We start from the raw sequence: 57,671 nt of genomic DNA, 5'->3' as shown, positions 1-57,671 counted from the left end.
CAGGATCTCCGGGTCATACAGTTCGGGGACGAAGCCTTCGTCGATGTTGCGCAGCGCGTACACACCCTCGCCGTAGCGCGGCTCGGCCGCCACGATCTGGATGCCGGGGACGTGCTCGCGCAGGAACCGGCCGGTGCCCATCAGGGTCCCGGTGGTGCCGAGACCGCCGACGAAGTGGGTGATCTCGGGTAGGTCGGCCAGCAGTTCGGGGCCGGTGCCCTCGTAGTGCGCTGCGGCGTTCGCCGGGTTGCCGTACTGGTACAGCATGATCCACGAAGGATTCTGGGCGGCAAGCTCTTTCGCGGTGGCGACGGCGGTGTTCGAGCCACCCTCGGCGGGGCTGTAGATGATCTTCGCCCCGTACAGTTCCAGCAGCTGACGCCGCTCGATCGAGGTGTTCTCCGGCATCACGCAGATCATCCGGTAGCCCTTGAGCAGAGCCGCCATGGCCAGCGAGATACCGGTGTTGCCACTGGTCGGCTCGAGCAGGGTGTCCCCCGGCTTGATCAGCCCGTCGGCCTCGGCCTGCTCGATCATCCGCAGCGCCGGCCGGTCCTTGATGGACCCGGTCGGGTTGCGGTCCTCGAGCTTGGCCCAGATCCGGACGTGCGGGCCGTTCTCGTCGGCGTCCCAGCGCGGGGACAGCCGCTGCAGTCCGACGAGCGGGGTGTTCCCGAGCGCCTCCAGCAGCGAGTCGTAACGCACTCCTAGCCTCCGGCGACGGCAGGCAGGATGGTGACGGAGTCGCCGTCGGCGATCACCGTCTCCAGGCCGCCGGAGAATCGGACGTCCTCGTCGTTGACGTAGATGTTGACGAAGCGGTGCAGCTTGCCCGCCTTGTCGGGGTCCACCAGCCGCTCGGAGATCCCGGAATAGTTGGATTCCAGGTCGGCGATGACGGCCGCCAGGGTGTCCCCGGCGGCGCTGACCCGCTTCTGCCCACCGGTGTGGGTACGCAGGATGGTCGGAATGGAAACTTCTACAGCCACTGCTAATCCTTACTTGTAGTACTCGACGATGCTGACAGGTTCTTCGGTGACGACGCCGTCGACGATGCGGTAGCTGCGCAGTTCGTGCACCTCGGGATCGCGGGTGGACACCAGCACATAGTGCGCGTCCGGTTCCGCGGCGATGGCGACGTCGGTGCGGCTCGGGTAGGCCTCGGTGCCGGTATGCGAGTGGTAGATGACCACCGGCACCTCGTCGGCGGCGTCCATGGCCTTCCACACCTTGAGGTGCTCCATGGAGTCGAACCGGTAGAAGGTCGGCGAGCGCTCCGCGTTGACCATCGGGATGAAGCGTTCGGGACGATCCGAACCCTCCGGTCCAGCGATCACTCCGCAGGCTTCGTCGGGATGGTCGGCACGCGCGTGGGTGACCATGGCATCAACCAGGTCGGCGCGAATCACCAGCACGTCAGGGCTCCATATTCTCGGTCGGTTTTCTCGGGTCGATCGCAATCATGCGAATGCACCGGGCAACAGGCCACGATAGGTGGGTATTCCGGCGACGCTCTGCGCGGCCAGCACTCCGACGAGGACCGCGCGGGCCAGACAGTCCGCTGCGGCGGCTCCGATCGCGGTCAGTGCGGCGGTTTCCGGAGACATCGCCGCCGGGGTCTTCTCCGAGGTCGGCAGGGTCACCGCGCCGGTGGCCAGTGCGAACACCGTGTCACCGTCGACCGGGGTGTGCGCCGGCCGGATGCTGTGCGCCAGCCCGTCCTGTGCGGCGACCGCGATGCGGCGACAACCCGCCGGGCTCACCGCGGCGTCCGTGGCCACCACCGCGATGGTGGTGTTCAACGGGCCGCTCTCCTTGTCGAGGCGGGCGAACTCGGCTATCTGATCGGCCGGCGGTGCGGTCAGGCCGAACTGCCTGATCAGGTCGGCCATCCACGGCAGCCCGGTCGCGGGGTCGACGACGTTGCCGCCCGAATTCACCGCGACGACGGCCCCGACGGTGACCCCGAGGTCGGCCAACCTGATCGAGGCGGTGCCGAGTCCGCCCTTGAGCACCCCGGCGCGCGCACCGGCACCGGCGCCGACGCAACCGATCGCCACATCAGTGCCGGCGGCCTGCACCGCCGTATAGCCGAACTCCGCGGTCGGCCGGCAGCCCCAGCCGCCGACGGGCAGGTCGAAGATGACCGCGCCCGGCACGATCGGCACCACCCCGCCGTCCATCTGTACTCCGCGGCCCTGCTCCTCCAGCCAGGTCATCACGCCGTCGGCGGCCGCCAGCCCGTAGGCGCTGCCACCGGTGAGCAGCACAGCATCGACATGCCGCACGCTGTTGGCCGGGTCCAGCAGATCGGTTTCGCGGCTTCCCGGGGCGCCGCCGCGGCAGTCCACCGCGCCGACGGTGCCCTCGGGTGCGAGCACCACCGTGCTGCCGCACGCCCACCCGGAACCGAGGGTGGCGTCGTCGTCGATGCGGTGGTGGTGGCCGACCCGGATGCCGGCGACGTCGGTGATGGAACCGAAGCTCATCGCGACCCCATCAGGCTGAGCACCAGGTACTCCTGCAGCACGGTCAGCCACTGGTACACGTCGAGGTGGCCGGCCATCGGGTGCCCGGGCGGCAACTGGTCGAGACCCTCGGGGCCGATCTCCAGCATCGCCCCGAGCGCCAGGCGCACGTCGTTGACGGCCGACGCCCAGGCCTGCGCATCGTCCTCGGACAGCTCGAACTTGCCGCCGTTCTCCGGCAGTGTGTCCAAGAGCCGTTGCGCGGCTTCGCGTTTCGCATCGATGATGGCCGGCTCGTGCAGGCTGCGCAGCGCACTGTTCAAACTGTCCGCGGCGGCCGAACCGGCGGGATGCCCGTTCCGCGACCGGAAGAAATCCGGCAGCAACCGCTTCATCGTCTCGTCCTCGGGCGGGGACGAGTGGCCGGTGCGGATCCCGGTGATCTCGCTGAGTTCGTCAGCCGGAGCGGCGGATTCGCGGTCGTCGAGCATGCCGGTCAACGAGCTCACCAGGTTGCGCAGCAGCCCCGCCTCGTGCGGCGCCAGCGAGGTCCGGAACCGTGGCCCGTCGACACCGTCGATCCGCTTCCACTTCCGCACGTGATCAGCGGTCCTGCTGCATGGTGGCCCATAGTCCCGCGGAGTGCAGCTTGGTGACGTCGACCTCCATCGACTCCCGGCTGCCGGCCGAGACGACGGCCTTGCCCTCGGTGTGCACCTGCATCATCAGTTTGGTGGCATGCGGTTCGGAGTACCCGAACAGTTTCTGGAAGACGTAGGTCACGTACGACATCAGGTTGACCGGATCGTCCCACACGATCGTCACCCAGGGAGTGTCGGCGGCGGCGTCTTCGCGGCGGTCCACATCGGCCGCGTGGTCCTCCCGAGTACCCGGCTTTGTCCGCGCTGGGGTAACCATGAGGCACAGGATACCGGGGCCTCACCGCGCGCCCGAATCCGAACGGTACCGATACGGTGAGACCGTGAACGAGGGCGCGGGCGACGCTTGCGAGGTGATCGGATGACCGGTACCGCACTGCTGACCGACAAGTACGAGCTAACCATGCTGGCGGCGGCGTTACAGGACGGTTCGGCGCACCGGCGGTGCACGTTCGAGGTCTTCGCCCGCCGGCTGCCCGAGGGCCGCCGCTACGGAGTGGTCGCCGGCACGGGCCGGCTCCTGGAAGCCCTGGCGCAGTTCACCTTCGATGAGCGGGCACTGGACTCGGTGGCAGGCTTCCTGGACCCGGACACGCTGGCGTTCCTGTCCGCCTACCGGTTCAGCGGCGATATCGACGGCTATCCGGAGGGCGAACTGTTCTTCCCGCACTCACCGGTGCTGACGGTGCGCGGCACCTTCGCCGAGAGCGTCATCCTGGAGACCCTGGCGCTGTCCATCCTCAATCACGACAGCGCCATCGCCTCGGCGGCGGCCCGCATGGTCTCGGCGGCGCGCGGCCGCCGGATCATCGAGATGGGCTCGCGGCGCACCCACGAGGAGGCCGCCGTCGCCTCGGCCCGCGCAGCCTGGATCGCCGGGTTCGCCGGCAGTTCCAACCTGGCCGCCCAGCAGCGCTACGGCGTGCCTGCCCTGGGTACCAGCGCACACGCGTTCACCCTGCTGCACACCACGGCCGAGGGCACCGACGACCCCACCGCCCGGGATCTGAGCGAACGCGCCGCGTTCGCCGCGCAGGTGCAGGCGCTCGGCGTCGGCACCACCCTGCTGGTGGACACCTACGACATCACCGCCGGGGTGGCCAACGCCATCGCGGTGGCCGGCCCCGAATTGGGGGCCGTGCGCATCGATTCGGGAGATCTGGGGGTGTTGGCCGGGCAGGTGCGCAAACAACTCGACGACCTCGGTGCGCGCAACACCAGGATCGTGGTGTCCGGTGACCTCGACGAGTTCGCCATCGCCGCGCTGCGCGCCGAACCCGTCGACAGCTACGGCGTGGGGACCTCCCTGGTCACCGGGTCCGGGGCACCCACCGCCGGCATGGTCTACAAGCTCGTCGAGGTCGACGGCATCCCGGTCCAGAAGCGCAGCGCGCACAAGGCCTCCCAGGGCGGCAGCAAACAGGCCCTGCGGCTGGCCAAACCATCGGGCACCGTGGTCGAAGAGGTGGTGTACCCCGCCGGGCAGCCCCCGCAGGCCGAGAACGGTTACCGCGCGCAATCACTGTCTGTCGCGTTGGTTCGCGACGGCGAGCCGGTCCACCGACCCGACCTCGACGACGCCCGGGCCCGCGTCGCGGCCGGGCTGCACAGTCTGCCCTGGGACGGTCTGAAGCTGTCCAAGGGTGAGCCGGCCATCCCGACCCGCGTCATCTCCGCCGGCCCGTCGTGACCAAGAGTTCGGCGCCCCGGCGCTCCACCCGCCCGGACCCGGTCACCGACCTGTTGGCCTCCGCGGTCACCGCGCTCGGCGGGGCGCAGCGTCCGGGACAGGTGCAGATGGCCGAGGCCGTCAGCGAGGCCTTCGAGACCGGCCGCCATCTCGCCGTGCAGGCCGGGACCGGCACCGGCAAATCGCTGGCCTATCTGGTGCCCTCCATCGCGCGGGCGGTGGCGGCCAACGAGCCGGTGGTGGTGTCCACCGCGACCATCGCCCTGCAACGTCAGCTCGTCGACCGCGATCTGCCCCGGCTGGCCGACGCACTGACCCCGCACCTGCCCCGGCGCCCGACCTTCGCGCTGCTGAAGGGGCGCGGAAACTACTTGTGCCTGAACAAGATCCACAACGGAGCGGCGGAGCCCGACGAACTGCCCCAGGAGGAGTTGTTCGACGCGGTGGCCGCCACCGCGCTGGGGCGCGACGTGAAACGGCTGACCGACTGGTCGTCGGATACCGAGACCGGTGACCGGGACGAACTGGTCCCCGGGGTGCCGGACCGGTCCTGGGGCCAGGTCAGCGTCTCGGCCCGCGAATGCATCGGGGTCTCCCGGTGCCCGTTCAGCACCGACTGCTTCTCGGAGAAGGCGCGCGCCAAGGCGGGCACCGCCGACGTGGTCGTCACCAACCACGCACTGCTGGCCATCGACGCCATCGCGGATGCCTCGGTGCTGCCCGAGCACAGCCTGCTGGTGGTCGACGAAGCCCACGAACTGTCCGACCGGGTCACCGGGGTGGCCACCGGCGAACTGTCCGCGGCCGCGCTCGGGGCGGCACAACGCAGGCTGGGACGACTGGTCGCCGACGAACTCGCCGAGCGGTTCGAGGCGGCCGGAGCCAATCTGTCCGCGGCGATCTTCGATGCCGAGCCGGGGCGGATCGATCACCTCGACGAGGAGCTGGCCACCTATCTGACCGCGTTGCGGGACGCGGCGTTCGTCATCCGCTCGGCGATCGACACCACCCCGTCGGATCCGCAGGCGGCCGCGGCCCGGACCGAGGCCGTCACCGCGGTGACCGAGATCGGTGACATCGCGGCGCGCATGCTGGATTCGTTCGGGCCCGCGATCCCGGACAGACATGACGTGGTGTGGCTCGATCAGGTGGAGAACAACCGTGGCGGGGCCCGACGCGCCATCCTGCGGGTGGCACCGCTGTCGGTCGCAGGATTGTTGCGCACCAGGCTTTTTCAGCACTGCACCACGGTGTTGACCTCGGCGACGCTGACCATCGGCGGCAACTTCGACGCGATGGCCGGCGCGTGGGGGCTCAACGGCGGGGATCCACCGCCCAAGTGGCACGGCCTGGACGTCGGTTCGCCGTTCGATCACGCCAAGTCCGGAATCCTCTATGTAGCCAAGCATCTGCCGCCGCCCGGCCGCGACGGCACCGGCTCGCCCGCCCAGCTCGACGAGATCGAGGCGCTCATCAACGCCGCGGGCGGGCGCACACTGGGCCTGTTCTCCTCGATGCGCGCGGCCCGGGCGACCGCCGAGGTGATGGCCGAACGGCTGTCCACGCCGGTGCTGTGTCAGGGTGAGGACACCACCGCCGCCCTGGTGCAGCGGTTCGCCGACGATGAACAGACCTCGCTGTTCGGCACGCTGTCGCTGTGGCAGGGCGTCGACGTCCCCGGCCCCACCCTGTCCCTGGTGCTGATCGACCGGATTCCGTTCCCCCGCCCTGACGACCCGCTGCTGACCGCGCGTCAGCGGGCCATCGCCGCCCGCGGCGGCAACGGGTTCATGGCGGTGGCGGCCAACCATGCCGCGCTGCTGCTGTCGCAGGGGGCCGGGCGGCTGCTGCGCCGCGTCGACGACCGTGGCGTGGTGGCGGTGCTCGATTCGCGGATGGCGACGGCCCGCTACGGGGGCTACCTGCGCTCCTCGTTGCCGCCGTTCTGGGCGACGACCGATCCCGAACGGGTGATCGCCGCACTCAAACGGCTACGCGGCGCCTGACCGGCCCGGTCGGGCACGGCGAGGCCGGATCTTCATTATTCTGACAGCCGAATGCGGCATGCCCGTCCGGGCGCACCGAAAGGCGGGGGCACATGAGGCAGCCGGGGCGAGCGAAGCGACGGGAGAACAAGCCGGGGCGAGCGAAGCGGCGGGAGAACAGCCCGCGGAGTCGGCAGTTGGCGAGAGTAGCGCTGGCCGCCTGCATCGCGGTGCTGCTCAGTTCCTGCGGCCAATCCCTACCGGGCACCCCGGTCTCGGTATTCGCCGACCCGTTCCGGGTGGCGGGTCTGCCCGCCACCGATGGGCCCACCGGCCTGCGCGATGACGCGGCCGAACCGACCCGCGAGGTGACCGACACCGACGGCGGTGAGATCGACCATCTCGCGATCAGTTCGGTCAGCGACATCGAGGAATTCTGGGAGACCGCCTACCCGGAGACCTTCGGCGAGGAGTTCACCCCGGTGACCGACGTGATCTCCTGGGACGCCGATGGTTTCGACGGCGTCTTCTGCGGTGTCGACACCTACAACCTGGTCAATGCCGCGTTCTGTCACGACGACAAGACGATTGGCTGGGATCGCGGCGTGCTGCTGCCCGCCCTGCGCGATGCCAATGGCGACATGGCCGTCACGATGGTGCTCGCCCACGAGTACGGCCATGCCGTGCAGAAACAGGCGGGACTGATCACCCGGTCGACACCGACCCTGGTGTCCGAGCAGCAGGCCGATTGCCTGGCAGGGGTCTACATGCGCTGGGTCGCCGAGGACAATTCACCGCGCTTCACGCTCTCCACCGGTGACGGGTTGAACAATCTGCTGGCGGCGATGATCGCGTTCCGCGACCCGCTGCTCAGCGAGAGCGATCTGGCGGCCGGTGAGGACGAACACGGATCGGCCTTCGAGCGGGTCTCGGCGTTCCAGTTCGGCTTCACCGACGGCGCCGCATCCTGCGCCTCGATGGACCCGGCCGAGATCAAACAGCGCCGCGGGGATCTGCCGGTGCTGTTGCCGGAGAACCAGTCCGGTGAGCTGTTGATCACCGAGGATTCCGTGCGGTCCATCATCGACGCGATGAACATCCTGTTCGAACCGGCCGATCCGCCCGTCCTCACCTTCGAACCGCAGGACTGCCCGGACGCCGACTCCGACGCCGCGGCGACGTTCTGTCCGGCCACCAACACCATCGCGGTGAATCTGCCGGCGCTGGAAGAGCTCGGCGCGCAATCCGACGACGACACCGGGCTGACCACCGGCGACAACACCGCCTACTCGGTGCTGATGTCGCGGTACATGCAGTCACTTCAGCATCAGCGTGGCGGGGTCGCGCTGGACACCGCGCAGGCCGCGCTGCGCACCGCCTGCCTGACCGGTGTCGCCACCGCGAAGCTGTCCCAGGAGGTCAGCACCCCCGACGGCAACACCATCCAGCTCACCGCCGGTGATGTCGACGAAGCGGTTTCGGGCATCCTGCTCAACGGTCTGGTGGCCAGCGACGTCAACGGGGAATCGGTGCCGTCCGGTTTCTCCCGCATCGACGCGTTCCGGGTCGGCGTGCTGGGCGAGCCGGACCGCTGCTTCAAGCGCTTCCCCTGATCAGACCACCTTGGTCGCGCCGTAATAGGCCAGCACCGAATCGGATTCGTCGGTGGAGCGGGTCAGGAAGGCGAACGAGCGGATGAAGGACTGCCCAACACAACCGTCGATCTTGACCTGGAAATTGCTGACCAGCACCCACGGATCAGTTCCCCGGAACTCCTTTTCGGTGACCGGGACGATGTTGACGATGCCCGGCTTCAGACCCACCGCCACACCGCCGGTGACCGGTGTGGTCAGCACCGGTATCAGCCCGTCCAGCGCCGGGTCGGCGACGTCGACGCCGGCCAGCCCGACCGAGGGGGACGCACCGGCGGTGCCGGTGATGGTCACACCGTTGGAGGTGCTCATGTCGATGCCGCAGCCGATCTGGTAGCCGACCTCGAGAACGCCCTCGGGGATGTCGGTCCCCGGACCGACGATGTTGCCTCTGAACGTGCCGCCCACGACGTAACTGCGGGAGGACAGCGCGGTGGTCAACGGCGCCGAGACGAGTTGGGTCTCGTCGCTCGCCGACAGGGTGAGCCGCCAGCCATCCGGGGTTTCGGTGCTGACCGGCGGCGGCGAGAAGACCGAGCCGTGTTTCAGCCCGGCGGGCGGCGGCGGCATCGCTGCCGCGACCGGCTGGACGACCGGACTGAGCGGGGGTTCGACGGCCGGATCGATGGCGGGGGCGAACACCGGATCCACATCGGGTTCGGAGGGATCTATACCCGGGTCGGCGGCGGCGACCGGCACGCACAGCACGGCAGCCGTCATCACCACGGTCAACAGAGCAAAGGGTCGTAATACGGCAAACCCCTCAGTAGGCACCTCGAGGAACTTACGTGGCCTATATAACTGTCCGGCCACGACAAGGACACGGGCCGTGCGGGTTTGCCGTCAGCCCACCGGTAACCGCCACACGTAACCGGCCTCCAGCGCCACCCACAGCGCACCGTCGGCAGCGATGGCCATCCCGTGCGGTTCGCTCCCGGGCGGCAGATCGATGGTCGTGACCTCACCGTCGGCGCTGACCCGGGCAATCTGGTCGGCGCCCCACAGGCTGACCCACACCCCACCGGACGGATCGGCCAGCACCGCATGCGGCTTGCCTGGCAGGTCGAGTTCCTGGATCGCCTCGTCGGTTGGGATGCGGCCCAGCTTCTCGGCCAGGATCTCGGTGAACCAGACGGCGTCGTCGTGAGTGGCGGCGATGCCGACGGGACCCGAGCGCGGGGTGGGGATCTCGCGCACCCGCAGGGCGCCGGAGGGTTCGAGCCGGCCGATCGCGTTCTTCTGGTTCATCGTGAACCAGAGCGCACCGTCCGGTCCGGCGGTGATCATCGACGGGGCGCCGCCGGGCGCGGCGACCTCGGTGACCGTGCCGTCGAGGTCGATCCGGCCGATGGTGCCGGCATTCATCGCGGTGAACCAGAGCGCGCCTTCTGGTCCCGAGGCGATGCCGAACGGGGCTGCGCCGGAAGGCAATTCGATCTCAGTGAGCGCTCCCCCGGTGGTGATCCGGCCGATTCGGTCATCTCCGGAACGGGTGAACCACAGCGCGCCGTCCGGGCCCGACACGATGATCGAAGGCTTGCTGTCGGGCGCGACGTCGTACACGGTGAGCTCACCGCTATCAGTGACGCGGGCGATCTGTCCGCTGTGCACCAGCGTCACCCAGGTGGCACGGTCGGGACCTGCCGCCAGTGCGTAGGGCCCGCCGGGGACGACGACCTCCAGGATCTGGCTCATGCCAGCGTGACGAGGGCGAGTTCGTTCTCCCCCGCCAACAGCCGGTGATGCGGCAGCACCCGCACCGTGTAACCGACCGGCCCGGCCACCGGCAGCGGGGTCGTCGTCGAGAAGATCTGGTTGCCGCCCACCGTGCCGGTGTGCGTCATCGACACCGTCACCGGATCCTGCAGGACGTCGGCCGCATCGACGCGTCCCAGCACCGCCTGCACGACCACTTCGTCGGGCGCCAACCCGGCCAGATACACCGACGCCGTCAGCGTCAGTTCACTGCCCAGCAGCGGGGTATCGGGCAGACCGTAACTGTCCACATCGGTGATCTGGATCTTCGGCCATTCCTTGTGCACCCGTTGCCGATAGCCGGCCAACTGACGTGCCGCACCGAACGGCACCCCCGCGGAACCACTGTCGGGTTCGATGGTGGCCCGCAGCGACCGGGCGGCCGGCGCGTAATACTCCTCCGTGTAGTCACGCACCATCCGCGAGGCCAACACCTTGGGCCCCAACGCCTGCAGCGTGTGCCGCACCATCTCGACCCACCGCTCCGGCACCCCGTCGGCGTCGCGATCGTAGAACCTGGTGGTCACCGACGACTCCAGCAGGTCATACAGCGCGGCGGCCTCGATATCGTCGCGGCGGCTTTCGTCGGCGAGTCCGTCGGCGGTCGGGATCTCCCAACCGTTCTCGCCGTCGTACCACTCGTCCCACCAGCCGTCCCGGATGGACAGATTCAATCCACCGTTGAGCGCGCTCTTCATCCCGGAGGTGCCGCAGGCCTCCAGCGGGCGCAGCGGGTTGTTCAGCCACACGTCGCAACCCCAATACAGCAACCGGGCCATCGACATGTCGTAGTCGGGCAGGAACGCGATGCGATGCCGCACCTCAGAGCGGTCGGCGAATCGCACGATCTGCTGGATCAGCGCCTTGCCGCCGTCGTCGGCCGGGTGCGACTTGCCCGCCACGATCAGCTGCACCGGCCGTTCGGCGTCGAGCAGCAGCTTCTGCAGGCGGTCCTGGTCACGCAGCATCAGCGTCAGCCGCTTGTAGGTGGGCACCCGGCGGGCGAACCCGACGGTCAGCACGTCCGGATCGAAAGCGGTTGCGATCCAACCCAGTTCCGCCTCCGTCGCCCCACGGTCCAGACAGGAGCGGCGCAGCCGGCTGCGCACGTCGGTGATCAGCAGAGCCCGCAACTCGCAGCGGATCCGCCACAGCTGCCCGGCGTCGACCTGTCGCAACCCCTGCCAGGTCTCGGGCTCCCGCAACAACGTCAGGTCCTCGCTGCCGAGCAGTTCTCGGCCGAGGTCCAGCCACTGCGGCGCCGCCCACGTCGGTGCGTGCACACCGTTGGTGATCGAGCCGATCGGCACCTCTTCCGGATCGAAACCCGGCCACAGCTCCGCGAACATCTCCCGGCTGACCCGACCGTGCAGCAGCGATACCCCGTTGGCCCGCTGCGCCAGCCGCAAACCCATGTGGGCCATGTTGAACTTCGACGGATCGTCCTCGGCGCCGAAGGCGATCACCCGGTCCGTCGATACCCCGGGGAGCAGCTTGGTGGCTTCGCCGAAATAGCGCCGCACCATCTCGACCGGGAACCGGTCGATACCCGCGGGCACCGGCGTATGCGTGGTGAACACCGTCGACGAGCGGACCACCGTGAGCGCGGTGTCGAAGTCCAGTCCGGCGTCGATGAGTTCACGGATCCGCTCGAGGCCGAGGAAACCGGCGTGCCCCTCGTTCATGTGGAACACCTCCGGGGCCGGCAGTCCCTCCACCTCCGTGTACGCCCGGATGGCCCGGACGCCGCCGATTCCGGCCAGGATCTCCTGCTTGATCCGGTGCTCCTGATCACCTCCGTAGAGTCGATCGGTCACCCCGCGCAACTCGTGCTCGTTCTCGCCGATGTCGGAATCCAGCAACAGCAACGGGATTCGTCCGACCTGAGCCACCCAGACGTGTGCGAACAGCTGTGCACCGTCGGGCATCGCCAATTCGATGAGCACTGCCTGACCGGCGGCGTCGGTGAGTAAGCGCAGCGGCAGGCCCTGCGGATCCAGCGACGGGTACGTCTCGTGCTGCCACCCGTCAGCTGTCAGGGACTGCCGGAAATAGCCCGAGCGGTAGTACAAGCCGACCGCGATCAGCGGCAGTCCCAGATCCGAGGCGGACTTCAGATGATCGCCGGCCAGGATGCCCAGGCCACCGGAGTAGTTGGGCAACACCTCGGCCACCCCGAACTCCATGGAGAAATAGGCGATGCCGTGCGGCAGTTCGACACCGTCGGCGGCCTGGTCCTGGTACCACAACGGCCGGCTCAGGTATTCGTCGAGTTCGGCGGACAGGCTGTCGACGCGCTGCAGAAAACCCTCATCGGCGGCGAGTTCGTCGAGCCGCCGCGGGCTCACCGCGCCGAGCAGCGCCACCGGGTCCGCGCCGACCTGGCCCCACAACGACGGTTCGACGGCCTCGAACAGATCCTGCGTCGGTTTGTGCCACGACCATCGCAGGTTGACCGAGAGTTTCTCCAATGCGGCGAGCCGCTCTGGAAGATGGGCCCGGACGGTGAACCTGCGGAGAGCCTTCACACGAGCCAACCTTACTTACCGATCGGCCGTCGGCACCGGGCAACCGCGCTCCAGGTACCGGTTCGATCAACCAACCCGCACAACTATGTGTCCCGGCCACTAGGTTGGGTACTCAGAGTCGGTAACAAGCGCGTCGAGGCAGAACCAGAGACCAGACGGACCGCGGTCACCGAAGGCGGCGGCCGCACCGAGTGAGGAGATTCGTGCGTGACCGGTCGTATCGAGATCGATGACGTCGAGCCCACGCTGTCCGGAGGACGGTTCCCCGCCAAGGCGGTGGTGGGCGAGGTCGTGCCGGTAAAGGCGACGGTGTGGCGCGAGGGCCACGAGGCGGTGTCCGCAACCCTGGTGGTGCGCTATCACGGCACCTCCTACCCGCCACTGGCGCAGGACCCGCCGGGGATGGAAAGCACCCCCCGGGCCACGATCGCCGCGTCGCGCATCAAACCGCTGCTGCTGCCCATGGGCCCGGGACAGACCCCGGACGTCCTGCACGGCCAGTTCACCCCCGATCAGGTCGGGCTCTGGACCTTCCGGATCGACGGCTGGGGGGATCCATTCGCCACCTGGCGTAAGGGGGTCACCGCCAAGCTGGACGCGGGTCAGGGCGAGACCGAGCTGTCCAACGACCTACTGATCGGCGCGGAACTGCTGGAACGGGCCGCCACCGGCGTGCCGCGCCAGCAGCGTCACCCCCTGCTGGAAGCTGCGGCCGCGTTGCGCGAGCCGGGCGACCCGCTCAGCCGTGCCGGCGCCGCCCTCTCCCCGGCGATCGCCGATCTGCTGCGGCACTACCCGCTGCGTGAACTGTTGACTCGTGGTCAACAGTTCGGGGTGTGGGTGGACCGTCCGGCGGCCCGTTTCGCCTCCTGGTACGAGATGTTCCCCCGGTCCACCGGCGGTTGGGACAGCTCCGGCAAGCCTGTGCACGGGACGTTCGCGACGGCAGCCAAGGAGCTGCCTCGGATTTCCCGGATGGGTTTCGACGTGGTGTACCTGCCGCCCATCCATCCGATCGGCGAGGTCCATCGCAAGGGGCGGAACAACACCGTGACCGCCGCCCCGGGCGATGTCGGTTCGCCGTGGGCGATCGGCAGCGCCGAGGGTGGCCATGACGCGGTCCATCCCGACCTGGGCACCATCGAGGACTTCGACGATTTCGTCTCTGCCGCAGCGGATCAGGGCTTGGAGGTCGCGCTGGACCTGGCGCTGCAGTGCGCACCGGATCACCCGTGGGCCAAGGAACACCCCGAATGGTTCACCGTGTTGCCCGACGGCACCATCGCCTATGCCGAGAACCCACCGAAGAAATATCAGGACATCTATCCGCTGAACTTCGACAACGACCCGGCCGGGCTCTATGCCGAGGTACTGCGCGTGGTGCGATTCTGGATTTCCCACGGCGTCAAGACCTTCCGGGTGGACAATCCGCACACCAAGCCGCCGAACTTCTGGGCCTGGCTGATCGGCAAGGTAAAGAACGAGGACCCCGACGTGCTGTTCCTGGCCGAGGCTTTCACCCGCCCGGCCCGGTTGTACGGCCTGGCCAAACTCGGTTTCACCCAGTCGTATTCGTATTTCACCTGGCGCACCGCGAAATGGGAGCTGACCGAGTACGGCCAGCAGATCGCCGAATATGCCGACGTCGCGCGGCCGAACCTGTTCGTCAACACCCCCGACATCCTGCACGAGAGCCTGCAGCACGGCGGACCGGGAATGTTCGCCATCCGGGCGGTGCTGGCCTCGACGTTCAGTTCGGTGTGGGGGGTGTACTCCGGCTACGAACTGTTCGAACACCGTCCGGTGCGCGAGGGTAGTGAGGAGTACCTCGACTCGGAGAAGTACGAGCTGCGTCCCCGCGACTTCGATGCCGCAGTCGCCACCGGCCAGTCCCTGGAACCCTTCCTGTCCAGACTGAACGAGATCCGGCGGCTGCACCCGGCACTGCAACAGTTGCGCACCATCAAGTTCCATCATGTCGACAACGACGCGCTGCTGGCCTACAGCAAGTTCGACCCGGTGACCGGGGACTGTGTGCTGGTGGTGGTGACGCTCAACCCGTTCGGCGCCGAGGAGGGCACGCTCTGGCTGGACATGGCTGCGCTCGGCATGGAGGCCTACGATCGCTACTGGGTGCGCGACGAGGTCACCGGCGACGAATTCCATTGGGGGCAGTCCAATTATGTGCGTCTGGATCCGGCCCGCGCGGTCGCGCACATCCTCAACATGCCACTGATCCCCTACGACTCTCGACTGAACCTCTTGCGGAGGGAGTGAACGACGTTGACCCGAACCAACCCGAACACCAGCATTCATCTGCGCCCCGGCGTGAACGACCTGCACCGGCTCGCGGCGGGCGAACACCACGACCCGCACTCCATCCTGGGTGCGCACGAGTACGGCGACCACACCGTCATCCGTGCGTTACGCCCGCACGCCGAGTCGGTGACCGCACTGATCGGTGGGCAGCGTTTTCCGCTCAACCATCTGGAGGCCGGCCTGTTCGCCGGGGCGGTTCCGTTCACCGACCTCGTCGACTACCGGCTGGAGGTGCAGTATCCGGGCGCGCCGGCGTTCACCGTCGCCGACCCGTACCGGTTCCTACCCACCCTGGGCGAGATGGATCTGCACCTGTTCGCCGAGGGCCGGCACGAACGGCTGTGGGAGATCCTGGGCGCGCACCGCCGCAGCTTCACCACCCCCGACGGCGTGGTGGAGGGGTACTCCTTCGCGGTGTGGGCACCGAACGCCAAGGGCGTCAGCCTGATCGGGGAGTTCAACCACTGGGACGGCGGTGCCGCGCCGCTGCGCGTGCTGGGATCGACCGGGGTCTGGGAGTTGTTCTGGCCGGACTTCCCCGACGACGGCCTCTACAAGTTCCGTGTGCACGGGGTCGACGGTTCGGTGACCGACCGGGCCGATCCGTTCGCCTTCGCCGCCGAGATCCCGCCGGCGACGGCGTCGCGGGTCACCGACAGCAGCTACACCTGGAACGATGACGACTGGATGGCCGGCCGCGCGCTGCGTAATCCGGTGTTCGAACCGATGAGCACCTACGAGGTGCACCTGATGTCGTGGCGGCCGGGTTTGAGCTACCGCGAACTCGCCGTCGAACTCACCGAATACGTGGTGGAGCACGGCTTCACCCACGTCGAGATGCTGCCGGTGGCCGCGCACCCGTTCAGTGGCTCCTGGGGTTACCAGGTCACCTCCTACTACGCGCCCACGCCGCGGCTGGGCAGTCCCGACGACCTGCGCTACCTCATCGACACGCTGCATCAGGCCGGTATCGGCGTGATCGTCGACTGGGTGCCCGCGCACTTCCCGAAGGATGCCTGGGCGTTGGGCCGATTCGACGGAACCGCCCTCTACGAGCACTCCGATCCGCGCCGCGGTGAGCAACTCGACTGGGGCACCTACGTTTTCGACTTCGGCCGGCCCGAGGTACGCAACTTCCTGGTCGCCAATGCGCTGTACTGGCTACAGGAGTACCACGTCGACGGCCTGCGGGTCGACGCCGTGGCCTCGATGCTGTATCTGGATTATTCGCGACCCGAGGGTGGCTGGACGCCGAACGTGTACGGCGGCCGGGAGAACCTGGAGGCCGTGCAGTTCCTGCAGGAGATGAACGCCACGGTGCACAAGGTGACGCCCGGCATCGTCACGATCGCCGAGGAGTCCACCTCGTGGCCCGGTGTCACGCGCCCGACCAACCTTGGTGGCCTCGGTTTCTCGATGAAGTGGAACATGGGCTGGATGAACGACACCCTGGAGTTCATCAAGCGCGACCCGATCCACCGCAGCTATCACCACCACGAGATCACCTTCTCCATGCTCTACGCGTTCAGTGAGAACTACGTGCTGCCGATCAGCCACGACGAGGTGGTGCACGGCAAGGGCACGCTGTGGACCCGGATGCCGGGCAATGACCACAACAAGGCAGCTGGGCTGCGCGGCCTGCTGGCCTACCAGTGGGCGCACCCGGGCAAGCAGCTGCTGTTCATGGGTCAGGAGTTCGGCCAGCGCGCCGAATGGTCCGAGGAGCGGGGCCTCGACTGGTACCAGCTGTCCGAGCAGAGCTTTTCCACCGGTATCGCCCGGCTGGTCACCGACATCAATGCGCTCTACCGCAGCCGGCGCGCGCTGTGGTCACGCGACACCGTGCCCGAGGGATACTCCTGGATCGACGCCAACGACTCGGCCAACAATGTGCTGAGCTTCCTGCGGTTCGGCGATGACGGCACCGCACTGGCGTGCGTGTTCAACTTCTCCGGCGCCGAACACGCCCAGTACCGCCTGGGCCTGCCGCAGGCCGGCACCTGGCGCGAGGTGCTCAACACCGACGCCACCATCTACAACGGGTCCGGGCTCGGCAACCTGGGCGCGGTGGAGGCCACCCCCGAACCCTGGCACGGACGCCCGGCCTCCGCGGTCATGGCGCTGCCGCCGCTGGCCGCGCTCTGGTTCGAACTCGACCGGTAACCTTTTCCCGCGAGCTAGTACAGGGCGTTGGCGAGCTTGCGACGCGCCGCCAGCACCTCCGGGTCGGCAGCATCGAACAGCTCGAAGAGCTCGATCAGCCGGGTGCGTGCGGCGGTGCGCTCGTCACCGGCCGTGCGTTTGATCAACGCGATCAACCGGTCGAAGGCACCCTCGATGTTCTGCTGCAGGATCTCCACGTCGGCGGCGGCGAACGCTGCCTCGGTGTCCTCGGGGGCGGCGTCGGCCAGCGCCGGCGCGTCGGCCGGGTGTGTCGTGGCACGCTGCAGGAAGGTGATTTGCCGGATGGCGCCCGCGGCCTCGGCGTCGTTCGGCTTGGCGGCCAGGATCTCCTGGTAGGCGGTCAGCGCGGCGTCGAAGTCGCCGTTGTCCAGATGCGCCCGAGCCTGTTCCAACGCGGGGTCGACCTGCTCGGCCTGCTCCGGGACACCGCTGAGCTTGCCGGCGGTCGCACTGATCAGGGAGTCGATCCACTGCCGCAGCTGATCTGCCGGCTGCGGGCCCTGGAAGCTCGAGATCGGCTGGCCACCGGCCAGCGCGACCACGGTGGGTACCGCCTGCACCCCGAACATCTGCGCCACCCGCGGGGTGGTGTCGACGTTGACCATCGCCAACGACCACGTGCCGCCGTCCTCCTGCGCGAGAGCGCCGAGGCTGTCGGCGAGCTGCACGCTGGCGTCGCTGCGCGGGGTCCACAGCAGCACCACCACCGGGATTTCACCGGAACGGATCAGGACCTCGGCTTCGAGGTTCGCCTCGGTGACCTGCACCGCACCCGTCACCTCGGACGGTGCGGCGGCTCCGGGCGGAGGCGGCGGCGGCTGCTTGAGAGCGGACAGATCGAATGCGCCGGCCAGGGCCGGCCCGATGGAGGGGCGTGGACGCGTCACGCCACCAAGTTTGGCATGTCTTCGCCGCGGTTGGCAGCGACGGTGCGTGCATCGATCCGGCCGGTCCGGTCGGCCCAGATGACGAAGATCACACTTCCCAGCGGCACGATGCTGCCCAGCAACGCACCCGCCCACGTCAGCAGGCTCCACTTGCGGGCGATGCCGACCAGCAGAGCGGCGACCAGGAAAGCCATGAAGATGCCGCCGTGCAGGGGCCCGAAGATCTTGACGCCGATCTCGGTGGTCCCGGCCAGGTGCTTGAAGTACATGCCGACCAGCAGCCCCACCCAGCTGAACGCTTCCGCGATCGCGATCAACCGGAACCAGCCCGCCACGCTGCGGACGTCATAGTTGTTAGCCATGGACGCCATTGTGCCGCAGCGGGCGGCCAGCTACTACATTGCGTCGTTGTTCAAACTGAGCGCATTCTCAGCGGTCAGGGGCGGCGCAGGATGAGCGCGTCGCCCTGTCCGCCGGCACCGCACAGGGCCGCGACGGCGTAGCCGGAGCCCTTGCGGGCCAGCTCCAGGGCCGCGTGCAGGGTGATCCGCGCGCCCGACGTGCCGATCGGGTGCCCGATGGCGATGGCGCCACCGTTGACGTTGACCTTGGCCGGATCGACGCCGAGCTCCTTGGTCGAGGCCAGCGACACCGCGGCGAACGCCTCGTTGATCTCGATGACATCGAGGTCGTCGACGGTGATGCCCTCGCGCTCGATGGCCTTCTTGATGGCGTTGGCCGGCTGGCTCTGCAGCGTCGAGTCCGGACCGGCGACCACACCGTGCGCGCCGATCTCGGCGAGCCAGCTCAGTCCCAGCTCCTCGGCCTTGGCCTTGCTCATCACCACGACAGCGGCCGCGCCGTCGGAGATCTGCGACGCCGACCCGGCGGTGATGGTGCCGTCCTTGCGGAAGGCCGGCTTCAGGCCGCCGAGCGACTCCGCGGTGGTGTTGGCGCGGATGCCCTCGTCCTCGTTGAACTCGATCGGGTCACCCTTGCGCTGCGGGATCGAGACCGGCACGACCTCGTCGGTGAACACCCCGTCCTTCCAGGCCGCCGCGGCCTTTTGGTGCGACTGGGCGGCCAGTTCGTCCTGCTCCGCGCGGGTGAACTGGTCGACGTCGTTGCGCTGCTCGGTCAGCGCGCCCATGGGCTGGTCGGTGAACACGTCGTGCAGGCCGTCGTAGGCCAGGTGGTCGACCAGGGTCGCGTCGCCGTATTTGTAGCCTTCGCGGCTCTTGGGCAGCAGGTGCGGGGCCTGGCTCATCGACTCCTGGCCACCGGCCACCACGACCTCGAACTCGCCGGCGCGGATCAGCTGGTCGGCCAGCGCGATGGCGTCGATCCCGGACAGGCACATCTTGTTGATGCTCAACGAGGGCACGTCCCAGGGCACACCGCCGGCGACGGCGGCCTGGCGGGCGGGCATCTGCCCGGCGCCGGCGGTCAGCACCTGGCCCATGATCACGTAGTCGACGAGAGACGCGGGAACGTTGGCCTTCTCGAGCGCCGCCTTGATGGCGATCCCGCCGAGGTCACTGGCCGAGAAGTCCTTCAGCGAGCCCATCAGCTTGCCGACCGGGGTGCGCGCTCCGGCCACGATCACCGATGTCGTCATGTCCAACCTCCAAATCGAGTAGCCAGTCCGAGGAGCCGCGGTGTGGCAGATCCCACAGGCATAAAAAGTTCGGTATCAGGTTACCTTTACCGTATGACCACCGAGCACGTCGATGCCCGTCCGGCGCTGTCCAGCGCGCTGGTGACCGCGATCGATCATGTCGGCATCGCGGTGCCCGATCTCGATGCCGCGGCGAAGTGGTACCACGACCACCTCGGCATGATCGTGCTGCACGAAGAGATCAACGAGGAGCAGGGCGTCCGTGAGGCGATGCTCTCGGTGCGCGGCGCGGCCAAGGGCAGCGTGCAGGTCCAGCTGCTGGCTCCGCTGAACGAGAACTCGACGATCGCCAAGTTCATCGACCGCAGCGGTCCGGGTCTGCAGCAGCTGGCGTACCGCACCAGTGACATCGACGCCCTGTCCGAGAAGCTGCGGGCCGACGGCGTCCGCCTGCTCTACGACGCCCCGCGTCGCGGTACCGCGGACTCGCGGATCAACTTCATCCACCCCAAGGACGCCGGCGGCGTGCTGGTCGAACTCGTCGAGCCGAACCCGGACGCACAGCACTGACGCCGAGCTAGGACCATCGCCGGGTGGGCGCCCGGTTCGCACGGTTGTTCCAGCACGCCGTGTGCCAATGCCTGCGGTCCTCGATATCACCGTGATCCACCGGCAGCACCACCACATGGGGTGTGCCCGGACGGATCTCGTGGTCACAACCGGGGCACCGGTAGGCCTTGGTCGCCCGCGCCGCCGAGACCGTCTTGACCTCGTAGTCGTAGCCGTCCGGTCCTGCTTCCACCCGCCGCTGGCTGAGCCACTGCGGCAGCGGGGTCGCGGCCCGACGGTCGGGCCGCCTGCGGGCCACTAGAACGACCGGCCCATCAGAACAGCCGGAATTCAGCGTTGTCCATGCCCCGCATCTTGTCGTAATCCAGGATCACACAACGGATTCCGCGATCGGTGGCCAGAGTGCGCGCCTGCGGCTTGATCTGCTGCGCGGCGAAGACACCGCTGACCGGTGCGAGCAGGGTGTCCCGGTTCAGCAGATCCAGGTACCGGGTCAGCTGCTCCACACCGTCGATCTCGCCGCGACGCTTGATCTCCACCGCGACCGATCGGCCGGTCTCATCGCGGCACATCAAATCGACGGGACCGATCGCGGTCATGTACTCCCGGCGGACCAGGGTGAACCCGGCGCCCAGCAGTTCGACGTGCTCGGCGAGCAGCTCCTGCAGGTGTGCCTCCACGCCGTCCTTGACCAGACCGGGGTCCACACCGAGCTCATGGCTGGAGTCGTGCTCGATGTCCTCGACGGTGATGCGCAGCTGCTCCCCGGCCTTGTTCTCCACCACCCACACCGGCGCCGCCTCGTCGGCGAGCTCCTCGGTCGTCCAACAGGGCGGGGTCATCCAGTTCAGCGGCTTGTAAGCACGGTCGTCGGCGTGCACGCTCACCGATCCATCCGCCTTGAACAGCAGCAGGCGACGGGCGGACGGGAGGTGTGCCGTGAGCCGGCCGACGTAGTCGACGGTGCACTGGGCGATGACGAGACGCACGCAACCACCTTAGATTGCGGCCGCCGGTTCACTAGGCTGACGCCACGATGACGGACACGAAGAGCGCGGCCCAACGTCTCGGCCGGGTCCTGGAACGGATGACGAGACAGACCGGTCGCGTCGGCGGGACCCCCGAGTACGGATCGTGGATCCTCGGGCGCGTCTCGGAGAGCCAGCAGCATCGACGCATTCGTATCCAGCTGATCCTCACCACGGTGGTGCTCGGCGCCAACCTGATCGGTGTCGTGGTCGCCGGCCTCGTCGTGACCGTCACCTTCCCGGTGCCCAGCGTGTTCGACCCCCAGGTTCGCTGGATCACCTTCGCGGTGGCTCCGGCCTATGTCGTGCTGGCCTTCGTGGTGGGCGTCATCTGGGCGACCAACCGGGTGATCAACAACGTCCGGTGGGCCATCGCAGAGCGCGAGCCGTCACAGACCGACCAGCTCAACACCTTCTTCGCACCCTGGCGGCTGAGCCGGGTCCTGCTCGCGCTGTGGGGCGGCGGCGCCGTGGTGCTGACCCTGCTCTACGGACTGCAGGACACCGACTACATCCCAAAGGTACTGCTGGGCATCAGCTTTCCCGGCATCGTGGTCTCGGCGAGCAGTTACCTGTTCACCGAGTTCGCGCTGCGTCCGGTTGCGGCGCAGGCGCTGGAGGTCGGTTCGCCGCCGCGCCGGTTCGCCCCGGGCATCATGGGACGCACCCTGACGGTGTGGGCACTCGGGTCCGGTGTGCCCGTGCTCGGCATCCTGCTGGCCGCCGTGATCACGCTCTCCATGCAGATCGTGTCCCCCACCCAATTCGCGGTGGCGGTGATGATCCTGGCGCTCTTCGCACTCGCCTTCGGCTTCATCCTGATGTGGATCCTGGCCTGGCTGACCGCCACCCCGGTACGGGGGGTACGCGCGGCGCTCAACCGGGTCGAGCAGGGCGACCTCGACACCAACCTGGTGGTCTTCGACGGCACCGAACTGGGCCAGCTGCAACGCGGTTTCAACTCCATGGTCGCCGGCTTACGAGAACGCGAACGGGTGCGCGACCTGTTCGGCCGGCACGTCGGCCGCGAGGTGGCGGCACTGGCCGAACAGCAGCGACCACAACTGGGCGGCGAGGAGTTGCACGCCGCGGTCATCTTCATCGACATCATCGGCTCCACGAAACTGGTCGCCAGCATGCCCGCCCGCGACATCGTCGACCTGCTCAACCGGTTCTTCGCCGTCGTCGTCGACGAAGTGGACCGGCACCACGGCCTGGTCAACAAGTTCGAGGGTGACGCCGTGCTGGCGGTCTTCGGTGCCCCGGTAGCCCTGGACAACGCCGAGGACGAGGCGCTCGCGGCCGCCCGCGCGATGGCGACGCGACTGCGCATCGAGGTGCCCGAGGTCGACGCCGGAATCGGCGTCGCGGCCGGCCAGGTGGTGGCCGGAAACGTCGGCGCCAAGGAACGCTTCGAATACACCGTGATCGGGGAACCGGTCAATGAAGCGGCCCGACTGTGCGATCACGCGAAGTCCGTCCCGGGTCATCTGGTGGCATCCTCGGACACCCTGGCGAATGCAAGCGAATCCGAAAGCGTCCATTGGTCGTTGGGTGGCGAGGTGATCCTGCGCGGCCTCGATCAGCCGACCCGGTTGGCACTACCGGTCTGAGGGTCCCTCACCGATGAGCGCGGTGGCGGCATCCACTGCGTCCTGCACGGTGCTGAAGCGGAAGTCCTCGAACTCGGAGCCCTCGCCGATCACCATCCGGTCCGGGTCGACGATGAGTCCGACCTTTCCACGGTCGCGCAGCGCCGCGCTCATCCCGGACAGCAGCCCCTTGGCTGCCTCGTCGATGTCGTCGGCCCGCGTGACGTCCAGGATGCCCACCGTGAAGTCGTCGCAATTGCGGTCGACCGTGCGTACCACCTGCTCGGCCCCGCAGAACAACAGGTCACCGTGCGTCTCGTAGACCCGGATAGTGTCGCGCGGCTCGTAGATCGCCCGCAGGGTGGCCCGTGAATCGCGGGACACCGTCAAAAAATGCAAGCCGAGTTCCTCGGAAAGCTTGCGGCACAACAATACCGACCGGACACTGTTTCCCCGGGCATCCAACAGCGGCGAGTAGGTGCCGATCCCGAGTTGACCGGGCAGCACCGCCAAGATCCCGCCGCCGACACCACTCTTGGCCGGCATACCGACCGCGCTGACCCAATCCCCCGCCGCGTCGTACATGCCGCAGGTCACCATCACCGACAGCGTGCGGCGCACCACGGCGGCGTCGGTGACCCGGCGTCCGGTCAGCGGGTTCATCCCGCTCCGGGCCAGGGTGGCCGCCATCCGGGCCAGGTCCGCCGCGGTCACCTTCAGTGAGCATTGCCGGAAGTACACGTCCAGCACGTCATCGGGATCGTCATCCAGCACACCGAAACTGGCGAGCATGTAGGCGATCGCACGGTTGCGGTCCCCGGTGGCCTTCTCCGACGCATACACCTCGGGGTCGATGTGTAGCCGGCGGCCCGCGAAGGCCGAGTAGTAATCCTGGATCAGCGCGAAGCGTTCATCCGGCGAGGAGCCCGGCACCAGCGACACCGCGGCGATGGCACCGGCATTGATCATCGGATTCTTCGGACGCTTGGTCGCCTTGTCCACACTGATCTCGTTGAACGCCTCACCGGAGGGCTCCACCCCGATCTTCGCATCGACCGCCGCGTAGCCCGCACCGTCCAGTGCGAGCGCGTAGGTGAACGGCTTCGATATCGACTGGATGGTGAATTCGGTTGCCGCGTCGCCGGACTCGTAGATGAACCCGTCCGACGAGGACAGCGCGACACCGAAGCCGCCGGGGTCGACACGGGTCAACTCCGGGATGTAGTCGGCCAACTCCCCGTCGTCGACATCGGCGAACTCGGCACGTACCTGGTCGAGGTAACGCTGTACCTGATGGGACACACCAAGATTCTAGGCAGCCCCGCGCTAGGCCTGCGGGTACGGCGCGAACCGTTGGTCGAACCCCGCCTTGCGGACCGCGATCTGGGCCGCCCGCTCGGCCGCCGTCACATAGCGGGTGCCGGGCGGCAGTACCGAATCCAACTCGCTGCGCCGGACCACCGTCGCGCTCACCGTCGGCAGGTGCTCCACATTCGGATCGATGTCCTGGAAGCGGATCGAGATGGTGCCCTGATTCAGGCCGCCGGTGGACACCCAGTTGGCCACGCCGGGATCGCTGGGCGAGACGACGATCGTGTACGTGCTACCGGCGGGGTCGTCGGGCACCGCCTGGACGTTGTTGAGGCTGGTCTGCTCGTTCCAGTAGTCCTTGGTGATGGTCCAGTCATCGGTGACCGGGACGATGAAGTAGCCCGCACCGGCACGGTCGATGGTGATGACCAGAGCTTCGTCGTCGGCGAGCTGGAAGTACCCCGCGCTCTGCAATTGGGTGGCAAGGAATTCCGCGTTGCGGGTCGGGTTCTTCAGGACGTTGGGTTCGATGCGCTGCCCGGTGGTCGGATCCGTGGTGGCGACCGCCATGTACTGCGCTTCGCGCTGGATGCCCAGCGCCATGATGACCGCGGTGACCGCCCCGCGGAGCACCGGCGGCACGAAGGGCAGCGGAGGCACCACCGACACCAGTGCCGTGAGCAGCTTGCTGCGCACCACTGCCGGGCCGATCCCGGGGATGGCGAACCCGCCCAGCTGACTGAACAGACTGTTCGGCGGGCCGCCCACCCGGCTGATCTCCAGACTCATGGGATGCTGGTTCGTCCAGTCCGACAAGGTGTTCCGGGTCGCGATCAACGTGGTGTCGGCGGTCAACTGCAGGTGGTTCTGCCGGCCGTTGGCCGGCTTGGAGTCCGCGGTGATGGTGAAGGTGCCATCGGCGTTGATGACCAATTTGTCCTTGGTCAGTACCGCCGCGGTGTTGCCGGTCAGACCGGTCAGCACGCTGAACGTGGTGTCGGCGGGCAGATTCTCCAGATCATCGAATCGGCCGGTGATCACGTACGACGAGGCCCCGTTCACTCCCATGAAGCGGTAGATGGTGTCGGGATTGTCGTAGAGGATGCGCGACGCCCCGACGGACTGGCCGTACCAGGCGTGCGGCGGGGCGACCTGCATGACCACCGTGGGTTTGGCCGAGTTCAGCAGTTGCTGCTGGAAAGCCGATGCCATCGCATAGGCGTCGACCGCCGCATCGAGGCGATCGACGTTCTCCTGGTCCGGGCCGTTGACGCGGTCGAACTGCTGCTGCGCGGCGCGCAGGAATCCGCCCCGCAGCACCATTTTCACCAGCTTGACCGGCAGTGAGTTGACGATGCGCTGCGCGAGTTTCTCCGCTCGCAGCTGGTCCGGGGTGCCCAACGGGCTGACCGGCACCGCGGCGGCGCTCGTCGTCTGCGGGTCGGCCACGGATTCCACGGTTTTCGCGGTGTCGTGGCCGACTTCCCGCCGCGCGGCCGCCAGCGCCGTCAGCGCGGCCGGGCTGTCGGCCGGTGCCGGCGGATCGTCCGATGAGCGGTGGACGTCGTCGGCGATGGCCGAGGCCTGTTTCGGTTCGGCGTCCGGTTCGGCATTCGCACGCACGGCGGGCCGGCGCTGCACCCGCGCGGAGCGTTCCGGGACACCTGCGGTCCGCACCGTCAGTGACGTCCGGTCTGCCTTCTGCCGTTGCGGTGGCGCCTTTTTCGTGTCGCGGGCATCACGACCGGTGTCCGTGCCGGTGGACTCCCCCGCGTCCGAGCCGCTCGATGCGCTGGATGCGGATCCCGGATCACCGGTGTCGGCGGAGGCGGTGCCCGAGGCGATGGTGGCCCCGACACCGAGCGCCACCGCAAGCGCACCGACCCGCCCGATGACTGCCGCACTGCGCATCATGTAGCCGCCTTCTTGCCGGAACCCGATCTTCGTTATAGCAGCGCCCCGGTACTGCAGCAGCCGATCGGACCGATTCGCCGGGGGCGGCCGACGGCTCAGGTCGCCGAGGCGCGGCGCCGCCGCACCCGGGACCGGACGAAGAAGCCGACTCCGACGAGGACGGCGGCGAGCACCACGTACTGCAGCGTGCTCGTGTACGGGTCGATGCGGTGCCAGTTCGCGCCCAGCAGGTACCCGGCAAGGATGAATGCCGAGTTCCAGATCAGGCTGCCGGCCAGGGTCAGGCCCGTGAAGATCGCAAAGTTCATCCGCTCGATTCCGGCCGGAATGGATATGAAGCTGCGGAACAGCGGCAGCATTCGCCCGAAGAACACGGCCTTGTGGCCGTGCCGCTCGAACCAGGCCTTGGTTTTGTCGAAGTCCGTGCCGTCCATCAGCGGCATCCTGGAGACGATGTGCCGGATGCGATCGTGGCCGAGCCAGGCACCGAGGGCGTAGAGCATCCAGGCACCGAGGACCGAGCCCGCCGTCGTCCAGATGATCGCGCCCACCAGCGACAGTTCACCGAGTCGTGCGGCGAATCCGGCCATCGGCAGGATGACTTCGCTCGGCACGGGCGGGAACAGATTCTCGATCAGGATGGCCAGGCCCGCGCCCAGGCCGCCGAGGCGCTCCATGAGCTCGACGGCCCAACCGGCCGGACCGTCGAGCTGGTAGACCTCGTCAGGGCTGGTCATGCGGCGGTCACTCCTGGTTCGTCGGGGGAAGCCTGTCATCGGCGCGGCGCGCCACTCTCCATCCCTGTACCCCCGCAGGCACCCCACGCGAAACCCCACCGGCCACATCGATGTCGGTTTTCCGCCAGTGATGTCTGACGGCGGGTGTAAGGGTGAAGGCATGTACGACGATTTCGACCGCTGTTACCGCGCCGTCCAATCCAAGGACGCCCGGTTCGACGGATGGTTCGTCACCGCCGTGCTCACCACGGGTATCTACTGCCGTCCCAGTTGCCCGGTGCGCCCGCCGCTGGCCCAGAACCTGCGCTTCTATCCGACCGCCGCCGCGGCCCAGAAGGCGGGTTTCCGGGCCTGTAAACGGTGCCGGCCGGACGCGTCCCCCGGCTCGCCGGAGTGGAACGTCCGAGGCGACGTGGTGGCCCGGGCGATGCGGCTGATCGCCGACGGGACCGTCGACCGCTGCGGTGTCACCGGGCTCGCCGCCCAGCTGGGGTACACCACCCGGCAGCTGGAACGCCTGCTGCAGGCCGAGGTGGGGGCCAACCCGCTGGCGCTGGCCCGCGCCCAGCGAACCCAGACCGCTCGGGTGCTCATCGAGACGACCGATCTGCCGTTCAGCGATGTGGCGTTCGCGGCCGGGTTCAGCAGCATCCGGCAGTTCAACGACACCGTGCGGTCCGTCTGTGCGCTCACGCCGACGGCCCTGCGCCAACGCGCCCGCGCCCGCGGCCGGGACGACGCCGCCGGCCCGGATGCGCTGTCCCTGCGACTGCCGGTGCGCACCCCGTTCGCCTACGAAGGGGTGTTCGGCCATCTGGCCGCGAGCGCAGTGCCCGGGGTGGAGGAGGTCCGCGACGGGGCCTACCGGCGCACGTTGCGGCTCCCGTCCGGTTCCGGCGTAGTGGCGCTGACGCCGTACCCCGACCATGTGCGATGCCGGTTGGTCATCGATGACTTCCGGGACCTTGCCGCGGCGATCGCCCGCTGCCGCCGCCTGCTGGACCTCGACGCCGACCCCACCGCGATCATCGACGCCCTGAGCCCGGACGCGCAGCTGGGCGCCCTGGTGGCCAAGGCGCCGGGGCAGCGCATCCCCCGCACGGTCGATGAACCGGAACTGGCGGTGCGGGTCGTGCTCGGTCAGCAGGTCTCCGTCAAAGCGGCCCGCACCCACGCGGGCCGGATCGCCGAGGCGTACGGGACGCCCTTCACCGATCCCGGGGGCGAGCTGACCCGCATCTTCCCGTCGGTGGAGCAATTGGCCGCTCTCGATCCCGGCACCCTCGCCATGCCCGCGACGCGACGCCGAACGCTGACAACCCTGATCGGCGCGCTGGCCGACGGCGACGTCGACCTCAGTGCCGGCGCCGACTGGAACCGGGCCAGGACGCAGCTGGCCGCATTGCCGGGCATCGGTCCGTGGACCACGGAACTGATCGCCATGCGGGGCCTCGGCGATCCGGACGCCTTCCCGGTGACGGACTTGGGGGTTCGCATCGCGGCAGAGGCCGTGGGGCTGCCCGCCACAGCGGACAGCCTGATGGCGCACAGCTCGCGCTGGCGCCCGTGGCGGGCGTATGTGACCCAGCATCTGTGGACCGCGCTCGACCATGCAGTCAACGAGTGGCCTCCGCGGTCGCTCCGAGAGGAGAGATGATGGCAGACATGCAATTCCGGGTGATGGACAGTCCCGTCGGGGTCCTGACGTTGGCCGGCGCCGACGGTCGCCTGCAACATCTGCGGATGGAGGATCAGACCTATGAGCCGAGCCGGACCGGCTGGGAGCCCGACGACACGGCATTCCCGGACGCCGTGGAACAGTTGACCGCCTACTTCGACGGATCGCTGACCGGATTCGATCTGGATCTGCAGCTGGGCGGGACACAGTTCCAGCGCCGTGTCTGGGAGGCGCTGCTGACGATCCCGTACGGCCAGAAGCGAACATACGGGGAGATCGCGCAGCAGGTGGACGCGCCCACGGCGTTCCGCGCCGTCGGTCTTGCGAATGGCCATAATCCGATCGGCATCATCGTGCCGTGCCACCGAGTTATCGGCGCAAATGGCAGTTTGACCGGATATGGCGGCGGGCTGGACCGCAAGAGAAAGCTTCTGGATATGGAGAAGAGCGCTTCAGAATTGGCGCTCTTCGATTAGCGAAAATAAATAGCCGAATGGTCTTTGGCCATTATTTTCGGCGCTGAATGCACAAATGCCGCGGCCCTCCAAACTGGGTTTGGAGGGCCGCGGGCTTAATGTGTGTTCGGCGGTGTCCTACTTTTCCACCCTGTTGGGTAGTATCATCGGCGCTGGTAGGCTTAGCTTCCGGGTTCGGGATGGGACCGGGCGTTTCCCTGCCGCTATGGCCGCCGTAACTTTATTCACCCTTTTCTGGGCGCCCCCACGCGTGTGGTGGGGGAAGTGTGTTTTGGTGGTGGAGTGTGTCAACCGTTGTGGGTTGATACGTGTTCCGTTTGTGGTGTGGTTGCGGGCGTTGTTTGATTGCGTCTTTTTTTCTTACACGGTGTTTATCTGCTACCCACGGATGGTGGGTGTGTGTAAGTTTTCGGCCGGTTAGTGCCAGTTCCCTAAACCTATTGCTAGGTGTACAGGTCTGGTCTATCGATCCCATGGTCTGTGGGGGGCCTTATCCCTCTAAAAGGGTGAGAAGCCTGGTCTTGGAGAAGGTTTCCCGCTTAGATGCTTTCAGCGGTTATCCTGTCCGAACGTGGCTATCCAGCCGTGCCCCTGGTGGGACAACTGGTGGACCAGAGGTTCGTCCGTCCCGGTCCTCTCGTACTAGGGACAGGTTTCCTCAAGCTTCTGACGCGCGCGGCGGATAGAGACCGAACTGTCTCACGACGTTCTAAACCCAGCTCGCGTGCCGCTTTAATGGGCGAACAGCCCAACCCTTGGGACCTGCTCCAGCCCCAGGATGCGACGAGCCGACATCGAGGTGCCAAACCATCCCGTCGATATGGACTCTTGGGGAAGATCAGCCTGTTATCCCCGGGGTACCTTTTATCCGTTGAGCGACACCCCTTCCACTCAGAGGTGCCGGATCACTAGTCCCGACTTTCGTCCCTGCTCGACATGTACGTCTCGCAGTCAAGCTCCCTTGTGCACTTACACTCAACACCTGATTGCCGTCCAGGTTGAGGGAACCTTTGGGCGCCTCCGTTACATTTTAGGAGGCAACCGCCCCAGTTAAACTACCCACCAGGCACTGTCCCTGAACCGGATATACGGTTCGAAGTTAGAGGCCCAATACGATCAGAGTGGTATTTCAACAATGACTCCACACACACTGGCGTGCATGCTTCACAGTCTCCCACCTATCCTACACAAACCGTATCGAGCACCAATACCAAGTTGTAGTGAAGGTCCCGGGGTCTTTTCGTCCTGCCGCGCGTAACGAGCATCTTTACTCGTAGTGCAATTTCGCCGAGTCTATGGTTGAGACAGTTGAGAAGTCGTTACGCCATTCGTGCAGGTCGGAACTTACCCGACAAGGAATTTCGCTACCTTAGGATGGTTATAGTTACCACCGCCGTTTACTGGGGCTTAAATTCTCCGCTTCACCCCGAAGGATTAACGGGTCCTCTTAACCTTCCAGCACCGGGCAGGCGTCAGTCCGTATACATCGTCTTGCGACTTCGCACGGACCTGTGTTTTTAGTAAACAGTCGCTTCTCACTGGTTTGTGCCACCCCCCACCGCTGCCGGCTGCAAGAGCCATGACAGTAGGAGGTCCCCCTTCTCCCGAAGTTACGGGGGCATTTTGCCGAGTTCCTTAACCATAGTTAACTCGTACGCCTTAGTATTCTCTACCTGACCACCTGTGTTGGTTTGGGGTACGGGCCGTGTGTGAACTCGCTAGAGGCTTTTCTCGGCAGCATAGGATCACCGAATTCGCCTCAATCGGCTATGCATCACCTCTCAGGATATGTGAGATCCGGATTTGCCTAGATCTCTCCCTACAGGCTTACCCCGGTATTACCACTGACCGGTACGGCTACCTTCCTGCGTCACCCCATCGCTTGACTACTACCAGAGAAGGTCCCGCGCAGCCGGCGACTTTCCGCTCCCGAAGGATTGGATAGGCCACCATTTGGGCGGTTAGTACCTCTGATTCATCATGGGCGCGCACACACGGGTACGGGAATATCAACCCGTTGTCCATCGACTACGCCTGTCGGCCTCGCCTTAGGTCCCGACTCACCCTGGGCGGACTGGCCTGCCCCAGGAACCCTTGGTCTTTCGGCGGGCAAGGTTCTCACTTGCCTTATCGCTACTCATGCCTGCATTCTCACTCCCACACCCTCCACAACTGGATCACTCCGCTGCTTCACTGGATGCAGGACGCTCCCCTACCCATCGATTACTCGATGCCGCGGCTTCGGCGGTGTGCTTGAGCCCCGCTACATTATCGGCGCACAATCACTTGACCAGTGAGCTATTACGCACTCTTTCAAGGGTGGCTGCTTCTAAGCCAACCTCCTGGTTGTCTTCGCGACTGCACATCCTTTTCCACTTAGCACACGCTTAGGGGCCTTAGCCGGCGATCTGGGCTGTTTCCCTCTCGACGCACGGAGCTTATCCCCCGCCGTCTCACTGCCACGCTTTCACTTACCGGCATTCGGAGTTTGGCTGACGTCAGTAACCTTGTGAGGCCCATCGGCCATCCAGTAGCTCTACCTCCGGTAAGAAACACGCAACGCTGCACCTAAATGCATTTCGGGGAGAACCAGCTATCACGGAGTTTGATTGGCCTTTCACCCCTACCCACAACTCATCCCCTCAGTCTTCAACCTAAGTGGGTTCGGTCCTCCACAACATCTTACTGCTGCTTCAACCTGGCCATGGGTAGATCACTCCGCTTCGGGTCCAGAACACACCACTACACCAACCCCTCTGGATTGGATACGCCCTATTCAGACTCGCTTTCGCTGCGGCTACCCCACACGGGTTAACCTCGCGACATGTCCCTGACTCGCAGGCTCATTCTTCAAAAGGCACGCCATCACCCCACGCAAGCGAGGGCTCTGACGGATTGTAGGCACACGGTTTCAGGTACTATTTCACTCCCCTCCCGGGGTACTTTTCACCATTCCCTCACGGTACTAATCCGCTATCGGTCATTGGGAAGTATTCAGGCTTACCGGGTGGTCCCGGCAGATTCACAGCAGATTTCACGGGCCCGCTGCTACTCGGGGACAGCCTCACAACAGAGTTCATGTTTTCACGTACCGGGCTCTCACCGTCTACGGCAGGCCATCCCAAGACCACTTCCGCTAACACAAACTTTTCTCACTGTTGCCCCAGTCGGCGGACTGGAGAAGAAACGCCCCACAACCCCGCACACACAACCCCCGCCGGGTATCACATGCATACGGTTTAGCCATCCTCCGCTTTCGCTCGCCACTACTCACGGAATCACTGTTGTTTTCTCTTCCTACGGGTACTGAGATGTTTCACTTCCCCGCGTTCCCTCCCGACGGCTATATATTCACCGGCGGGTAACACGACATCACTCGTGCTGGGTTTCCCCATTCGGACATCCTCGGATCAACGCTCGGTTGGCAGCTCCCCGAGGCTTATCGCAGCCTCCTACGTCCTTCATCGGCTCCCAATGCCAAGGCATCCACCATGCGCCCTTAAACACTTACAACACAGATAAAACCAAATAGAAGAAAAAAATTGCACATCAAACACACACAACAAAAACCCAGGCTCCCGAAGAAACCCAGACTCTTCTTGCGTGCTAGATGCTCGCAACCACTATCCACAAATCAAACACCACACCCCACCACCAAAGATGGAGCAACAACAAGAACTCCCACCCAACGGTGTGAGCCGGCACAAGACCCTCACATAGAGGACCAAGACCGCGGGCCTGTTGTCTCAAAGCCCAATAGTGTGTCTGGCAGTTTCAAAAGTTTGTTGTGCACCGACCGACAGCCCACTACAGGCGCCGGCACTGATCTCCCAACCGTACTGATCCCACACTCGTGGGGACGGGGGAACTTAATTGGTGCTCCTTAGAAAGGAGGTGATCCAGCCGCACCTTCCGGTACGGCTACCTTGTTACGACTTCGTCCCAATCGCCGATCCCACCTTCGACGGCTCCCTCCCACAAGGGGTTAGGCCACCGGCTTCGGGTGTTACCGACTTTCATGACGTGACGGGCGGTGTGTACAAGGCCCGGGAACGTATTCACCGCAGCGTTGCTGATCTGCGATTACTAGCGACTCCGACTTCACGGGGTCGAGTTGCAGACCCCGATCCGAACTGAGACCGGCTTTGAAAGGATTCGCTCCACCTCACGGCATCGCAGCCCTTTGTACCGGCCATTGTAGCATGTGTGAAGCCCTGGACATAAGGGGCATGATGACTTGACGTCATCCCCACCTTCCTCCGAGTTGACCCCGGCAGTCTCCTACGAGTCCCCGGCATAACCCGCTGGCAACATAGGACAAGGGTTGCGCTCGTTGCGGGACTTAACCCAACATCTCACGACACGAGCTGACGACAGCCATGCACCACCTGCACACAGGCCACAAGGGAAACCACATCTCTGCAGTCGTCCTGTGCATGTCAAACCCAGGTAAGGTTCTTCGCGTTGCATCGAATTAATCCACATGCTCCGCCGCTTGTGCGGGCCCCCGTCAATTTCTTTGAGTTTTAGCCTTGCGGCCGTACTCCCCAGGCGGGGTACTTAATGCGTTAGCTACGGCACGGATCCCAAGGAAGGAAACCCACACCTAGTACCCACCGTTTACGGCGTGGACTACCAGGGTATCTAATCCTGTTCGCTCCCCACGCTTTCGCTCCTCAGCGTCAGTTACTGCCCAGAGACCCGCCTTCGCCACCGGTGTTCCTCCTGATATCTGCGCATTCCACCGCTACACCAGGAATTCCAGTCTCCCCTGCAGTACTCAAGTCTGCCCGTATCGCCCGCACGCCCACAGTTAAGCTGTGAGTTTTCACGAACAACGCGACAAACCACCTACGAGCTCTTTACGCCCAGTAATTCCGGACAACGCTCGGACCCTACGTATTACCGCGGCTGCTGGCACGTAGTTGGCCGGTCCTTCTTCTGCACATACCGTCACTTGCGCTTCGTCTGTGCTGAAAGAGGTTTACAACCCGAAGGCCGTCATCCCTCACGCGGCGTCGCTGCATCAGGCTTGCGCCCATTGTGCAATATTCCCCACTGCTGCCTCCCGTAGGAGTCTGGGCCGTATCTCAGTCCCAGTGTGGCCGGTCACCCTCTCAGGCCGGCTACCCGTCGTCGCCTTGGTAGGCCATTACCCCACCAACAAGCTGATAGGCCGCGGGCTCATCCCACACCGCAAAAGCTTTCCACCACACACCATGAAGCGCGTGGTCATATTCGGTATTAGACCCAGTTTCCCAGGCTTATCCCAAAGTGCAGGGCAGATCACCCACGTGTTACTCACCCGTTCGCCACTCGAGTACCCCGAAGGGCCTTTCCGTTCGACTTGCATGTGTTAAGCACGCCGCCAGCGTTCGTCCTGAGCCAGAATCAAACTCTCCAAACAAAAACTCCCGGGACAAACCCAGGCGAATTCGAATCAGAACAATTCGATCTCAACAAAAGACACCAAAAACTGGCATCAAAAAAACAACCATCCCACGTGGCAGGAAGACGGGGAGTCCCCCACCAAGATGGCCAAAAACAACAAACAAAAACCACCAAACACACTATTGAGTTCTCAAACAACAGACCAGATTGTGAAGAAGTCTCCCTTTCCAGGGCAACCCTGCCAGCTTAAACTATCTGCTCTGGCGAGTCAAGCTTCTCTGTCTCGCGTCTCCGCGGCGACTTCAAAAGATTAGATCTTCCGTCGTTGCGAAGTCAAATCCCCTGGTCAGGGGCGTGAAAGTCGCAATCCGCCGACTCGAACTAGCTTACCCGCTCGATCTCGGCACCCAAACTGACGAGGTTTTCCACGAACAGCGGGTAGCCGCGATCGATGTGGTAGACGTCGTGCACCTCGGTATCGCCGTCGGCGACCAGGCCCGCCAGCACCAGGCCGGCGCCGGCCCGGATATCCGACGCCCACACCGGCGCACTCGACAACTGCGGCAGCCCACGCACCACGGCATGGTGCCCGTCGGTGCGGGCGTCCGCACCCAACCGGATCATCTCCTCCACGAACCGGAACCTCGCCTCGAACACGTTCTCGGTGATCATCGAGGTGCCGTCGGCGATACAGGCCAGCCCGATCGCCATCGGCTGCAGGTCGGTCGGGAACCCCGGGAACGGCAGGGTCGCGACGTTCACGGCCTTGGGCCGCTCGTACTGCACCACCCGGAAACCGTTATCGTGCTGGGTGACGGTGGCACCCGCATCGTGCAGTTTGTGCAACACGAGCTGTAGGTGCGCGGGGTCCACCCCGGTGACCGAGATGTCACCGCGCGTCATGGCCGCGGCTATCCCCCAGGTCGCCGCGACGATCCGATCCCCGATCACCCGGTGCTCGGTCGGATAGAGCCGATCCACCCCGGTGATCGTCAGCGTCGACGACCCGGCCCCGGTCACCTGCGCGCCCATCTCGTTGAGCATCGTGCAGATGTCAGCGATGTCGGGTTCCCGGGCCGCGTTGTGGATGGTGGTCACACCCTCCGCGAGCACCGCCGCCATCAGGATGTTCTCGGTTGCCCCGACGGACGGGAACTCGAGTTGGATCTCCGCACCGCGTAACCGGTCGGCCTCGGCCACCACACAGCCGTGCTCGATATTGCACCTGGCGCCGAGCTGACGCAGCCCGGACTGATGCATGTCCAACGGCCGGGAACCGATGGCGTCGCCACCGGGCAGCGCCACCCTCGCCCGCTTCCCCCGGCCCACCAACGGGCCGAGCACACACACCGAGGCCCGGAACTGCCGGACCGCGGCGAAGTCGGCGTCGTACTTCACCTCATCGGGCGAGGTGATCCGAACGGTCGACCCGTCGAGTTCGACGGTCGCCCCCAGTCCCCTCAGCACCTCGGCCATCAACGGGACATCCAGGATGTCCGGGCAGTTGGTGATCGTGCTGGTGCCTTCGGCCAACAACGCCGCCGCCATCAGTTTGAGCACGCTGTTCTTTGCTCCCCCGACGGCGACTTCGCCCGATAACCGGCTCCCGCCCGTCACCACGAAACGATCGCTCACGCGGGCCAGTGTATTCATCCGCGGTATCGGTTGGAGAACACTGCGGCGACGATGTCCCGCTCCCCCGGTACGGTCTAACCATGGCTGTGCACCTGACCCGCATCTATACCCGGACCGGCGACGATGGCACCACCGGCCTGAGTGACTTCAGCCGGGTGTCCAAGAACGACGGGCGTCTGGAGGCCTATGCGGACTGTGATGAGGCCAACGCCGCCATCGGCGTCGCGCTCTCCCTCGGTCAGCCCGACGAGCGCATTCGTCAGGTGCTGTTGCAGATCCAGAACGATCTTTTCGACGCCGGCGCCGACCTGTCCACGCCCGTTGTCGAGAATCCGGAGTACCCGCCGCTGCGTGTCCGTCAGGACTACATCGATCGGCTCGAGACCTGGTGTGACGCGTTCAACGAAGATCTGCCGAAGCTCGATTCGTTCATCCTGCCCGGCGGCACCGCGCTCTCGGCGCTGTTGCACGTCGCGCGGACGGTGACCAGGCGCGCCGAGCGGGCCGCCTGGCGGGCGGTCGAGCAACACGGGGATTCGGTGAACGTTCTGCCGGCGAAGTACCTCAACCGGCTGTCGGATCTGCTGTTCATCCTGTCCCGGGTGGCCAACCCGGACGGTGACGTGAAGTGGAAGCCGGGTGGCGATCGCCAACAAGCCGGCGATTAGGCCGAACGCCGGCGACGGCGCGCCCGCGGGGACGGCCGGGACTCCAGCCAGGACGTGAAAGCGGTCAGCGCGCCGCGATCCAGCGCCACCTCGTAACCACGGCCGCGTTCGGGGCTGACGTCGCGCAGCTCCAGGATGACGATCTCGTGGGTCATGATGTCGAACTCGTCACCGCGCGGGGAACGCCGCGCGACGACTTCCAGACCGAGCCGGCTCAACCGCCGATCCGGCCACCAGCGCATGCTCGACAGCCGGTAGAACTCGGCCTCACCACCGCGATAGCGCAGCACCCCGTGCCGCCAACCCTGGCCGCCCACGGCCGGAAAGTCGCGCAGGATGGCCGCGGTGCCGCCGACCTGGCGCAACTTCCACAGCCGGTAGCCCAGCGCGACGACTGCCACCAGCAAAACGCCGACGAGCGCGACCATGAACATCATGGACGCGCTCATCGGCGTTGCCTACTAGTCGAGCTGCCCGACCGCGCGCAGCCGCGCGCGGCCCCAGGCTGCCGTCGATGCGTCGTCGGACTCGGCGTCCCGCTTGGCGGCGTCGGCGTCGACCTCGGACTCGAACTGAGCGTTCTCCACGAGCAGGCTCACCTTGCCCTCGGTCACCGACAGGAAGCCGCCATCGACCGCGATGCGAAGGTCATCCTCGCCCTCCCGCTCGACGCGCACCATGGCGTCGTCGACGAGCTGGGCCACCAACGGGATGTGCCGCGGCAGGATGCCGATCTCACCGGCGGTGGTACGCGTGAACACGAATGTGGCCTTGCCCGACCACAACTCGCGCTCGACGGCGACGATCTCGACGTCAAGGTCAGCCATGGCACACCACCTTTCGTACTAGAAACCGGGTCACAGCTTGGCGCCGAGGGTTTCTGCCTTCTTCGCCAGGTCGTCAAGACCACCGATGAGGAAGAATGCCTGCTCGGGCAGGTGGTCGAACTCACCCTTGGCCAGCTTGTCGAAGGCCTCGATGGTCTCCTTGAGCGGCACGGTCGAACCGGGCTGACCGGTGAACTGCTCGGCGGCCATCATGTTCTGGCTCAGGAAACGCTCGATCTTACGGGCGCGGTACACCAGCACCTTGTCCTCTTCGGACAGCTCGTCGATACCGAGGATGGCGATGATGTCCTGGAGATCCTTGTAGCGCTGCAGGATCCGGATGACTTCCTGGGCGACGCGGTAGTGCTCGTCGCCGACCACGCTCGGGTGCAGGATCGTCGAGGACGATGCCAGCGGATCCACCGCGGGGAAGATGCCCTTGGAGAACACCGCACGAGAAAGCTCGGTGGTGGCATCCAGGTGGGCGAACGTGGTGGCCGGGGCCGGGTCGGTGTAGTCGTCGGCGGGCACGTACACGGCCTGCATCGAGGTGATCGAGCGACCACGGGTCGAGGTGATGCGCTCCTGGAGCTCACCCATCTCGTCGGCCAGCGTCGGCTGGTAACCCACGGCCGAAGGCATACGACCCAGCAGGGTCGACACCTCGGAACCGGCCTGGGTGAACCGGAAGATGTTGTCGATGAACAGCAGCACGTCCTGGCCCTGCTCATCGCGGAAGAACTCCGCCATGGTCAGTGCGGACAGGGCGACGCGCATACGGGTGCCCGGCGGTTCGTCCATCTGGCCGAACACCAAGGCGGTGTCCTTGAGCACGTTGGCGTCCGCGAGCTCGACCCACAGGTCGTTGCCCTCACGGGTGCGCTCACCCACGCCGGCGAACACCGAGGTGCCACCGAAGTTGCGGGCGATGCGGTTGATCATCTCCTGGATCAGAACGGTCTTGCCGACGCCGGCACCACCGAACAGGGCGATCTTGCCGCCACGCACGTACGGCGTGAGCAGGTCGACGACCTTCAGACCGGTCTCCAGCATCTCGGTGCGGGGCTCCAGGTCGGCGAAGGCCGGCGGCTTGCGGTGGATGGACCAGTGCTCGAAGTCCTTGCCGTAGCCGGGCTCGTCGAGGCAGTCACCTAGGGCGTTGAACACGTGGCCCTTGACGCCGTCACCGACGGGCACCGAGATCGAGGCGCCGGTGTCGGTCACGTCCTGGCCGCGGACCAGGCCGTCGGTGGGCTGCATCGAGATGCAGCGGACCAGGTTGTCGCCCAGGTGCTGGGCGACCTCGAGGGTCAGGGTCTTGGCCAGCGCGCCGAAGGTGATCTCGGCATGCAGGGCGTTCAGCAGTTCGGGCACGGAGCCACGCGGGAACTCGACGTCGACCACGGGGCCCGTGATACGAACTACGCGACCCGTCGTGGTTTTTTCTGCGACAGCAGTCATATTCCTTTTCGCTTCCTACGGGGCTTACTTCGAGTCGGCCAGCGCGTTGGCGCCGCCGACGATCTCGCTGATTTCCTGGGTGATCTGCGCCTGACGCTCGCGGTTGGCCGCCAGCGTGAGTGCCTTGATCAGATCGTCGGCGTTGTCGGTGGCCGACTTCATGGCGCGCCGGCGCGAGGCCGACTCCGAGGCCGCTGCCTCCAGCAGAGCCGCGTACACACGGGTCGCGATGTAGCGCGGCAGCAGTGCGTCGAACAGCGTCTCGGCATTCGGTTCGAACGAGAACAGCGTGTGCGGCCCCTCTTCGGCCTCACCCACGTACTCGACGACCATCGGAGCGACCCGCAGTGCGACCGCGGTCTGCGACAGCATCGACCGGAATTCGGTTGAGACGATATGGATCTCGTCCACGCCGAGGATGCCGTCGGCACCCGCGTCGTCACCCTCGTCGTCGGCACCGGACATGAACGCGGTCACCAGGGTGTCCGCGATGTCCTTGGCGTGCTCGTACGTCGGCCGCTCGGAGAAGCCGGTCCAGGCCTCGGACACCTTGCGCTGGCGGAAGCTGTAGTAGCCCACCGCCTTACGTCCCACGACGTAGAGCACCGGGTCCTTGCCCTCTTCACGGAGAAGCGAGAACAGCTCCTCGGCGCGACGCAGCACGTTGGCGTTGTAACCGCCGCACAGTCCGCGGTCCGAGGAGACCACCAGCACGGCGGCCCGCTTCGGGTTCTCCCGCGGAACGAGCAGCGGGTGATCCAGCGCGCTGGCACCGGCGAGCTCGGTGAGCATGCTGGTGATCTCGGTGGCGTAGGGCCGAGCAGCCTCGACCCTCGCCTGTGCCTTGGCGATTCGCGACGTGGCGATCAGTTCCTGGGCCTTGGTGATCTTCTTGATCGACCCGGCGGAACGGATGCGGCCGCGTAGCTCGCGCAGTGTGGCTGCCATTGGTTACCTAGGCCTTCTTGGGTGCAGGCTTGCGGACCTTGACCGATTCCTTCTCCAGATCCTCGGGATCCAGAGCGTCGGCATCGTGCTCGGTCGCGACGACAGAGCTGCCATCGGAAGCCGAGAAGCCCTTCTTGAAGTCGTTGATGACGGTCACGAGCTTCTCCTCGGCCTCCTCGGAGAGCTTCTTGCTTTCCTTGATGCCGGTGAGGATGTCGCCGTGGCTGGCCTTGACGTGCTCCAGCAGTTCCGCCTCGAAGCGCGAGACGTCTTCGGCCGGAACCGAATCCAGGTGGCCCTGGGTGCCGAGGAAGATCGCGACGACCTGGTCCTCGACGGCCATCGGGCTGTACTGGGGCTGCTTGAGCAGCTCGACCAGACGCACACCGCGGTCCAGCTGAGCCTTCGACGCGGCGTCCAGGTCGGAGGCGAAGGCCGCGAAGGCCTCCAGCTCGCGGTACTGCGACAGGTCCAGACGCAGCGAGCCCGCGACCTCCTTCATGGCCTTGATCTGCGCGGCGCCACCGACGCGGGACACCGACACACCCACGTTGACGGCCGGACGCACACCCTGGTTGAACAGGTCGGACTCCAGGAAGCACTGTCCGTCGGTGATGGAGATGACGTTGGTCGGGATGAACGCCGAGATGTCGTTGGCCTTGGTCTCGATGATCGGCAGACCCGTCATCGAGCCGCCGCCGAGTTCGTCGGACAGCTTCGCGCAACGCTCCAGCAGACGGGAGTGCAGGTAGAAGACGTCACCGGGGAACGCCTCGCGGCCCGGCGGACGACGCAGCAGCAGCGAGATGGCGCGGTAGGCGTCGGCCTGCTTGGTCAGATCGTCGAAGACGATCAGGACGTGCTTGCCGTCGTACATCCAGTGCTGGCCGATGGCCGAGCCGGTGTACGGGGCCAGCCACTTGAAGCCGGCCGGATCGGAAGCCGGGGCCGCGACGATGGTGGTGTACTCCATCGCGCCGCCCTCTTCGAGCGCACGCTTCACCGAGGCGATGGTGGTGCCCTTCTGACCGATCGCGACGTAGACGCAGCGCACCTGCTGGTTCGGGTCACCGGTCTCCCAGGCCTGACGCTGGTTCAGGATGGTGTCGACGGCGACGGCGGTCTTGCCGGTCTTGCGGTCACCGATGATCAGCTGACGCTGGCCGCGGCCGATCGGGGTCATCGCGTCGATGGCCTTGATACCGGTCTGCAGCGGCTCGCCGACGCCCTGGCGCTGGACCACCGAGGGTGCCTGCAGCTCGAGCTCACGCCGGGTATCCGACGCGATGTCGCCCTGGCCGTCGATCGGCTGGCCGAGCGGGTTCACCACGCGGCCGAGGAAGGCGTCGCCGACCGGCACCGAGAGCACCTCACCGGTGCGCTTGACCTGCTGGCCCTGCTCGATCTTGTTGAACTCGCCCAGGATCACGGCACCGACGCTGTGCTCGTCGAGGTTCAGCGCCACGCCCAGCACGCCGCCCTCGAACTCGAGCAGCTCCTGGGTCATGACCGAGGGCAGGCCCTCGACGTGGGCGATGCCGTCACCGGCATCGACGACGGTGCCGACCTCTTCCCGCTCGGTGTCGGCGGAAAACGAGGATACGTAGTCCTCGATGGCACCTTCGATATCAGAAGCGGAGATTGTCAACTCTGCCATGGTTTTTCGTCTTCCTACCTTTGATCTGGGTGATGAGTCTTTGGGATCGGGTCTCGTCAGTCCGGCAGCTGGTTCTGCGCAGCAGCCAAGCGGGACGCGATGGAGCCGTCGATCACTTCGTCACCGACGGTGATCGACAGACCACCGAGCAGTTCCGGATCGACATGCAACTGGACGGACACCGGATGCCCGTAGATTCGCGTGAGCACGGCGGTCAGGCGATCGCGCTGGGCGTCGCTCAGATCCGCGGCTGCGCTCACGTGGGCGACGACCTCCCCGCGACGAGCCACGGCGAGCTCGGCGAGATCGATCACGGCTTCGTCGGCACGCTCACCGCGAAGCAGGGTCACGGTCTGGGTCAGCAGCGCGGCCGCGGTGCCATTGGCACTGCTACCGGTCCCGACAACCTTGTCCAACAACGCGATCCGGTCCGCGGAGTCGGTGGTGTAATCGCTCAACAGCGCGGACAGCTGCGGCTCGTTGTCGAGCACCCGGCCGAACTGGAACAGCTGATCCTCGACCTCGTCGACCTCACCGGCGACCTGGGCGCGCTGCAGCAGAGCCAGCCGCGCGAGGTGCTCGATGCCGTCGACCAGGTTGGACTCGACCGACCAGCGCTGCGAGGCGGCGGTACGGACGAGCTTGAGGGCTGGGTCGCCGATCTTGCCGGTCAGCAGCTTGTCGACCAGCGCGACCTTCGCCTCGGCCGATTTCGTCGGCTCGGCGAGATGCTTGGTCAGCGTGCCTTCGGAGAGCAGCAGCTTGGCCACCGCGGTCAGGTCGTCGGCCAGGGCCGTCAGACCGTTGGCATCCAATCCACTTGCGGCGCTGTCGAAGTCGGAAACCAAGCTTTCCAGCGACGCACGGCTGGCGGCCCGCAGTCCGGCGGAGAAGCCGGTCTCGATGACCGCAGACGAGGGCGCCATCTGGTCGAGGTCGTCCAGGAAGCGGTCGACGGTGGCCGCCTGTGCGGCCGGGTCGGCCACATAGGAGCGAACCAGGTCACCGGCCTTGCGGACCGCCTCATCGCCCAGGCCCAGACGCAGCTGACGCACGGTCTGCTGGCGGAGCAGCTGAATCTGCTGCCCGCCCTGGGCCTTGATCCGCTCGGCGTCCAGACCGGCCTGCTCGGCCAGCTGGGCCTTGATCCGCTCGGCATCCTGCTTGGCCTCGCTGGTGACGCTGCCGGACTCGGCCTCGGCATCGGCGAGGGCCTTGGCGTGCATGGCATCGGCATCAGCGAGCCGCTTCGCCGCCTCGGCGCTCTCGGCCAGGGCGACACGGACGGCTTCCTGCTGCTTGACCATCAGCCCCTTGATCAGGGGCGCCACCCATTTGACGATGATGAACACGATGACGGCAAAGCCGATCAGCTGTCCGATGAATGTCGACATCTACTTGTTCCGTCCCGAATTCACGTCGACGCCGAGGATGCGGCTGGCCAGGGTGGCCGACAGGCCATCCACCGACGAAGCCAGCTCGGCTTGAGCAGCTGAACCCTGCTGGGACAGCTTCTCGTTGGCCTGGCGTACCGTCTCGGCGACCTCGCCGCTGGCCTCGGCCCGCTTCGAGTCGACGACCTGACGGCCGGCGGCGCGTGCCTCGTCACGAACGGCGGATGCCTCGGCGCGTGCGCCGGCCATCGCCTTGTCGTAGTCGGCCTGAGCGGCTGCAACCTGTTCGGCCGACTTGCGGCTGTCAGCAGCGGTCTTGGCCAGCATGGCCTCGCGCTCGGCGAGCACCTTGCTGATCGGCGGCACCACCCACTTCCAGATCACGCCGAGCGTGATCAGGAAGATGAGCAGCACAGCGAAAAAGGTGCCGTTGGGGATCAGGAAGTTACTGGTCCCACCGCCCTCTTCCGCGGCCACGATGGATACGGTCAGTTGGTCCATGCTGTCGGACTACTGCAGGCCAGGAGTGGCGAAGACGAACAGCGCCATGAAGGCCAGGTTGATGAAGTACGCGGCTTCCACCAGACCGACGGTGATGAAGAACGGGGTGAACAGCCGGCCCTGGGCCTCGGGCTGCCGGGCGATGCCGGAGATCAGCGCGTTACCCGCGATGCCGTCACCGATACCGGCGCCGATGGCACCGCCACCCATGATCAGACCGCCACCGATCAGCGCGCCAGCAGTGATGATGGCGTTGGGATCGAGTTCCATTACTTTCTTCCTCCTTGTAACTGGCGGCGGTGCCACCAGGACTGCTTCATACGGGTCGTGCGGGTTGCTTAGTGCGCGTGTGCTTTTTCGTCGTGGTCGTCATGAACTTCCATCGCCTGGCTGAAGTACAGGATCGTCAGCAGCGAGAAGATGAAGGCCTGGATCAGACCGACGAACAGGTCGAAGGTCTTCCAGATGGCGTTCGGTGCCCACTGGATGTACCAGGGGAACATCGCGATCAGGCCGACCAGGATGCCGCCGGCGAAGATGTTGCCGAAAAGTCGGAGTGCCAGCGAGATCGGCTTGGCCAGCTCCTCGACGATGTTGATCGGGGCCAGGAAGGCGACGTGGCCCTTGACGACCGCGATCGGGTGGCCGATCGCGCCGCGGCGCCAGACGCCCGCGGCGTGGTAGCAGATGAACACGAACAGCGCGAGGGCCAACACGAAGTTGATGTCCGAGGCAGGCGGCTTGTACAGCTCGGCGGCCGCACCGTCGGCACCGCCGTACTGCCAGGGCAGCACCGCCAGCCAGTTGGAGATCAGGATGAAGGCGAACAGGGCGACGGCGAGCGGCAACACGAAGGGGGCGACCTTCATGCCGATCGAGCCCTCGATCTGCTGGCGCATCTGGATGGTCAGCGCCTCCCAGAACAGCTGCACGCCGCCGGGGACACCGGTCGAGGTGACCTTGGACTTCAGGTAGAACGCCAGACCGATGATGATCAGCGCGGTGATCGCGGTCGCGAGGATGGTGTCACCGTTGAACGTCATGCCGAACATCTCGAACACCATCGTGTGGTGTCCGACGTGGATGGCGGCGCCACCCTCTTCGGCGGCGAGCACAGTCTCAGTCATCAGGGTCAGCTCAATCCTTCGAATCCGATGCGGGGACGTCTTCGACGTCCAAGCCGTTGGAGCGGATCTTCTTCAGCACCGGGATGCTGGTGCTCATCACCAGCAGTGCCTGGAAGATTGCCAGCCCGAACAGCACCGCAATTCCGCCGTGTGCCTTGAAGTAGATGGCCAACACCAGCGCGACTGCGGTGATCACCAACAGTCGCGTGGCGGAGTTCACGGCCATTTTCTTCTTGAGAGGGTGGTCCTCCATCGTGATCGACTCGACGGCCCGACGCACCAGCAGCGCGTTGAGCAGACCGAGACCGAGTCCGATGCCGAAGAACACACCGAAGAAGATGTTGCCGACGTAACCGGCGGCCGCAACGGCCACCGCGGTCAACGCCACGCAGACGATCAGGAGCCGCAACGGACGGAAGGCGACGGAAGGGAACACCAGGGGCGCGTCCTGCGCTGGCGTCGTCACGTCGTTCACCTCAATCCCGCGGCGTCGAGGGGGGTACTGATCGATAACACAAAAAACTGCAAAACTGCTGTGCGTGCCCGACGAGAATATCGGAGGGCAGCGGGCGGGCTGGACTCACCCAAGGGGTAGCTCCCTGTTTTCGGTCATACAGATGGTCGTGCATCGGCGCCGAGCGGTCGATTCGACTGCTTAGCCAAGCCGGCAACCCGCGTGTTTCTCGGGTTATGACCGGAACCGTACCACAAGGTAGGAGGCACAAAAACTGGCCTACTACTTTCGGTCGTACATCGGCTCTACGGTTCCTGGATCGGACCGTTCCGGCCGCGCAACAGGGGTATCAGTGTCACCACCCCGGCGACCAGAATCGCCGCGAGCATGACCGCCAGGGTGTGCCGGGGATCGAAGAAGATGGTGCTCGCGGCGCCCAGGGCGACGATGCCCACCCACAGATAGATCAGCAGGACGACGCGGCGGTGGGAGTGCCCGATCTGTAGCAACCGGTGGTGCAGATGCATTTTGTCCGGGCTGAACGGGCTCTTGCCGGCCCGGGTGCGGCGCACGATCGCCAACAGCATGTCCAGCGCCGGTACGAACATCACCGCGACGACCAGCAGGAACGGCGACATCAGCGCGAAGACGTCGCGGGCACCGTAGGCGTTCTGCGAGATCGGGCCCGCCGCGGTCGTCGACGCGGCCGCGAGCATCAGTCCGATGAGCATCGAACCGGAATCCCCCATGAAGATCTTGGCCCGGTGGAAGTTGTGCGGCAGGAAACCCAGGCAGGCGCCGGCCAGCACCACCGAGATGATCGCCGGCGGGTAGAACAGCACGTCGCCGCCGTGGTCGCGGAGCAGACCGACGGAAAAGATGCAGATCGCCAGCGCGGTGATCAGCCCCAGCCCGGCGGCCAGCCCGTCCAGGCCGTCGACGAAGTTCATCGCGTTGACGATCGACACCGTCAACGCCAGGGTCAGCAGGATCGAGGTCACCTGGTCCAGCACGATGGTGCCGACGCCACCGATCGGGATGTAGAGCACGCTCCAGGCGACGCCCATGGTGACCAGCACGCTGGCGGCGGTGATCTGGCCGGCGAACTTCGTCAGCGCGTCCAGACCCCACCGGTCGTCGATGAGGCCGACCAGCATGATGAGCCCGCCGGCGACCACCACGGCCGGCATCCCGGTCGAGTAGACGAAGCCGCGGTTGAGCGCGGGCAACTGCGAGGCCAGCAGCACCGCGACGACCACCCCGAGGTAGATCGCCAGCCCACCCATCCGGGGGGTGGGCGCCACGTGCACGTCGCGTTCCCGCGGGTAGGCCACCGCGCCGATGCGCAGGGCCAGCGCCCGCACCCAGCCGGTGGCGAAGTAGGTGATGATCGCGGCGGCCAGGCCGACGAGGGCGAGCTCGCGCAGCGGTACGCCGGCGCCGCGGTCGGACAGGGCGAGCAGACCCTCAGCCAGAAAGACCGGTTCGCTCACCCGGTGAACCGTACGCGAAGAGACTGAGGGCGGCCGCGCATGGCAGGTGACGCCGGGGACGGCGTGTCAGACCGGATTTCCAGCCGGGCCCCCGGGGGCGAGCGCCGTGGCCTCGACGCCGAGCACCCGGGCGACGTCGGCCGTCGACACCGGCCCTTCGCGCAGGACCCGCGGCTGCGAGGTGGACACGTCCACGATGGTGGAGGCGGCGCCCTGCGGGGACGGGCCGCCGTCGAGGTAGACCTCGACCCGCGCGCCCAGCTGGGCCTGGGCTTCGGCGGCGGTGACGGCCGCCGGGTGGCCGGAGATGTTGGCGCTGGAGACCGCCATCGGGCCCACTTCGCGCAGCAGGTCGATGGCCACCGGGTGCAGCGGCATCCGCAGCATGACGGTGCCGTTGGCGTCGCCGAGATCCCATTGCAGTGACGGCGCGTGCCGGACCACCAGGCTCAGCGCCCCCGGCCAGAATGCCTGGATCAGTTCGCGTGCGGCGGGCGGCACCGCGTACACCAGTCCGTCGATGGTGTGCCAGGACCCGACCAGCACACCGACGGGCATGTCGCGCCCCCGGTTCTTGGCCGCGAGCAGCGCGCCCACCGCCTCGCTGTTGAACGCGTCGGCACCGATCCCGTAGACGGTGTCGGTGGGCAGCACGACCAGTCCCCCACCCTTGACCGCGCTGACCGCGGACGTCAGACCGGTGGCCCGCTGGTCGGGGTCGGCGCAGTCGAACAGCTGTGTCATGGCTCCTCGCTCGGGCGCTCGTCGGATCTCATCTGGGGCTAGCTTCTCACCGCGGTCACGAAGCGGTGCCGACCGGCCAGGTCGCGGCGTGCCGTGATGTCGGTGAACACACCGGCGGCACCGAACAGGTCCACGGTGGCCGCCGAGGTGGTGTCGTCGTGTTCCACCCCGACCTGCCCCCCGGGCCGCAGCAACCGCGACACCAGATCGACGATGGGCGCGATGACGGCCATACCGTCCGGGCCACCGAACAACGCGGCATGCGGATCATGTTCGGCCACTTCGGGTTCCAGGTCCGCCCCGTCGGGAATGTAGGGCGGGTTGGATACCACCAGGTCCACGCTGCCGGCCAGCTCGGCCAGCACATCCGGTGCGGTGACGTCGGCGCGGATCAGTTCCACCTGCGATCCCGCGACGTTGTCGCGGGCGTAGCGCAACGCGTCCTCGGAGCGCTCGACGGCGATCACGCGGACGTCGGGACGGTAGGTGGCCAGCGCCAGCGCCAGCGCACCCGAGCCGGTGCACAGGTCCACGATCACCCCGCCGGCCGGGACGGGCACGGCGTGCGCCCACTCCAGCAGCGCCTCGGTCTCCGGACGCGGGATGAACACCCCGGGTCCGACCGTCAGCGTCAGCGGACCGAAGGCGGCGCTGCCCACCAGGTGCTGCAGCGGAATCCGCTGCGCACGCTGCCCGACGAGGGTGCGGTAGCGGTCCAGGAAATCCGGACCGGGTTCGGTGAACCTCAGCAGTCCCCGGTCGACGCCGGCGACGTGCGCGGCGAGCAGCTCGGCGTCGGCGCGCGCCGAATCGATCCCGGCCGCCGCCAGCGCAGCGGCGGCATCGGCGATCGCCTGCGCGAGCACGGCTACGCCTGCTGCAGGCGCGACTGCTTGTCGGCGGCGGCCAGGGCGTCCAGCAGCGCATCCATGTCGCCGTCGAGCACCTGGTCGAGGTTGTGCGCCTTGAAGTTGATCCGGTGATCGGCGATCCGGTTCTCCGGGAAGTTGTAGGTGCGGATCCGCTCGCTGCGGTCGACCGTGCGGATCTGGCTGGCCCGGTCCGCCGACGCGTCCGCGGCGGCCTGCTCCTCGGCGAGGGCCTGCAGACGCGCCGCGAGCACGACCATGGCGCGGGCCTTGTTCTGCAGCTGGCTGCGCTCGTTCTGGCAGGTGACGACGATGCCGGTGGGCAGGTGGGTGATGCGCACCGCCGAGTCGGTGGTGTTGACGCCCTGTCCGCCCTTGCCCGAGGACCGGTAGACGTCGATGCGCAGATCCGATTCGTCGATCTGGACCGCCTCGACGTCGTCGGGTTCCGGGTACACCAGCACGCCGGCGGCCGAAGTGTGCACCCGGCCTTGGGATTCGGTCACCGGCACGCGCTGCACGCGGTGCACGCCGCCCTCGAACTTCATCCGCGACCACACCCCGTCGGCGGAATCGCCCTTGCTGGCGATGGTGATCGTGGCGTCCTTGTAGCCGCCCAGGTCCGACCAGGTCTCGTCGAGCACGGTGACCGTCCAGCCGTGCCGTTCGGCGTACCGGATGTACATCCGGGCCAGGTCGGCGGCGAACAGCGCCGATTCCTCACCGCCCTCACCCGATTTCACTTCCAGTACGACGTCGTCGGCGTCGTGCGGATCGCGGGGGGCCAGCAGGTCGGTCAGCTTGGCGTCGAGTTCGGCGACCTTCGCCTCCAGCTCGGGCACCTCGGCGGCGAACGCCGCGTCCTCGGCGGCCAGTTCGCGGGCAGCCTCCAGATCGCCACGGGTCTCTTCCAGCTTGCGGTACGTCGAGACGATCGGCGACAACTGCGCGAACCGGCGCCCGACCCGTCGGGCGGCACCGGCATCGGCGTGCAGGGCGGGATCGGACAGCTGGGTCTGCAGGTCCGCGTGCTCGGCCAGCAACGCCTCGATCGCGGGGGCGGTGTCCGTCATCGTGGTCTCCAATGAGCGCAAATCGACCTGTGAACGCAAATCGGCGCCCGGTCCTGGCACGGATGCCAGGTACGGGCGCCGATGGTGCAGCTAGTTGTCGGCAGCAGCCTTCGCCGTGTCATTTCCCGTCGCTGCGCTCGCCCCGGCCCGCTTGCCGTAGCGCTTCTCGAAGCGCGCCACACGGCCGCCACTGTCGAGGATCTTCTGCTTACCGGTGTAGAACGGGTGGCACTGCGAGCAGACCTCGACCACGATGTGGCCGCTCTCCTTGGTGCTGCGGGTGGTGAAGGTGTGACCGCAGCCGCAGACCACATTGGTCTCGACGTAGTTGGGGTGAATACCCGATTTCATGGCTTTCCTCTGCAATCGTTGGCCGCCGGGTCGCCCGAGCCCAGACCTGGGAGTCTTCGAGCGTGAACCGGAACCGAGGGTCGACGGTCCATTATGCCAGGTCAACCGCCGAATGCGAAAACGCGCCGGGACCGGCCCGTATTCCCGGCTCAGGACACCGGCAGGTAGTCCCGACCGGACCGCTCCCAGAGGCAGCGACCGCGCGGGGCGGTGCCCAGGGCGATCAATTCGCGCTTGAGGATCTTGTTGGTCGCCGTGCTGGGCAGTTCCTCGGCGATCCAGACGTAGCGGGGCCGCGCCTTCGGCGACAGGTCGGGCTGGGCGGCGAGGAACTCCGCGAAGGCCTCGGGGGTGAGTTTCGCGTCTTCCTGTAGCACCATCGCCGCCATCACCTGGTCGCCCACGTGCTCGTCGGGGACGGGATAGACCGCGACGACCGCGACCTCGGGCAGCCGCAGCAGGATACGCTCGATGGGCGCGGCGGTCAGGTTCTCCCCGTCCACCCGCATCCAGTCGCCGGTTCGTCCGGCCAGGTAGATCCAGCCCTGTTCGTCGCGGTAGGCCAGGTCACCGGACCAGTAGATGCCGCCGCGCAGCCGTTCACCGGTGGCGGCGGAGTCGTTGTAGTACCCGCGGAACAGCCCGCTCCCGGTGGTGTTGACCAACTCCCCCGTCGCGGCTTCGGCGTTGATCAATGCGCCGGTGGCGTCAAAGCGCGCCACCTCGCATTCGGTGCCGGTCTCCGGGTTGTAGATGGCCACCCCCGGGAAGCCCTGGCCGATCGATCCCGGCGGTGTGTTCTCGGGCCGGGTGATGATCACGGCGGTCTCGGTGGACCCGAATCCGTCCCACACGGTGCAGCCGAACCGCCGCCCGAAGGCTTCGATGTCACGGTCGGCGGCCTCGTTGCCGAACGCGACGCGCAGCGGGTTGTCGGCGTCGTCGGACTGCTCCGGCGTCGCCAGGATGTAGGCCAGTGGTTTGCCGACATAGTTCATGTAGGTCGCGCCGTAGCGGCGGATGTCCGGCAGGAACGACGAGGCCGAAAAGCTCGCGGGCGCCATGGCGGCGCCGGCCCCGACCGCGACGCTCCACCCCGCGTAGACGGCGTTCGAGTGGAACAGCGGCATGGCCAGGTAGCAGGTGTCGCGGCTGTCGAGTCCGTAGCGCTCGACGAGTGCGCTGCCGGCGAACAGCACCGTCGAGTGCGGCACCTCGACGGCCTTGGGTTCACCGCTGGTGCCGGAGGTGAAGATCATCATGAAGGTGTCGTCGGGGGCGCATTCGCGGTGTGGGGTGAGGTCGGGCGCCTGCGCCAGCAGCTGCGCCCAGGACGGGTCGGAGGTGTCGAGCACCGTCACACCGGGCAGGTCCAGGCCGTCCAGCAGCGGGCGGTGGGCGGCGTCGGTGAGCAGGATCTGGGTGTCGACCCGGGCGATGTCGCGGGCCAGGGCGTCGCCGCGGCGGGTGGTGTTGATACCGCACAGCACGTAGCCACCCAGGCCGGCGGCGGCCAGCGCGGTGAGCATGTCGGGCGAATTCCCCAGCAGGGCCGCGACATGCAACGGCCGCGCGGGATCGGCGAGGCCGATGAGGGCGGCGGCCTGGCGACCGGCGTCCGCGAGGTGTTCGCGCCAGGTCCAGACGTCGTCGCCGTATTTGACCGCCGGGGTGTCGTCGTCGACTCGGCCGCGCAGCAGTTGTTGCAGTGTGTCGGGCATCCGTGCGGCACCTCCGTCAGTGAACAGATCCTCGGCATTGTCTACCATCGTTGACGGCCCGTTTCGCCGTCCCGGCCCGACTTGTTGGCAGAATGCAACTCACCGAGTTCTCAAGTTGAGGAGCCATTCTGTGCCCACCCGCACGGCCACCGTCCGTGACCGCCTGATCGATGCGGCCGAGGTGTGCCTGCACGCCAAGGGCATCCGCGCCACCACCGTCTCCGAAGTGGCCGAGACGGCCGGGGTGTCCCGGGGCTGGCTGTACCGGCACTTCCCGGACAAGGTGACGCTGCTGGGCGCGGCGATCGTGCGCCTCAACGAGGCCTACTGGTCGCAGGCGCACGCCGTTCTGGGACAGGTGCAGGGTCTCGACCAGCAGATCGCGGCGGGTATCGGATATGGCCGCACGGCCTACGACGACCCGGGTGCGTTGCTGATGAAGCTGCGGGTCGCCGAACCCGAGGAGTTCGCCGCGTGCGCGGGCGCCGGCGTCCAGGGCCTGGTGCCCGATTTGGCCAACTTCTGGACCGGCTACCTGATCGAGGCCCGCGAGAACGGCGAGATCCACCCCGACACCGTCATCGATGAGGCGTCGGAATGGGTTGCCCGCGTGGTGATCTCACTGGCTACCGTGCCGGGCGACACGCTGGATCCGGATGATCCCGGCCAACTGCTCAGCCACATCCGGCGGTATCTGATCCCGGCGCTGCGCACCGACCCTGCGGTCTGAACACCGACCCCGCCGACCCCGGACCGTCCGAGCAGTCCCCCGCAAGCGGGTGGGGGTACCTCCCTCTGGGGGCGCGCCCCCAGCTCGCGGAAGCTAGTCGTCGCCGTTGCCGCCCGGGGCGGTCTTGGAGACCTGGACCAAGAACTCGTAGTTCGTCTTGGTCTTGCGCAGCTGGCTCATCAGCAGATCGATCGCCTGGTGGCTGTCCAGACCACTCAGCACCCGACGCAGCTTGTGCACGATCGCGAACTCGTCCGGGCCGAGCAGCAGCTCGTCCTTGCGGGTGCCGGACGGGTTGACGTCGACCGCCGGGAAGACCCGGCGCTCGGCGATCTTGCGATCGAGCTTGAGCTCGGCGTTACCGGTGCCCTTGAACTCCTCGAAGATGACCGTGTCACCGGTGGAGCCGGTCTCGACCATGGCCGTGGCGATGATCGTCAGCGACCCGCCGAACTCGATGTTGCGCGCCGCGCCGAGGAACCGCTTGGGCGGGTACAGCGCGGTCGAGTCGACACCACCGGAGAGGATGCGGCCCGACGCCGGTGAGGCGTTGTTGTACGCACGGCCCAGCCGGGTGATCGAGTCGAGCAGGACGACGACGTCCTTGCCCTGCTCCACGAGCCGCTTGGCCCGCTCGATGGCCAACTCGGCGGCCTGGGTGTGATCTGACGGCGGCCGGTCGAAGGTGGAGGCGATGACCTCACCCTTCACCGAACGCTGCATGTCGGTGACCTCTTCCGGGCGCTCGTCGACGAGCACAACCATCAGATGGCATTCCGGGTTGTTCTGGGTGATCGCGTTGGCGATGTCCTGCATGATCGTGGTCTTACCGGCCTTGGGCGGGGACACGATCAGCGCGCGCTGCCCCTTACCGATCGGCATGATCAGGTCGATCACGCGGGTGGTGAGGCGATCGGGAGTGGTCTCCAGACGCAGTCGCTGGTTCGGGTACAGCGGCGTCATCTTGGTGAAGTCCGGGCGGTTCTTGGCGTTCTCCACCGGACCGCCGTTGACGGTGTCCAGTCGGACCAACGGGTTGAACTTCTGCCGCGGGTTGTTGCCGCCACCGCCTTCGCCGTCGCGGGCCACCCGCACGGCACCGGTCACCGCGTCACCGCGGCGCAGGCCGTTCTTGCGCACCATGTTCATCGACACGTACACGTCGTTCGGTCCGGCCAGGTAGCCCGAGGTCCGCACGAACGCGTAGTTGTCCAGCACGTCGAGGATGCCGGCCACCGGCTGGACGACATCGTCCTCGCGCAGTTCGGTGTCGCGGTCGCCCCCGCCACTACCGCCTTCGCCACCGGAACGCTCGCCGCGGCGCCGGCGGTCACGGAACCGCCGGCCGCGACGGCCCTGGCGGCCCTCGTCGTCATCGTTGTTGGCGTTCTGGTTGTTGGCGTTCTGATTGTTGCGGTCGCCGCTGTTGCGGTTCTGCTGGTCACCGCCGTCGGCGTTCTTGGCCTGGTTCTCGCGGTTGTCGGAGCCCCCGCCGGTGTTGTCGGCGCGCTCGGCGCGCTCGGTGCGCTGGGACTCCGGCGCGGAGTTGGCGGCGGCGTCGGCCTTGTTCTCGCCCTTGTTGGCCTCGGCCTTGTCGTCGGCTTTGTCACCGGCCTTCTCGCTGCCCGCCTTGTCGCCGGCCTGGGCCTTCTGGCCGTCCGGCGCTCCCGACTGACGGGCCGCACCGCGGCGTTCCCGGCGCGGCGCGGTGGCCTGCTGCGGGGCCTCCCCGGCATCAGCCTGCGGCGCGGCCGGAGCCTCGGCAGCCTTGGTGGGCGCCTCGGCGGCCTTGGCGGGCGCAGCCTTGGCGGCACCGCCGCCCTGGTGCTCCTTGATGGCGGCGATCAGTTCGCTCTTTCGCATGCCCGAGGTGCCCTTGACACCCACTTCACCGGCCAGGGCACGCAGATCCGGAAGCAGCATCGACGTCAGCGAGCCGGAACGGCCACCGCGAGTGACGCCTGCGCTCGGCGCGGCTTTGGTTGCGGTCACGGCGGCGGAGTCCGCGGCGGTCGCGCCGCTCTCGCTTGCCGTGAAGAGGTCCGTATCAGTCACGGATTTCCTTTCTTTCCCTCGCCTGTCGCAATTTCGCGAGGGGATCCCCGAAGGTCATCTGCGCCCAGCCGAAGAGCCGAGCGCGTGTTCTTCCGCGGCGTCGCCTTCGCCGGAGCAACGGTGAGCGCCAGGGTCCGCCGCTGCGCGGCAGACCATCAGTCCACGAGTGAAACGAAAGATTGGGTAGTCGTCCTAAGTGTCAGCGCAGGTAGAGCCGCTGTGATTGCTGGACGATTGCGAGAATAACCCGCATCAGTGCTGGAAGCAAGGAGCCCCCGGTTCTCGCGTGTTACCCCGACACCGTCTGCGCGGGGGTTTCCGCGTTCCAGCGCACCGCGTCTCCGGCCGACTTCTCGGTCACACTGAACCCGTTGGCGGCGCCGTACTCGAGGACTTCGGCCGACAGATCGGAACCATCTGTGAGAGCAATCACCGCTGGTCCTGCGCCGGAAAGCACCGCTGCCACCCCAGAACGCCGCAGCAACGCCAGGTATTCCGCCGAGGCCGGCATCGCCGGCGCGCGCTGCGCCTGGTGCAGCCGATCGTCGGTGGCTTCCAACAGCAGATCCGGCCGCTGGGTGAGCGCCACCACAAGCATCGCCGTGCGCGCCAGATTGAACCGTGCATCGGCGTGGCTGACCTGTTCGGGCAGCAGCCCACGGGTCGCGGCGGTCGAGGACCGGGTCTCCGGCACCGCCGGGAACAGCCGGATGTCGGGGTGCAGCTGCAGGTGGGCAGCGTCGTAGCGGGCCGGGTCGCTGCCGGCGACAGTCCAGGAGACCACTGCCCCACCGAGCACGGCTGCCGCCGCGTTGTCGGGGTGACCCTCGAACTCCGAGGACAGCTGAACCAGCTCAGCGACGGTCAGCTCCGGCGAATCCACCTGCGTGGCAAAACCATTGACCACGGCCAGTCCGCCGACGACCGCTGCGGCGGACGAGCCGAGCCCACGGGAATGCGGGATCGCATTGCGACACACGACATTCAGGCCATCGACGCTCAGGCCGGCGGAGTCCAGCCCACGCTGGATCGCGCGCACCACCAAGTGATCGGCGGTCAGCGGAACCTGCCCGGAACCCTGACCCTCGACCTCGATCGTGAGGCCGGAATCAGTTGTCTCGACGACGATTTCGTCATACAGACTCAGCGCGAGGCCAAGGCTGTCGAATCCGGGGCCGAGGTTGGCACTGGAGGCCGCGACGACGGCGCTGGCCCGCAGTCCAGCCGGCAGAGTTCGGTTCACCAATGTTCTGACCGTCAGCCCAGACCCAGGTGGGCCACCACGGCGGACGGGTCGACCGGGATCGGCGTCACCTCGGGCATGCCCTTGAGCGCGGTGTCGGGGTCCTTGAGGCCATTGCCGGTCACCGTGCACACCACGGTCGAGCCGGGCTTGACCCAGCCGTCCTCGATCGACTTGAGCAGACCGGCGATGCTCGCCGCGGAGGCCGGCTCGACGAACACGCCCTCGGCCGCGGCCACCAGACGATAGGCGGCCAGGATCTCCTCGTCGGTGGCGGCCAGGAAACGGCCGCCGGACTGCTCCTGGGCCTCCACGGCGGAGTTCCAGGATGCCGGTGACCCGATCCGGATGGCGGTCGCGATCGTCTCCGGGTTACTCACCGGATGCCCGCTGACCAGCGGGGCGGCACCGGCGGCCTGGGTTCCGAGCATGCGCGGCAGGCGATCTGACAGACCGTCGCGGTGGTACTCGCGATATCCGCGCCAGTAGGCGGTGATGTTGCCGGCATTGCCGACCGGCAGCGAGTGCACGTCCGGCGCGGTGCCCAGCACGTCGACGATCTCGAACGCGGCGGTCTTCTGCCCCTCGATGCGGACCGGGTTCACCGAGTTGACCAGCCCGATGGACGGGTAGTCCGCGGTGAGCTTGCGGGCCAGTTCAAGGCAGTCGTCGAAGTTGCCTTCGACCTGGATGATCTTGGCGCCGTGCATGACTGCCTGCGCGAGCTTGCCCATGGCGATCTTGCCCTGCGGGATCAGCACCGCGCAGGTGATCCCGCCACGCGAGGCATAGGCCGCCGCCGAGGCCGAGGTGTTGCCGGTGGACGCGCACAGCACGGCCTGCTGGCCGCGCGCGATCGCGTCGGTCACCGCCATCGTCATGCCGCGGTCCTTGAAGGAGCCGGTGGGGTTGAGTCCCTCCACCTTCAGGTGCACGTTGCAACCGGTCTGCTCGGACAGCCGCTTGGCGTGGATCAGCGGCGTGCCGCCCTCCAGCAGGGTGACGGGGCTCCAGTCCTTCGCGTCAGGCAGCCGGTCCCGGTAGGCCTCGATCAGACCCGGCCATGGCTTGTGCACCGGCCCCGCGGCCGCTGTGCCACTCATGCGTTTGTCCCTTCCATACGAAGCACGCTGTTGATGGTCTGCACCACGTCCAGGTCGGCCAGCGCCTCAACGGTTTCCGACAGCGCCGCGTCGGTGGCCTGGTGGGTGACCACCACGATCCGGGCACCGCAGAGCTCGCCCTCGTCGTCGGTCATGCCTTCCTGGCGGACCTCGGCGATGCTCACCTCACGCTTACTGAATTCCGCTGCCACAGCGGACAAGACGCCCGGACGGTCTTTGACGTTCATGTTGACGTAGTACCGGGTCGGGATGGCGCCGATCGGAGCGATGGGCAGCTTCGCGTACTTGGACTCGCGCGGGCCGCGGCCGCCCTGCACCCGGTTGCGGGCGGCCATCACCAGGTCACCGGTCACCGCCGAGGCCGTCGGCGCACCGCCGGCGCCCTGGCCGTAGAACATCAGCCGACCGGCCGCCTCGGCTTCGACGACCACCGCGTTGAACGCACCGTTGACCGTCGCCAGTGGATGGTCCAGCGGGACCAGCGCCGGGTAGACCCGCGCCGAGACCTTCTGCTTGCCCTTGCCGGTGGTGATGCGTTCGCAGATGGCGAGGAGTTTGATGTTGCAGCCCAACGCCTTTGCCGACTCGAAGTCGGTGGCGCTCACCTTGGTGATGCCTTCGCGGTAGACGTCGTCGGCGGTCACCCGGGTGTGGAAGGCGATGGATGCGAGGATCGCCGCCTTGGCCGCGGCGTCGTAGCCCTCGACGTCGGCGGTGGGGTCGGCCTCGGCGTAACCGAGGGCGCTCGCGTCGGCGAGTGCGTCTGCGTAGTCGGCGCCGGTGTCGTTCATCGCCGAGAGGATGTAGTTGGTGGTGCCGTTGACGATGCCTGCCACCCGCAGCACCGTGTCACCGGCCAGCGACTGCGTCAGCGGCCGGATCACCGGGATCGCGCCGGCCACCGCCGCCTCGAAATACAGGTCCACCCGCGCCTTTTCGGCTGCCTGCGCGAGCTCACCGGTGGACTGGGCCATCAGTGCCTTGTTCGCGGTGACGACGGACTTGCCGTTCTGCAGGGCGGTCATGATGGCCTTGCGGGCCGGTTCGACCGGTCCCATCAGTTCCACCACGATGTCGACGTCGTCGCGGGACACCAGTGCGTCGATGTCGTCGGTGAGCAGGCTGACCGGGACACCGCGGTCCTCGGACACCCG

49 protein-coding genes and 3 rRNA genes (2 of these 52 cut by a window edge) are annotated in these 57,671 nt (G+C 66.8%); 11 read left to right on the top strand and 41 right to left on the bottom strand.

The window, feature by feature from the left end:
- From V4U86_RS07450 to clpS, 6 genes are all read right to left on the bottom strand, one after another.
- Window positions 1-705 carry the 5' portion of a cysteine synthase gene (locus V4U86_RS07450; protein ID WP_395310625.1) on the bottom strand. It extends 264 nt beyond the left edge of the window, so only the first 705 of its 969 coding nucleotides appear in the window; it begins with the start codon at window positions 703-705; the stop codon falls past the left edge of the window.
- Window positions 706-707: 2 nt separating this feature from the next.
- On the bottom strand, window positions 708-989 hold the full coding sequence (locus V4U86_RS07445; protein WP_395310624.1) for a MoaD/ThiS family protein: 282 nt from the start codon (window positions 987-989) through the stop codon (window positions 708-710).
- Window positions 990-998: 9 nt separating this feature from the next.
- The gene (locus tag V4U86_RS07440) at window positions 999-1,382 is read right to left on the bottom strand and encodes a Mov34/MPN/PAD-1 family protein (RefSeq protein ID WP_395311951.1); all 384 of its coding nucleotides are present in this window, start codon (window positions 1,380-1,382) and stop codon (window positions 999-1,001) included.
- 78 nt (window positions 1,383-1,460) lie between these two features.
- Complete coding sequence (locus V4U86_RS07435; RefSeq protein ID WP_395310623.1) at window positions 1,461-2,489, bottom strand: P1 family peptidase; 1,029 nt, start codon at window positions 2,487-2,489, stop codon at window positions 1,461-1,463.
- Window positions 2,486-3,067: a DUF2017 domain-containing protein gene (locus V4U86_RS07430; RefSeq protein ID WP_395310622.1), complete on the bottom strand. Its 582-nt coding sequence runs from the start codon at window positions 3,065-3,067 to the stop codon at window positions 2,486-2,488. The genes V4U86_RS07435 and V4U86_RS07430 overlap by 4 nt, the downstream gene beginning before the upstream one ends.
- 4 nt (window positions 3,068-3,071) lie before the next feature.
- Window positions 3,072-3,386: an ATP-dependent Clp protease adapter ClpS gene (clpS, locus tag V4U86_RS07425; RefSeq protein WP_395310621.1), complete on the bottom strand. Its 315-nt coding sequence runs from the start codon at window positions 3,384-3,386 to the stop codon at window positions 3,072-3,074.
- 102 nt (window positions 3,387-3,488) lie between these two features.
- On the opposite strand from clpS, the gene V4U86_RS07420 reads away from it, so the two are divergent.
- The 3 genes from V4U86_RS07420 (at window position 3,489) to V4U86_RS07410 (ending at window position 8,415) form a co-directional block, all read left to right on the top strand.
- A complete protein-coding gene (locus tag V4U86_RS07420; protein WP_395310620.1) occupies window positions 3,489-4,817 on the top strand; it encodes a nicotinate phosphoribosyltransferase in 1,329 nt (442 codons plus the stop codon).
- Window positions 4,814-6,823 carry an ATP-dependent DNA helicase gene (locus tag V4U86_RS07415; protein WP_395310619.1) on the top strand — a complete coding sequence of 670 codons (2,010 nt, stop codon included), beginning with the start codon at window positions 4,814-4,816 and terminating at the stop codon, window positions 6,821-6,823. Before V4U86_RS07420 ends, V4U86_RS07415 begins: the two co-directional genes overlap by 4 nt.
- 176 nt (window positions 6,824-6,999) lie before the next feature.
- On the top strand, window positions 7,000-8,415 hold the full coding sequence (locus V4U86_RS07410; RefSeq protein WP_395310618.1) for a neutral zinc metallopeptidase: 1,416 nt from the start codon (window positions 7,000-7,002) through the stop codon (window positions 8,413-8,415).
- On the opposite strand, the gene V4U86_RS07405 is transcribed toward V4U86_RS07410, so the two are convergent.
- The 3 genes from V4U86_RS07405 to glgP form a co-directional block, all read right to left on the bottom strand.
- Window positions 8,416-9,174 carry an MspA family porin gene (locus tag V4U86_RS07405; RefSeq protein ID WP_395310617.1) on the bottom strand — a complete coding sequence of 253 codons (759 nt, stop codon included), beginning with the start codon at window positions 9,172-9,174 and terminating at the stop codon, window positions 8,416-8,418.
- Window positions 9,175-9,297: 123 nt separating this feature from the next.
- Window positions 9,298-10,149: a virginiamycin B lyase family protein gene (locus V4U86_RS07400; RefSeq protein WP_395310616.1), complete on the bottom strand. Its 852-nt coding sequence runs from the start codon at window positions 10,147-10,149 to the stop codon at window positions 9,298-9,300.
- Window positions 10,146-12,737, bottom strand: coding sequence for an alpha-glucan family phosphorylase (glgP, locus tag V4U86_RS07395; protein ID WP_395310615.1), 2,592 nt, complete (start codon window positions 12,735-12,737; stop codon window positions 10,146-10,148). The genes V4U86_RS07400 and glgP overlap by 4 nt, the downstream gene beginning before the upstream one ends.
- A gap of 207 nt (window positions 12,738-12,944) precedes the next feature.
- Here glgP and V4U86_RS07390 point away from each other — a divergent pair, with 207 nt between their 5' ends.
- On the top strand, window positions 12,945-15,014 hold the full coding sequence (locus tag V4U86_RS07390) for an alpha-1,4-glucan--maltose-1-phosphate maltosyltransferase (protein ID WP_395310614.1): 2,070 nt from the start codon (window positions 12,945-12,947) through the stop codon (window positions 15,012-15,014).
- A 6-nt stretch (window positions 15,015-15,020) separates the two neighbouring features.
- Window positions 15,021-17,219 carry a 1,4-alpha-glucan branching protein GlgB gene (glgB, locus tag V4U86_RS07385; protein WP_395310613.1) on the top strand — a complete coding sequence of 733 codons (2,199 nt, stop codon included), beginning with the start codon at window positions 15,021-15,023 and terminating at the stop codon, window positions 17,217-17,219.
- A gap of 14 nt (window positions 17,220-17,233) precedes the next feature.
- Here glgB and V4U86_RS07380 read toward each other — a convergent pair whose 3' ends face one another.
- The 3 genes from V4U86_RS07380 to V4U86_RS07370 form a co-directional block, all read right to left on the bottom strand.
- Window positions 17,234-18,127: a tetratricopeptide repeat protein gene (locus V4U86_RS07380; protein WP_395310612.1), complete on the bottom strand. Its 894-nt coding sequence runs from the start codon at window positions 18,125-18,127 to the stop codon at window positions 17,234-17,236.
- A complete protein-coding gene (locus tag V4U86_RS07375) occupies window positions 18,124-18,498 on the bottom strand; it encodes a DUF3817 domain-containing protein (RefSeq protein ID WP_395310611.1) in 375 nt (124 codons plus the stop codon). Before V4U86_RS07375 ends, V4U86_RS07380 begins: the two co-directional genes overlap by 4 nt.
- Window positions 18,499-18,563: 65 nt before the next feature.
- Window positions 18,564-19,745 (bottom strand): acetyl-CoA C-acetyltransferase, encoded by a 1,182-nt coding sequence (locus V4U86_RS07370; protein ID WP_395310610.1) that lies wholly within the window; start codon window positions 19,743-19,745, stop codon window positions 18,564-18,566.
- A 93-nt stretch (window positions 19,746-19,838) separates the two neighbouring features.
- Here V4U86_RS07370 and mce point away from each other — a divergent pair, with 93 nt between their 5' ends.
- Window positions 19,839-20,315 carry a methylmalonyl-CoA epimerase gene (mce, locus tag V4U86_RS07365; RefSeq protein WP_395310609.1) on the top strand — a complete coding sequence of 159 codons (477 nt, stop codon included), beginning with the start codon at window positions 19,839-19,841 and terminating at the stop codon, window positions 20,313-20,315.
- A gap of 7 nt (window positions 20,316-20,322) precedes the next feature.
- On the opposite strand, the gene V4U86_RS07360 is transcribed toward mce, so the two are convergent.
- Window positions 20,323-20,613, bottom strand: a complete 291-nt coding sequence (locus tag V4U86_RS07360) for a hypothetical protein (RefSeq protein WP_395310608.1) — start codon at window positions 20,611-20,613, stop codon at window positions 20,323-20,325.
- Between the two features lie 16 nt (window positions 20,614-20,629).
- Window positions 20,630-21,304, bottom strand: coding sequence for an endonuclease NucS (nucS, locus tag V4U86_RS07355; protein ID WP_395310607.1), 675 nt, complete (start codon window positions 21,302-21,304; stop codon window positions 20,630-20,632).
- 47 nt (window positions 21,305-21,351) lie between these two features.
- Here nucS and V4U86_RS07350 point away from each other — a divergent pair, with 47 nt between their 5' ends.
- Complete coding sequence (locus tag V4U86_RS07350; protein WP_395310606.1) at window positions 21,352-22,956, top strand: adenylate/guanylate cyclase domain-containing protein; 1,605 nt, start codon at window positions 21,352-21,354, stop codon at window positions 22,954-22,956.
- Here V4U86_RS07350 and glsA read toward each other — a convergent pair.
- The 3 genes from glsA to V4U86_RS07335 form a co-directional block, all read right to left on the bottom strand.
- Window positions 22,945-24,237, bottom strand: coding sequence for a glutaminase A (gene glsA, locus V4U86_RS07345; RefSeq protein WP_395310605.1), 1,293 nt, complete (start codon window positions 24,235-24,237; stop codon window positions 22,945-22,947). The two genes, V4U86_RS07350 and glsA, sit on opposite strands and share 12 nt — an antisense overlap.
- A gap of 24 nt (window positions 24,238-24,261) precedes the next feature.
- Entirely contained in the window at window positions 24,262-26,157 is a 1,896-nt protein-coding gene (locus tag V4U86_RS07340) for a hypothetical protein (RefSeq protein WP_395310604.1), read from the bottom strand.
- A 98-nt stretch (window positions 26,158-26,255) separates the two neighbouring features.
- On the bottom strand, window positions 26,256-26,897 hold the full coding sequence (locus V4U86_RS07335; protein WP_395310603.1) for a DedA family protein: 642 nt from the start codon (window positions 26,895-26,897) through the stop codon (window positions 26,256-26,258).
- Between the two features lie 160 nt (window positions 26,898-27,057).
- Between V4U86_RS07335 and V4U86_RS07330 the strand changes: the two genes are divergently transcribed.
- On the top strand, window positions 27,058-28,554 hold the full coding sequence (locus V4U86_RS07330) for an AlkA N-terminal domain-containing protein (protein WP_395310602.1): 1,497 nt from the start codon (window positions 27,058-27,060) through the stop codon (window positions 28,552-28,554).
- On the top strand, window positions 28,554-29,051 hold the full coding sequence (locus tag V4U86_RS07325) for a methylated-DNA--[protein]-cysteine S-methyltransferase (protein ID WP_395310601.1): 498 nt from the start codon (window positions 28,554-28,556) through the stop codon (window positions 29,049-29,051). Before V4U86_RS07330 ends, V4U86_RS07325 begins: the two co-directional genes overlap by 1 nt.
- 104 nt (window positions 29,052-29,155) lie before the next feature.
- On the opposite strand, the gene rrf is transcribed toward V4U86_RS07325, so the two are convergent.
- From rrf to murA, 4 genes are all read right to left on the bottom strand, one after another.
- Window positions 29,156-29,268 (bottom strand): 5S ribosomal RNA (rrf, locus tag V4U86_RS07320).
- Between the two features lie 180 nt (window positions 29,269-29,448).
- A 23S ribosomal RNA gene (locus tag V4U86_RS07315) occupies window positions 29,449-32,564 on the bottom strand.
- 374 nt (window positions 32,565-32,938) lie between these two features.
- Window positions 32,939-34,458: ribosomal RNA gene (locus V4U86_RS07310) — 16S ribosomal RNA — on the bottom strand.
- Together the 16S, 23S and 5S rRNA genes form the textbook arrangement of a ribosomal RNA operon.
- Window positions 34,459-34,823: 365 nt before the next feature.
- Window positions 34,824-36,077 (bottom strand): UDP-N-acetylglucosamine 1-carboxyvinyltransferase, encoded by a 1,254-nt coding sequence (gene murA / locus V4U86_RS07305; protein WP_395310600.1) that lies wholly within the window; start codon window positions 36,075-36,077, stop codon window positions 34,824-34,826.
- An 80-nt stretch (window positions 36,078-36,157) separates the two neighbouring features.
- On the opposite strand from murA, the gene V4U86_RS07300 reads away from it, so the two are divergent.
- Window positions 36,158-36,745, top strand: a complete 588-nt coding sequence (locus V4U86_RS07300) for a cob(I)yrinic acid a,c-diamide adenosyltransferase (RefSeq protein ID WP_395310599.1) — start codon at window positions 36,158-36,160, stop codon at window positions 36,743-36,745.
- Here V4U86_RS07300 and V4U86_RS07295 read toward each other — a convergent pair.
- The 16 genes from V4U86_RS07295 to fadD1 form a co-directional block, all read right to left on the bottom strand.
- Window positions 36,742-37,194 carry a DUF2550 domain-containing protein gene (locus tag V4U86_RS07295; RefSeq protein ID WP_395310598.1) on the bottom strand — a complete coding sequence of 151 codons (453 nt, stop codon included), beginning with the start codon at window positions 37,192-37,194 and terminating at the stop codon, window positions 36,742-36,744. The two genes, V4U86_RS07300 and V4U86_RS07295, sit on opposite strands and share 4 nt — an antisense overlap.
- Before the next feature lie 12 nt (window positions 37,195-37,206).
- Window positions 37,207-37,572 carry a F0F1 ATP synthase subunit epsilon gene (locus V4U86_RS07290; RefSeq protein WP_395310597.1) on the bottom strand — a complete coding sequence of 122 codons (366 nt, stop codon included), beginning with the start codon at window positions 37,570-37,572 and terminating at the stop codon, window positions 37,207-37,209.
- Between the two features lie 30 nt (window positions 37,573-37,602).
- Window positions 37,603-39,033 carry a F0F1 ATP synthase subunit beta gene (gene atpD / locus V4U86_RS07285; protein WP_395310596.1) on the bottom strand — a complete coding sequence of 477 codons (1,431 nt, stop codon included), beginning with the start codon at window positions 39,031-39,033 and terminating at the stop codon, window positions 37,603-37,605.
- 24 nt (window positions 39,034-39,057) lie between these two features.
- Window positions 39,058-39,981, bottom strand: a complete 924-nt coding sequence (locus V4U86_RS07280; protein ID WP_395310595.1) for a F0F1 ATP synthase subunit gamma — start codon at window positions 39,979-39,981, stop codon at window positions 39,058-39,060.
- Window positions 39,982-39,988: 7 nt separating this feature from the next.
- Complete coding sequence (atpA, locus tag V4U86_RS07275) at window positions 39,989-41,638, bottom strand: F0F1 ATP synthase subunit alpha (protein WP_395310594.1); 1,650 nt, start codon at window positions 41,636-41,638, stop codon at window positions 39,989-39,991.
- A gap of 56 nt (window positions 41,639-41,694) precedes the next feature.
- Window positions 41,695-43,032 (bottom strand): F0F1 ATP synthase subunit B/delta, encoded by a 1,338-nt coding sequence (locus V4U86_RS07270; RefSeq protein ID WP_395310593.1) that lies wholly within the window; start codon window positions 43,030-43,032, stop codon window positions 41,695-41,697.
- A complete protein-coding gene (locus V4U86_RS07265; protein WP_395310592.1) occupies window positions 43,033-43,533 on the bottom strand; it encodes a F0F1 ATP synthase subunit B in 501 nt (166 codons plus the stop codon).
- Between the two features lie 9 nt (window positions 43,534-43,542).
- A complete protein-coding gene (locus V4U86_RS07260) occupies window positions 43,543-43,803 on the bottom strand; it encodes a F0F1 ATP synthase subunit C (RefSeq protein WP_036440957.1) in 261 nt (86 codons plus the stop codon).
- 68 nt (window positions 43,804-43,871) lie between these two features.
- Window positions 43,872-44,660: a F0F1 ATP synthase subunit A gene (gene atpB, locus V4U86_RS07255; RefSeq protein WP_395310591.1), complete on the bottom strand. Its 789-nt coding sequence runs from the start codon at window positions 44,658-44,660 to the stop codon at window positions 43,872-43,874.
- Between the two features lie 10 nt (window positions 44,661-44,670).
- Window positions 44,671-45,126, bottom strand: coding sequence for an ATP synthase subunit I (locus V4U86_RS07250; protein ID WP_395310590.1), 456 nt, complete (start codon window positions 45,124-45,126; stop codon window positions 44,671-44,673).
- Window positions 45,127-45,419: 293 nt separating this feature from the next.
- Window positions 45,420-46,607 carry a glycosyltransferase family 4 protein gene (locus V4U86_RS07245; RefSeq protein ID WP_395310589.1) on the bottom strand — a complete coding sequence of 396 codons (1,188 nt, stop codon included), beginning with the start codon at window positions 46,605-46,607 and terminating at the stop codon, window positions 45,420-45,422.
- Window positions 46,608-46,673: 66 nt separating this feature from the next.
- Entirely contained in the window at window positions 46,674-47,351 is a 678-nt protein-coding gene (locus V4U86_RS07240; RefSeq protein WP_395310588.1) for an L-threonylcarbamoyladenylate synthase, read from the bottom strand.
- Window positions 47,352-47,389: 38 nt separating this feature from the next.
- Complete coding sequence (prmC, locus tag V4U86_RS07235) at window positions 47,390-48,217, bottom strand: peptide chain release factor N(5)-glutamine methyltransferase (RefSeq protein WP_395310587.1); 828 nt, start codon at window positions 48,215-48,217, stop codon at window positions 47,390-47,392.
- Between the two features lie 2 nt (window positions 48,218-48,219).
- Window positions 48,220-49,293 carry a peptide chain release factor 1 gene (prfA, locus tag V4U86_RS07230; protein WP_395310586.1) on the bottom strand — a complete coding sequence of 358 codons (1,074 nt, stop codon included), beginning with the start codon at window positions 49,291-49,293 and terminating at the stop codon, window positions 48,220-48,222.
- Between the two features lie 90 nt (window positions 49,294-49,383).
- Window positions 49,384-49,644: a 50S ribosomal protein L31 gene (gene rpmE, locus V4U86_RS07225; RefSeq protein WP_395310585.1), complete on the bottom strand. Its 261-nt coding sequence runs from the start codon at window positions 49,642-49,644 to the stop codon at window positions 49,384-49,386.
- A 149-nt stretch (window positions 49,645-49,793) separates the two neighbouring features.
- A complete protein-coding gene (gene fadD1 / locus V4U86_RS07220) occupies window positions 49,794-51,365 on the bottom strand; it encodes a fatty-acid--CoA ligase FadD1 (RefSeq protein WP_395310584.1) in 1,572 nt (523 codons plus the stop codon).
- Window positions 51,366-51,495: 130 nt separating this feature from the next.
- Between fadD1 and V4U86_RS07215 the strand changes: the two genes are divergently transcribed.
- Window positions 51,496-52,095: a TetR/AcrR family transcriptional regulator gene (locus V4U86_RS07215; protein WP_395310583.1), complete on the top strand. Its 600-nt coding sequence runs from the start codon at window positions 51,496-51,498 to the stop codon at window positions 52,093-52,095.
- Window positions 52,096-52,188: 93 nt separating this feature from the next.
- On the opposite strand, the gene rho is transcribed toward V4U86_RS07215, so the two are convergent.
- The 4 genes from rho to V4U86_RS07195 all read right to left on the bottom strand — a co-directional run.
- A complete protein-coding gene (gene rho / locus V4U86_RS07210; RefSeq protein ID WP_425590832.1) occupies window positions 52,189-54,150 on the bottom strand; it encodes a transcription termination factor Rho in 1,962 nt (653 codons plus the stop codon).
- 289 nt (window positions 54,151-54,439) lie between these two features.
- Complete coding sequence (thrB, locus tag V4U86_RS07205; RefSeq protein ID WP_395310582.1) at window positions 54,440-55,393, bottom strand: homoserine kinase; 954 nt, start codon at window positions 55,391-55,393, stop codon at window positions 54,440-54,442.
- A gap of 14 nt (window positions 55,394-55,407) precedes the next feature.
- Window positions 55,408-56,496 carry a threonine synthase gene (gene thrC, locus V4U86_RS07200; protein ID WP_395310581.1) on the bottom strand — a complete coding sequence of 363 codons (1,089 nt, stop codon included), beginning with the start codon at window positions 56,494-56,496 and terminating at the stop codon, window positions 55,408-55,410.
- On the bottom strand, window positions 56,493-57,671 hold the 3' portion of the coding sequence (locus tag V4U86_RS07195; RefSeq protein WP_395310580.1) for a homoserine dehydrogenase. The gene runs 144 nt beyond the window's last position; 1,179 of the gene's 1,323 nt are visible here — the last part of the coding sequence; the start codon falls outside the window, past its right edge; the stop codon is at window positions 56,493-56,495. Before V4U86_RS07195 ends, thrC begins: the two co-directional genes overlap by 4 nt.

The sequence above is a fragment of the Mycobacterium sp. AMU20-3851 genome (assembly GCF_043974665.1).
Lineage (GTDB): Bacteria > Actinomycetota > Actinomycetes > Mycobacteriales > Mycobacteriaceae > Mycobacterium.
Note: the sequence above shows the minus strand (reverse complement) of the source record. Positions and strands in the feature narration are given on the sequence as shown.

Bases quoted from the DNA above. Each gene is read 5' to 3' on its own strand.
- V4U86_RS07435 (WP_395310623.1), bottom strand. From the start codon at position 2,489: ATGAGCTTCGGTTCCATCACCGACGTCGCCGGCATCCGGGTCGGCCAC.
- V4U86_RS07300 (WP_395310599.1), top strand. From the start codon at position 36,158: ATGGCTGTGCACCTGACCCGCATCTATACCCGGACCGGCGACGATGGC.
- V4U86_RS07295 (WP_395310598.1), bottom strand. From the start codon at position 37,194: ATGAGCGCGTCCATGATGTTCATGGTCGCGCTCGTCGGCGTTTTGCTG.
- V4U86_RS07260 (WP_036440957.1), bottom strand. From the start codon at position 43,803: ATGGAACTCGATCCCAACGCCATCATCACTGCTGGCGCGCTGATCGGT.
- atpB (WP_395310591.1), bottom strand. From the start codon at position 44,660: ATGACTGAGACTGTGCTCGCCGCCGAAGAGGGTGGCGCCGCCATCCAC.
- V4U86_RS07325 (WP_395310601.1), top strand. From the start codon at position 28,554: ATGGCAGACATGCAATTCCGGGTGATGGACAGTCCCGTCGGGGTCCTG.
- V4U86_RS07290 (WP_395310597.1), bottom strand. From the start codon at position 37,572: ATGGCTGACCTTGACGTCGAGATCGTCGCCGTCGAGCGCGAGTTGTGG.
- fadD1 (WP_395310584.1), bottom strand. From the start codon at position 51,365: ATGCCCGACACACTGCAACAACTGCTGCGCGGCCGAGTCGACGACGAC.
- V4U86_RS07270 (WP_395310593.1), bottom strand. From the start codon at position 43,032: ATGTCGACATTCATCGGACAGCTGATCGGCTTTGCCGTCATCGTGTTC.
- V4U86_RS07350 (WP_395310606.1), top strand. From the start codon at position 21,352: ATGACGGACACGAAGAGCGCGGCCCAACGTCTCGGCCGGGTCCTGGAA.
- V4U86_RS07335 (WP_395310603.1), bottom strand. From the start codon at position 26,897: ATGACCAGCCCTGACGAGGTCTACCAGCTCGACGGTCCGGCCGGTTGG.
- V4U86_RS07340 (WP_395310604.1), bottom strand. From the start codon at position 26,157: ATGCGCAGTGCGGCAGTCATCGGGCGGGTCGGTGCGCTTGCGGTGGCG.
- V4U86_RS07280 (WP_395310595.1), bottom strand. From the start codon at position 39,981: ATGGCAGCCACACTGCGCGAGCTACGCGGCCGCATCCGTTCCGCCGGG.
- V4U86_RS07400 (WP_395310616.1), bottom strand. From the start codon at position 10,149: ATGAGCCAGATCCTGGAGGTCGTCGTCCCCGGCGGGCCCTACGCACTG.
- atpA (WP_395310594.1), bottom strand. From the start codon at position 41,638: ATGGCAGAGTTGACAATCTCCGCTTCTGATATCGAAGGTGCCATCGAG.
- rpmE (WP_395310585.1), bottom strand. From the start codon at position 49,644: ATGAAATCGGGTATTCACCCCAACTACGTCGAGACCAATGTGGTCTGC.
- V4U86_RS07370 (WP_395310610.1), bottom strand. From the start codon at position 19,745: ATGACGACATCGGTGATCGTGGCCGGAGCGCGCACCCCGGTCGGCAAG.
- thrC (WP_395310581.1), bottom strand. From the start codon at position 56,496: ATGAGTGGCACAGCGGCCGCGGGGCCGGTGCACAAGCCATGGCCGGGT.
- V4U86_RS07240 (WP_395310588.1), bottom strand. From the start codon at position 47,351: ATGACACAGCTGTTCGACTGCGCCGACCCCGACCAGCGGGCCACCGGT.
- prfA (WP_395310586.1), bottom strand. From the start codon at position 49,293: ATGACGGACACCGCCCCCGCGATCGAGGCGTTGCTGGCCGAGCACGCG.
- atpD (WP_395310596.1), bottom strand. From the start codon at position 39,033: ATGACTGCTGTCGCAGAAAAAACCACGACGGGTCGCGTAGTTCGTATC.
- V4U86_RS07420 (WP_395310620.1), top strand. From the start codon at position 3,489: ATGACCGGTACCGCACTGCTGACCGACAAGTACGAGCTAACCATGCTG.
- clpS (WP_395310621.1), bottom strand. From the start codon at position 3,386: ATGGTTACCCCAGCGCGGACAAAGCCGGGTACTCGGGAGGACCACGCG.
- V4U86_RS07265 (WP_395310592.1), bottom strand. From the start codon at position 43,533: ATGGACCAACTGACCGTATCCATCGTGGCCGCGGAAGAGGGCGGTGGG.
- V4U86_RS07440 (WP_395311951.1), bottom strand. From the start codon at position 1,382: ATGGTCACCCACGCGCGTGCCGACCATCCCGACGAAGCCTGCGGAGTG.
- mce (WP_395310609.1), top strand. From the start codon at position 19,839: ATGACCACCGAGCACGTCGATGCCCGTCCGGCGCTGTCCAGCGCGCTG.
- V4U86_RS07375 (WP_395310611.1), bottom strand. From the start codon at position 18,498: ATGGCGTCCATGGCTAACAACTATGACGTCCGCAGCGTGGCGGGCTGG.
- V4U86_RS07330 (WP_395310602.1), top strand. From the start codon at position 27,058: ATGTACGACGATTTCGACCGCTGTTACCGCGCCGTCCAATCCAAGGAC.
- V4U86_RS07405 (WP_395310617.1), bottom strand. From the start codon at position 9,174: ATGACGGCTGCCGTGCTGTGCGTGCCGGTCGCCGCCGCCGACCCGGGT.